Source organism: Streptosporangium sp. NPDC000396 (genome assembly GCF_042898655.1).
Taxonomy (GTDB): domain Bacteria; phylum Actinomycetota; class Actinomycetes; order Streptosporangiales; family Streptosporangiaceae; genus Streptosporangium.
In genome coordinates, this window is sequence record NZ_JBIAZA010000004.1 from 55,412 (window position 1) to 113,082 (window position 57,671).

A 57,671-nucleotide genomic window follows, 5' to 3' on the forward strand; every position below is an offset into this window, starting at 1 on the left:
CCGCCGGGTGATCTTCTGGTTCTCGATGGTGATCCTGGTGATCGCCGTCGCGATGGCGCTGTTCCCCGGCCTGTTCACCCGGCTCGGCCCCTACCAGGGCTGCAACATACGCCTGTTCACGCGTCCGACCGGCGGCGCGGTGTTCGGTTACGACACACAGGGCTGTGACTACTGGTCGCAGATCGTGCACGGCACCCGTGCCTCCGTCATGATCGGCATCGCGGTGACGGCCTTCGCGCTGCTCATCTCGATCGTGCTCGGCCTGCTCGCCGGCTACTACGGCGGCTGGGTGGACGCGTTCATCTCCCGCCTCACCGACGTGTTCTTCGGCATCCCCTTCGTGCTGGGCGCGACCGTGATCCTGATCGCCTTCCCCGAGCACGGCTTCTGGGCGATGACCCTGGTGCTGGTCGTGCTGGGCTGGACCACGATGACCCGCCTGATGCGCGCCCAGGTGATCGCGGTCCGCGACATGGACTTCGTCGCCGCCGCCCGCATGCTCGGCGCGGGCGACCTGCGGATCATGTTCAAGCACATCCTGCCCAACGCGATCGCCCCGGTCTTCGTGGTGGCCATGCTCAACGTGGGCAACGTCATCGCCGGTGAGGCCACCCTCGACTACCTGGGCGTCGGCCTGCAGTACCCGGAGGTCTCCTGGGGCCTGCAGCTCAACGCCGCCCAGACATACTTCTCCGAGCACCCCTACCTGCTCGTCTTCCCATCGCTGTTCCTCACCGCGACGGTGCTCAGCTTCCTGCTCCTAGGCGACGTCGTCCGCGACGCCCTGGACCCCAAACTCCGCTGAGCCCGCCGGATCCGCCGGTCACGGCTCCGGCCCCCGGAGCCGTCCGGCGGTGATGAGGTCAGGCGGTGAGGAGACGGTCCAGGACGCGGACGCCGAACTCCAGGCCCTCGACCGGGACCCGCTCGTCCACGCCGTGGAACATGCCGTAGTAGTCCAGCTCCGGGGTGAGCATCAGGGGCGCGAAACCGTAGCCCTTGATGCCGAGCTCGGCGAAGGACTTCGCGTCCGTGCCGCCCGACATCACGTACGGCACGGGCCGCGCGACCGGGTCCTCGGCGACGAGCGCGGCGCACAGCCGCTCGAAGAACGGCGAGTCCATCGGAGCGGAGGGGGCGTCCTCAAGGTTGACGAACTCGCGGGTGACCTTCGGGCCGAGCAGGAGGTCGATCGTCTCAAGGAACTCCTCCCGGTAGCCGGGCAGGAACCGGCCGTCCACGTGCGCGGTGGCGGTGCCGGGGACCACGTTGACCTTGTAGCCCGCCTGGAGCATCGTCGGGTTCGCCGAGTTGCGGATCTGCGCCTTGAACAGGGTGCCGGCCTGGCCGAGCCGCTCGGCCTCCTCCTCCAGGCGGTCGTAGTCGATGCTCTCGCCGAGGATGTCCGCCAGACTGGTGATCAGCGCCGCCACGCTGGGCGTCAGCCGTACCGGCCACTGATAGGAGGCGATCCTGGACAGGGCGTGGCAGAGCTCGGCCACCGCGTTGTCCTTCGGCGGCCGGGAGCCGTGGCCCGCGACGCCGTGGGCGGTGAGCTTCATCCAGGCGGTGCCGCGCTCGCCCACCGCGACGGGGTAGATCCGCGCGTCCGGGACCTCGACGCTGTAGCCGCCCGACTCGCTGATCGCCTCGGTGCAGCCGTCGAACAACTCCCTGTGCTGCCGCGCCGCGTACCGCGAGCCGTACTCGCCGGTGGCCTCCTCGTCGGCGAGGAAGGCCAGCACGATGTCCCGCGTGGGCCGCACGCCGCGCCGAGCCCAGTCGCGGACCAGGGCGAGCGTCATCGACAGCGTGCCCTTCATGTCCACCGCCCCCCGGCCCCAGACGCAGCCGTCGGCGACCTCCCCGGAGAAGGGGTGGATCCGCCAGTCGGCGGGCTCGGCCGGGACCACGTCCAGATGGCCGTGTATCAGCAGGGCTTCGGGCGAGTCGCCCGGAATCCTGGCCACCACGCTGGTGCGATGCTTCGCCGACTCGAACACCACCGGTTCGATGCCGACGTCGGATAACAGCCCGGCGACGTATTCCGCAGCCGGACGTTCGCCGGCACCCGGGTTGGTGGTGTCGAACCTGATCAGGTCCGAGCAGATCTGTGCGACCTCATTCATGGAAACGGCCCCCCCGAAAACGGTTGATCATGAGTGCATACCCCGCAGGGTCAGTGGTGGCACCTCGGGCGTCGGGAAACCGAAGATCAGGCCGTAGAAGGCGAGTTCGGCCTCCAGGACGGCGACGATGGTCTCCTCCCGGCGCCAGCCGTGCTGCTCGCCGGGGAAGGTCAGATACGCCCACGGCGTGCCCTCGCGCTCCAGTGCCGCGGCGAACCGCTCCGCCTGAACGGGATCGACGATCGCGTCCTCCAGGCCGTGCATGAGCAGCGCCGGGCCGGACGCGCGGTCCGCGTGCAGGGTGGGAGACCGGTCCAGGTAGCGCTGCCGGGTCTCGGGGAGCGGGCCGATCAGGCCGTCGAGGTAACGCGACTCGAAGTCGTGGGTCTCGGCCGCCCAACCCTCCGGATCGCTGATCGCGTAGTGGCCCACCGCGCCGCGGAACACCTCGCTGTGCACCAGCGCGGCCAGCGACGTCCAGCCGCCCGCGCTGCCGCCCCGGATCGCGACCATCGAGGGATCCGCCAGCCCGTCGGCGATCAGCCCGCGGGCCACCGTCTCGCAGTCGCGCACGTCCACCACGCCCCACTGGTGGCGCAACCGCTCCCGGTAGGCACGGCCGTAGCCGGTGGAACCGCCGTAGTTGACGTCGGCCACCCCGATGCCCCGGCTGGTGAAGTAGGCGATCTCCAGGTCGAGGACCATCGTGCTGGCGCTGGTCGGCCCGCCGTGTACGAAGATCACATAGGGGGCGGGGCCGGTGGCGCCCCGCGGCGGGTAGAGGTGCGCGTGCACGCCGTCGAAGGTCACCGCCTCGGGGGCGGGGAGCACCTCGCGGCCGGGCAGCTCCTTCCTCGGGGACAGCACGGCGTGCGCGCCGGTGCGCAGGTTCACCGCGACGACCTCGAACGGCGTGTACGGCGAGGCGCCCACCCCCGCCACCAGGTCCCCGCCGGTGGAGACCGTGGGATTCCAGTAGGTGGGCGGGGCGTCGAGATCGTTGATCTTGCCGGTGGCCGGGTCCAGCACACCGAGGTGGCGGCGGCCGGGGGTGCCGTGCACGATGACGACCTTGTCACCCGCGAGCGCGAACCAGGTGTTGCCGAGCCGCCAGACGGCGTCGCCGCAGTCCTCCTGGATCGGGGCCAGGTTGCGGGCCCCGGAGCCGTCGAGGGGGACCAGGTGCAGGTTCCACCAGCCGTCCGGGTCGGTGAGCGCGTAGAGCGCGCCGTCGTCACGCCACTCGGCCTGGATCACCGACTCTTCGGGCCCTCCGGCGACCACCCGGTACGGCCCGGCGTGACCGCCGGCCTCCAGGGGGGCCACGCACAGTTCGGTGCCGTCCCAGGGCATGGCCGGGTGGTCCCAGCCGATCCAGGCGACGTGCGTCCCGTCCGGTGAGAGGCGGGGGTTCATCAGGAAGTGCTGGGCGGTGACGATGACCCGCACCGGTCCGCCGTCCAGCGGCACCGCCACCAGATCCCGGCGGGGGAACGGCCGGGAGGCGGGACCCGGGACCTCGGAGCGGGACGCGCCGATCCCCGGATCACCGGCTTCCGAAGCGCCGGTTCCGGCCTTGCCGCTCTCCGGGGCGGTGGGGTGGATCTCGCGGACGGCCCAGACCTCCCGGCGGCCCGGCGGCAGGTAAAGGTCGCCGTAGCGGGCGCCGTCGTCGGGGGTGAGGGGCACCGGCTGCCCGCCGTCGCCGGGAGGGGCCGTCTGGCTGGTGATCTCGCCGGGGGTGGAGGGCCCGCCGTACAGGTAGATCCGCTGGTCGGCCCAGTTGGTGAAGACGACCCGGCCGTCCGGCAGGGGACGCCAGGAGCGCCCGCCGTACTCGATGAGGCGATTACGGGAGTTCCAGCCCTGCGGGATCGCGTCGCGCGGCACGCCGTCGGGTCCGCGCCGGACCACGCACCGGCGCCCGCCCTCATGCGGACGAGGCTCGTCCCACCACACCTCCTCCCCGAGGATCTCCACCCAGAGGGGACGGTCGTCCACCCTGGCCACGTCGATGGGGCGGATGGGGGAGTCGTTCAGCATTGATCACCAATTGCCGTCGGAGGCGGGCAGGGGAGTGTCGGGCGGGTGGACGACGTGCACGATCCCGCCACTGCCGGAACCGCGGAGCCAGACGTTCTCGAACGCGGCCCGCGGGTAGACCCGCCGCACCGCGCGGTCGTCCGGCGCGGCGGGGTCGTTGGCGATGACGTCACCGTTGGCGGTGAAACCGACGACGACCATGATGTGACCGCCGGTGGAGTATCCGGCCCCGGGCAGCTCGTGCTCCCGGAACGACTGGGAGGTGATCACCGGGATTCCGGCGCGGATGAACCGTTCCAGCTCGGTGAGCGAGCGCAGGCGGGTGACGAACCCGGTCAGGCCGTACCGGCCGGCGTAGGCGAGGCCGAACGGCCAGTTTCCGGTGCCCTGGTAGCTGTGGTCGTACATGTCCCGGGCGGCGTGGTCCACGGCGGGGCACGGGTCGTCCGGCGAGATCCAGGACAGGTCCTCCCGTTCCGGGCCGCGCCGCCAGTAGGCGAGCACCATGCTCATCGAGGCCGGGCTGCACCAGTTCTCCCCGCCGCCGTCCCACTGGGGGAAGTGCCCCGAGTGGAGCTTCTGCGACCGGCGGGGCACGTCCAGCTCGATCTCCCCGCCTTCTCCGGGCGGGCTCACCGGCACCGCCGTCCTGGCGGGCACCGCCGAGGCCATCACCCCGGCCCGGTGGACCTTCGCGCCCGAGCCGTACAGTGTGAACCTGAGCCGGTAGGCGACGACCGGGCTGGTGGCCACGTAGGTGTCCACGGCGACGTCACCGTCGTCGTCGCCCTGGCCGGGCAGTGAGGTGCGATGGATGTCGCTGTCGCTTTCGGCCCAGCGGCCCATCACGTACCACTTCGTCAGGGCGCCCGAGACGGTGCGGGCCTGGAGCTCGACCTCCAGCCAGGACCCCGGCGGGGTGCTCGCCGTCCATGACGGCACCAGCTCGGTCGCGGGGAACCCGACGGGCTTCTCCTCGCTTGTCCAGCGTGTGTACTGCCAGGGCCTGGCGGCGCCGCCGAACGGATCGCGATAGTCGGCCAGTCCGCTCTCGCGCGGGTCCACGCTCGCCCACCGGTGGAGGACGACGCGGCTCAGATCGGCAGGCAACAGGGTGACCACCTGCCTGATTGTGGTTTCACACCTGGTGCGGCGCATCGGAAGGTTTACGTATCCGCAGCCCGGAAGGGTCGCGGGGGCGCTCGCCGCGCGGCCGGATCTGACATTTATCACCTCGGCCGGATACCGGCTGTCACCCCGGATCGATGCCCGATGGCACTACACGGCCGCGAGTGAAATGATCACGCTGGAGGGCATGAGAAGAATCCTGACGACGGCGCTCGTGTGCACCACTCTTGTGGCCCTCGGCGGAGGCGGCGCGACCGCCGCGACCGCCGCGACGGCCGCCTCGGGCGATGTCGCCTGGTCCTCCTGCACCGGCCTGACCGGGCCCGACGGCCGGGCGGCCGCCCCCGACCCCAAGCTGGAGTGCGGCAAGCTGGCGGTGCCGCTCGACTACGACGAGCCGGACGGCGAGACCGTCGACATCGCGCTGATCCGGATCAAGGCCACCGGTGCCCGGATCGGCTCGCTGGTCTTCAACTTCGGCGGCCCCGGCGCCTCTGGTGTGGACAGCCTGGCCCAGGTCGCCAAGGCCCTGAGCACCGTGGGCGCCCGCTACGACCTGGTCAGCTTCGACCCGCGCGGGGTCGAGCGCAGTTCCCCCGTCGTCTGCGGCACCGCCGCGGACATGGAGCGCTACTTCTCCTTGAACACCATGTCCGAGGGGGCCGCCGGACGGGCGAAGATGGAGAAGGCCGTCCGAGCCTTCGCCGCGGCCTGCGCGAAGACCTCCGGCAAGATCCTCCCGCACGTCGGCACGGTCGACTCCGCCCACGACCTGGACCGGATCCGCGAGGCGCTGGGCGACCCGCGGCTCAACTACGTCGGCATGTCGTACGGCACGCACCTCGGCGCGGTCTATGCCACGGAATACCCCGAGAAGGTGGGCCGGTTCGTCCTGGACGCTCCGCTGGACCCCACCGTCACCTTCGAGCAGCGCACGCTGGCCCAGGCGGCCGGGTTCCAGCAGGCCTACGAGTCGTTCCTGGCCGACTGTGTCAAACAGGGCTGCGACCTCGGATCCAACGTCACCGCCGCGAACCGGAGCGTCGAGGGCCTGCTGAAGCGCCTGCGGGCCAAGCCGCTCACCGTGGGCGGGCGCAAGCTCACTCAGGGCCTGGCCACCATCGGCGTCAGCGCGGCGCTCTACTCGCCCCTGGCCTGGCCGATGCTGGAGCAGACCGTGGCGGCGGGACTCAAGGGCGACGGGAACGGCCTGCTGGCGCTGGCCGACCTCTACACCGGCCGCAAGCCCGACGGCGGCTACTCGACGCTCATGAGCAGCTTCCCGGCGATCAGCTGCGTGGACAACGCCGAGCGCCCGGGGGCCGCGGCGGTGGCCAGGACGGAGAAGGCGGCCAGGAAGGTCTCCAAGCTGTTCGGCGGCCCCGGCCTGGGCTCGATCTGCCGGATGTGGCCGGTCGCCGGGAGCGACAAGGCCAAGAAGGTCGACGCGACCGGTTCCGCGCCGATCGTGGTGATCGGCACCAAGGGCGACCCGGCCACGCCGTACAAGTGGGCCCCCAAGCTGACCGCGCAGCTGAAGACCGGCGTGCTGGTCACCTACGAGGGCGAGGGCCACGGCGCCTACTTCAGCGGCAACCGCTGCGTCGCCGACCTGGTGAACGGCTACCTGCTCAACGGAAAGACCCCGAAAAAGGGCAGCACCTGCGCGGCTCGGTGACCTGGCAAGGCCTGCAGCGGTCACGGTGAGGGCCGCGGGACCGGTCCGGGGCATGCGCCCTGACGAGCCGCCGGAGACGAAGGGCCCGGATCTTGCAGAACAAGAATCCGGGGCCTTCGTTTCCGGTTGCCGCCGGGCGGATTCAGAGGCCTTTCGGGGGGTCTTGCCGCAAGTCTCATGGTGAACCGGTTGTGAGCGGAGTCCCCTCACACCGGTGTGAGGGGCGATGACCCATAGTGATCTTGCATAGGGAAGATCGTCAGGTCATTCTGATCTGACGGCGCGGTGCCGGGGGAGCAGACGGGTGGATCTGATCTCCCGCCCATCGGCGTTCGGAGGTATCGGATCGACATCAGGGGGAGCCGATGCAGCACATGATGAGGAAGACGATCCCGGCAGTTCTTGTGACCGCCGCCATGGGCCGGGAGGCGTCGCCGCGCCCGCGTCCGCTCGCGTCACCGGCACGGGACGGGGCGCGAGCCCGTACGGCGAAGCCACCCGCGGCTTAGCCGGTGGACTTGGCCCGCGTTTCGACAGCGGGTACCGGCTCGGTAAGGGCGCCGTTCGCGGCGCCGCGTCCGGAAATTTGATCTTCGTTGTCTGATCCCTTCCGCGTCACCGGTTCGTGGTGTACGGGATCCGGGACAGCTTCGGGGTGCGACCCCTGCGAAACCGATGGGCCCTGATCCGTCGCGGCAACCAGATGGCATGACAACGGGCCGTGGCACCTGCCCGCCCGCGTGACGTCGAACCACCATGTGGACCAGACCGCCGAATCGACCCCGGCCGGACGCCTCAGCCGATCATGGAGATCACGAAAGGCCGAGGCCGGGAGACCTGAGGTGTCGGTCTTTCGCAGACACAGGAGATCTCATCCATGTTGGTCAAACTGCTCGGGCCGGTGGAGATAGCCGAAACGGACGGTTGGCGACGCAGTGGCCCGCCCAAACAGGCGTGCGTCCTGGCCAGTCTCGCCCTGGCGCCGAGAACGACGCTCAGCATCGACACGCTGGCGCATCGGATCTGGGGAGGCGATGCTCCCGTCGAGAAGCGAAACGTCATCTACGGGCACATCACCCGGCTGCGGCGCCTGCTGGGCGCACACGAGGCGGTCGAGTTGCGGCGTGTCAGCATGGGCGGATACAGGCTGGAGATCGCAGCCGATCAGGTCGACGTGTTCCACGTGCGGGCCCTGGCCGGACAGGCGCGCGAGGCACGTGAGACGGGAGACATGGCCTTGGCGGCCCGGCGCTGGCGCGAGGCGGCCGAGCTGTGGCACGGCCCCGCGCTGGCCGGTATCGAAGGATCCTGGGCGGCCCGGACCAGACGCAAGCTGCATGACGAGCACATCGCCGTACTGGCGGACCTCAGCGACTGCGAACTGGTGCTGGGACGGCACGCGGAGGTCGCCGTCGGCCTTGAGTGCATCGTGGAGCAATATCCCCTGGCGGAGAATCTGATCGCGCCCCTCATGCTCGCCTTGTATCGGTGCGGCAGGGTGACCGAGGCGTTGGCCCGCTACGCGGACACGCGCAACCGCTTGCGCGAAGAGCTCGGTAACGAGCCCGGTGAACGGCTTCGCGAACTGCATCAGCGGATCCTTCGCCAGGACCCTGAACTGGCGAACACGGAAGACGCGATCGAGCGGGCCCGGCCGCCTGCGGGAGGGGCGATTCAGTTTGCCCCGTTTGTTCCGGTGCCACCGTCCGTGAACGCGAACGATGACACCGGTCGCAGGAAGATACACAAAGTGTCCGGCCGGGTGCTTGACGGCGTCGGCGGTGTGACCAGGCGGCTGGCGACCCACGTGCTCGACGGCGTCGTCAGCGGCGCGGCCGAGCGGTCGGCGCCCCGTGCGATCGATGGCGTCGCCGGCGATGCGGCCGGGCAGCTGACGACGCAGAACCGGGCACTCGGCCTCGCCATGACGAGGCTGTCGTACGAGGCGGCCGCCCGGCTCGGGCTGCAGCCGGTCGATCAGCAGTGCGTCGACCTCCTGCACCAGACCGGGCCGATCCACATCGCCCGGCTCGCCCGCCTCACCGGGCTGACCGCCGCCCTGGTCGCCGAGATGGTCGACCGGCTGGAACGGGCGGGCCTCGCGCGCCGCCAGCCCGCCGTCCGGGGCGGATGTAAGGTCGTGGTCGTCCCGCTGCCGTCGGCCGAGGCGAAACAGGTCTTCCAGTCACTCAGGGAGCGGCTCGACAAGCTGAACGGCCAATACTCGGATGCCGAACTGGCCCTGCTGACCGACTATCTCGAACAGATGGCGGGGCTCATGCAGGAGTATGCCGACGCGCTGTGCTCCGAGGTGCCGCTCCGGAAAACGTCGTAGACCTGGCGAATCGGCTCCGCCGGCATGACCGATCGATCTAGCCGGTGGACGGGGTGGGGGTGCCGGGTCGCTGGAAACGGTGTACCACGACCCCCAGGACCTGGTCGCGGGGACACGGGCCGTGCTGCTTGGAATCGGTACTCAGCGGACCGTCCCCGATGACCAGGATGTGGCCGTCGGGGACCACGCCCGTGCGGCCCGCCCCCGGCGGATAGGGATCGCCCGCCAGGGCCACCGCGCGTTTGATGTACCAGCGCGTCCCCTTCGGGGCGCGGGCGGCGGGCGGGCTGTCTCGCCAGCCCGCCGCCCTGGCCGGGCGGGTGACCACCACGATGCTGCCCCTGCGGAGGGTGCGGGTGCCGCGCCGGATCAGCACCCGATCGCCCGGGTTCAGCGTGGGGGTCATGCTCCGCCCGCTGACGGTGATCACCACGAAGGTGCGCCGGATCCACCGCGCCGCGGCGACGGTCAGGACGGTCAGCGCGCCCGACGTGATCAACCGGGACATGTTTCCCTCTCCGCGGGCGACGGGAGCGGGCCCTGCGGCTGAGCCGGGTCGTCCACGTAGTTCGACGCCTGGATGGTGAACAGCCGGGCGTACTCCCCTCCGGCGGCCATCAGCTCGTCATGGCTGCCTTCTTCGGTGATCTGGCCGTCCTGGAGCACCACGATCCGGTCGGCCCGGCGCACCACGCCCAGGCGATGCGAGATGAGGAGGCTGGTCGCGCCGCCCTGATGCTCACGCAGCCGGTCGTGCACGGCCTGCTCGGCGGCGGCGTCCAGCCCGGCGCTCGGCTCGTCCAGGATGAGCAGCTCCCGGTCGGTGCGCATCAGCGCGCGGGCCAGGGCGATCCGCTGCCACTGCCCGCCGGACAGGGTGGTGCCCCGCTCCGGATCGTCGTCGTCGGAGACGAAGATGCGCGACAGCATGGTGGCGTACCCGCGAGGCAGCCGGGTGACGAGGTCGTGGGCGCCGGCCCGATGCGCGGCCGTGTGGATCAGCTCGGAGTCGTTCAGGTGCTCGGGGTCGCCGATGCCGATGTTCTCGGCGGCGGTCAGGTCATAGGACATGTAGTCCTGGAAGACCGCGCTGATGCGGCGGCGCAACTGGGTGATCTCGACCTCGCGGATGTCCACGCCGTCCCAGCGGATGCTGCCCTTGGTCGGGTCGTACATCCGGCACAGCAGCTTGACCAGGGTGCTCTTGCCCGCGCCGTTGAGACCGACGAGCGCCAGCGACCTCCCGAACGGGATGGTCACGGTGACGCCGCGCAGCACCCAGGGGCCGTCGTCGGTGTAGCGGAACCAGACGTCCTCCAGCCGGATCGCGCCGCTCAGCGCGGGCAGGCTGCGAGGGTTCACGGGAACGGGAAGGTCAGGTTGTTCGCGGGTGATGTCGCGGTAGTGGCCGAACATCAGCAGCGCGTGGTAGCCCTCGGTCACATTGGACACGACGCCGCCCAGCGCGGCCTGGATGCCCGCGACCGCGGCGATGAACGCCGAGACGTCGCCGATGCTGAACCCGCCGCGCGCCGTGACGTCGATCATCCAGATCAGACCGCCGGCCGCCACGGCCGCGCCCAGCACCGCCAGCGGCCCCTGCCCGGCAAGGACCTTGCGGTCCAGCCGCTCCTCGGCCCGGTTGATCTTCTGGGTTTCCTCGCGCATGCGGCCCAGCAGGAATCCGCCGGAGCCGAACAGCCGGGTCTCCTTGATCGCGGTCAGGTCCAGCATCAGCGCCTGATAGAACATCCGCCGTCTGGTCCGGGGACTCATCCGCCACATCATGTCGGCCTGCTGGCGGCTGATCGCCAGCTGGACGAACAGCGCGGGGAGCGCGGCCACGATGGTGATCAGGGTGACGGCAGGGCTGATGACCAGCAGCACGCCCAGCAGGCTGCCCACCATCAAGGTGCTTTGGATCATTCCGAACAGGGAGCCGTTCACCTGCTCGGGCGCCGAGGTCGCGGCCTGCTGGGCGAGCCGGAGCCGGTCCAGGAAGGCGGGGTTTTCGAAGCGGGCAAGTCCGGCCAGCCGGTTGACGGCGGAGTAGAGCCTGTCCTGCACCAGCAGGGCCACCCTGCGCTGGAGCCGCGATTTGACGTACTCCGCCCCGTACGGCAGCAGGGCACCGACCACGCCGAGCGCACCGATACCGAGCGCCAGGTACGTCGGTGAGATCGCCGAGTCAGCCCCGGCCGCCCGCCCGCCGAACTGGATGTCATCGATGAGCCACTTGGTCAGCAACGCCACCCCGGCCGGCAGCATGCCCTGGGCCACGATCATCACCAGGTACAGGGTGGCCTCCACCGGGCCGGCCCGCCAAGCCAATCCCAGGGCGTGCGCGGCCCGGCCCGCCAGCTCACGCGGGCCCGGGCGCACGGCGGTGGGGTCCTGCGGGTCGGTCATGCCGGGAGTCCGGCCGCGAGCGTTGTCCCGCCGTGCCCGGAGCGCACGATCACTCCGTCGGCGTCGGCGATCACAAAGGCGGGGAAGCTGTCGAGCGAGAACGCGCGGGCCATGTTCCCCATGGTCTCCTCGACGATCACCGTGGCGGTGTCACCCAGTGCGTCGATGTATTCGGCCGCGTTGCCATCGTTGTCGCCCACCACCGCGATGACCTGGCCGGCCGGCAGCGCGTGCTTTTTGGCGAAGTTGACCAGTTTCGGCACGGCCGGTTTGCATGACGAGCAGCCCGTGTCGAAGAAGGCGAACACCGCCGCCGATCCGGCCGTGGTCTGGGCGGAGACGGTCTGGCCGGAGACCGTCTGGCCCTGGAAGGCCGGCACCGGGCTTCCCGCGGGAAGCTCCGGCAGGTCCGGCGGCGCGGCCCGGCCCGCCCCCGTGGCGGCCGGGTCGCGCAGCCTGCGGATCACCGCCAGTGTCAGCAGCAGGTTCACTATGGAGATCCCGCCGATCAGCACGACGGCGGCGACGAGAAGCGACATGAGGGTGATTACTCCGTTTCCAAGGGGGACCGGTGCCGGGGCGGTTCCAGGGGGCCGGTGTCAGGGCCGTTCGGTGCCGGGTCGGTTCATGCGCCGCCGACCAGGTCGACGATGTCGTCGTAGAAGGCGGTCAGCGAGGTGATCACGACTGCCGCGCCCGCGGCGACGGCGATGCCACCGGCCTCCAGCGGGACATCCACCTGAACCGCCACCCCGGCCACCGCGATACCCAGGAGAACAAGATTTCGCCACACGTGACGCCGGCCCAGCGGGGCGGCCGCACGGCCGAAACAGGCACAGGCCACATTCAGCTTGGCGCGCGCCGCGACCATGGCCAGGGCGCTGAAAATCGATAACAGCACCATGGCCGCCACCAGCGCCGGTGTGCTCAGCGCGCCACCGGCGAGAAGCGCGACGCCGGTGACGGCCTCGACGCCGATCAACGTCCACGACGCCGCTCGGGCCAGGCCCCCGCCGGTCAACCGCACGCTTTTCAACAAGGCCGTCCACATCGCGACGGTGTCGCCGATGGATCGTGCCTTCATGAGAGCGGACACGAGAAAAACACCCGCGAGCGTGAGCCGTAGTGCCAGCGCCACGTAGGGCATCGCCGTATCCTCCATTAACCGCACCTGCCGGCAGCCCGGAATGGTGCCCGCGAATGTCGACACGGCCGCATACCAACCGCGCGCCTGGGGTGTGCGGTTGAATCGGAAAGGGGCGAATTTCCGATTTCTGATATGCGGCCGTGTCTTTAAGGAATTTCTACACCGCTGCTAGGGACTAGCAGCAGCCGATCTTCTCCCAGTCGCCGTAGCTCGGCCCGGAGTTACCGGCGCACACCACGCGCTCGTACTTGTTGCGGTACGCCGTCCGCATGCAGCTCAGCAAACTGAAGGAGCACTTCTGCTCGTAGGTGCAGTCGTCCGCGGCCGCCGTGTCCTGCGGAAGGAGCTGGCCCAGCATCCGGTCGCCGACCGAGTCGAAAATCTTTCCAAGCCTCATTCAACGCCTCCTATTCGGGAAAGCAGTGAGGTCGCCAGTCCTATGACGTGGCGCTTACGAAGAGGAACCTAGTCGGCGTTTCTTATGTCGATCTTTCGGGAAGTCTTACGTGGATCTTGCGGGAGATCGCCGCTCCGGTGGGAGCGGGGGCCGCGAGCGCCGCGAGGGCGGTGATGGCGACGGCCATGGGGACGGCCATGGGGACGGCGAGGAACCGGCAGTCCGGCTCCGGTGGGGACCGGGAAGGCGAGCGCGAGCGAACCGTCGAAGACGCGTCGAAGCAAGTAAGTGACGAAGCCCCGGTAGCCGCAGCGTGACCCGATCCCGGAGAAACCCTGACCGGCGATCACCGGCCAGGGTTCGCTGCCGTCTGCATGGCTGAGGATGATTCACGTGTCAGCGACCAAGGATCCCTAACCCAGCCGCCGTCGGTAGGCACTCATGGCGAGGGGGAAGAACACCGCGACGATGCCCACCATCCACACGACGGCGCCGAGCAGCGGGCCGGCGACCTCGCCGCCGGTCAGCAACCCGCGCATCACGTCCGCCATCAGACTGACCGGGCTGATCTCCGACCAGGTACGCAGCCAGCCGGGCATGGTGTCCGACATGACGTACACGTTGCTGCCAAAGGTCAGTGGCATGGTGAGGGCCATCATCAGGCCTTGAACGGCACCGGTGTTCGTCACCAGCATGCCGACGAACACGGCGATCCAGCAGAAGCACAGGCCGCACACGACGGTCAGCACGATCGCGGCAATCATCGAGATCGGATCGGTGTGCAGCCGGAAGCCCATGATCATCCCGGCGGCGACGAGCACGACCAAGCCGACGATGTAGCGGATCACGTCCGAGAGAACCGCGCCCACCAGGGGCGCCGACCGGGCGATCGGCATGCTGCGGAATCGGTCGAACACGCCCTTGTTCACGTCGGTGTTCATCGAAACCCCGGCCGTCATGCTGGCCATCATGACGTTCTGCACCACGAGGCCGGGCACGACCATCTGCAGGTACGCGTCGACACTGCCGGAGATCGCGCCACCGAAGAGGTAGACGAACATGACCAGGAACATGATCGGCATAACCGTGACGTCGACCAACTGTTCCGGGTTCTTGCGGAGTTTGAGGATTCCCCGCCAGGACAGGGAAAGCCCGTGCCGCATCGCCTTGACAGGGCTGATACGACGCGGGGGAGTGTCTCCGTCGAGGGTGATCATGGTCATGCCAGGATGCCTTTCCGCGCTGTGTCTTCCGCGTCGTTCTCGGAGCGCTTTCCGGTCAGCGCGATGAAAACCTCGTCCAGGCTCGGCAGGCGCAGCGCCAGCTCATCCGCGGTGATGTCCGCGTCGTTCAGTCTTCTGACCAATGTGGAAAGCAGTACCGAATCGGTGACCGGTGTGGTGAGCAGCCCGGTGTCGTCGTCGCGTGCCGGTGTCGTCCCGGTGAGTTCGGTGAGAATCCCGCTCACCGCGTCCAGGTCGGCGAACGAGGTCGGCCGTACCTGGAGGGTCTGTCCGGCGACGCGCCGCTTCAGCTCGTCCGGCCTGCCGTCCGCGACCACCCGGCCGTGGTCGATCACGGTGATCCGGTCCGCGAGTTGGTCGGCCTCCTCCAAGTACTGCGTGGTCAGCAGCACCGTGGCCCCCTCGGCCACCAGCCGCCGGATCACCTGCCACATCTCCTTGCGGGCATGCGGATCGAGCCCGGTCGTCGGCTCGTCCAGGTAGAGCACCCGTGGCCGGCCGACCAGGCTCGCGGCGAGGTCCAGGCGCCGCCGCATACCGCCGGAGTAGGTCTTGATGGACCTGGTCGCGGCCTCGACCAGCCCGAACTGCTCCAGCAACTCGGCGGCGCGTGCCTTCGCCTCCGCCCTCGACAGGTCCAGGAGCCTGCCGATGAGCACCAGGTTCTCGGCACCGGAGAGATCGTCGTCCACCGAAGCGTACTGTCCGGTGAGTCCGATCAGGCTGCGGACCCGGACCGGGTCTCGGACCACGTCGTAGCCGCCGACCGTGGCGCGGCCGGAATCGGGGCGCAGCAGGGTGGCGAGAATGCGAACGGTCGTGGTCTTGCCTGCCCCGTTGGGGCCGAGCACGCCGACCACCTTGCCCGCCGGTACCTCGAGATCGATCCCGTCCAGTGCGACGGTTCCGCCATACCGTTTCATCAAACTCTCGGCCCGGATCGCGTGCGACATCGGGTTCTCCTCATTTTCTGGAAACGCGATCGGCGAACACACAGACGTGCGCGGCTGTGGTCGCGGCGGCAGAGAAACGCCTGTTCGCGAATTTTTTGGTACGGCTCCGCGCTGCGGCACGTTACCCGAGGAATGCGGGATCGCAAGACCCTGGACGTCGGACAGGGGATCCCCTGGGCCTCGCTGTCAGAGTCTGGGGTGGCGATCACATGAGTGACCATCGGTGGTGGCCCGGGGTCTCAACGTGAGAAATCCTCTGGCTGGTTGACCTGGTGACGACCCCTGCGCCTGAAATGTCCTGTAGTCGGGGTGTCTAGGGGGTGGGAAGGCGTAGGGGGGAGGGCAGGGGGTGCGCCCGGTGGCCGGGGTGTGGGCTGGGCGCCGGTGTTTGCCCCGTCGGCGTGCATCACCTAGCTTTTGGCTCCGGCGCGGGGATATTACGCACCAGATGGGTGCGTGATATTGCGTGTCAAATTTCCTGCAGCGAATAGATCCCGGCGGAGTTGAAAATGTCCTCACTGCTCGATGAGCGCATGGAAGAAATGAAGGAACTCATTTCTGAGATCCTTGAATTGGATGAGGATGAGATCACCGAGACCAGCCTCTTCAACGAAGATCACGGTGCCGACTCGATGCGCGCGATCGAGATCCTGGCCGCGCTGGAGAAGAAGTTCAACGTGGTGATCGCCCAGGACAACCTGATGCGGATGACTCACCTCAAGGGTGTCTACGAGGTCGTGGCCGAAGCCGCTGGTTGGTGACGGGCTTCGAGCTATCGCGACTCAACGGGGGAGCCAATGTCTTCAGCTGTGCCCACCGGCCGCCCAAGCAGGCCACACCGGGTGGTGCTCACCGGATTCGGTGTGGTCTCCAGCATCGGGATCGGCGCCACAGAGTTCACCGAGGGCCTGCGGTCCGGCCGCAGCGGGGCCAGTCCGATCACCGTCTTCGATACCGACGGCTTCGAGTACGCCAACGGCTGCGAGGCGGTCGACTTCAAGCCCGAGTTGTGGATCCACAACCTGGCGATGGAGGAACTGGGGCGGGCCGGCAAGTTCTCGGTCGCCGCGGCGCGAATGGCGGTCGAGAACGCCGGGTTGGACGAGGAGTCGTTACGCGCCAAGCGCGGCATGATCTCGATCGGTACCACCGACGGCGAGTCGCACGACCTGGACCGCCTGGTGGAGACCGAGATCAACGCGGGTCCGGAGAAGATGGACCCGGTGATCGCGCGGCGCGCGTCGGCAGGACGACTCTCCTCCGCGATCGTGGAAGAACTCGGACTGTCCGATGTGGAAGCGAGCACGATCGCGACCGCGTGTTCCGCTGGGAACTACGCCATCGGCTACGGCTTCGACGCGGTGAGTTCGGGCGAGGTGGACTTCGCCCTGTGCGGAGGCGCGGACGCCATGTGCCGCAAGACCTTCACCGGCTTCTACCGCCTCGGCACGATCGCCCCGGACGTCTGCCGCCCGTTCGACAAGGATCGCAAGGGAATCCTCACCGGTGAGGGCGCCGGGGTATTGGTGCTGGAAACCCTCGACTCGGCCCTGGCCCGGGGTGCGCACATCTACGCCGAAGTGCTGGGCTACGGCCTGAACTGCGATGCGTACCACCAGGTCGCGCCCAACCAGTCGAGCGTCGCCCGCTGCATGCAGCTGGCTCTGGACAACGCCGGCGTCAGCCCCGACCAGGTCGACCTGATCTCCGCGCACGGTACGGGCACCAAGGCCAACGACGTGACCGAGACCCGGGCCATTCGCGAGGTGTACGGCGACGAGCCGCCGAGGACGATCTCGCTCAAGTCCATGCTCGGCCACACCATGGGGGCAGCCAGTGCACTGGGTGCGATCGCCTGCGCGCTGGCGATCGAGCACGGATTCATCCCACCCACCATCAACCACCGGGAGACCGACCCGGACTGCCAGATCGACTGTGTGCCGAACCAATCGGTAGCGGCCGACCTGCGGATCGTGCAGAACAACGGGCTGGCGTTCGGTGGTAACAACGCGATCGTGGTGCTCGGCAAGTACGACGAGCAGGTTCGACCTGTTCTGACGGGAGTGAGTTCGGCGTGAGCAGCACTGTCGTCCCCATGACAGCTCCGGTGATCTCGGCGTGGTCGGCGGTGTCGCCCTTCGGTATCGGCCGTGAGGTCTTCCGCGCCGGGCTGCTCGAGGGCCGGAACACGGCCGCTGCCGTCGACCACCGGCAATGGCAGGTGCCCGACCAGCAGGCGTGCCTGGTGCCCGGCTTCGACCTCAGGCAGGTGCTGGGCAAGAAGGGAACCCGCTCGATGGACCGGCTGACCGGTCTCGCGGTCAGCGCGGTGGGGCAGTTGCTTCACGACGTCGGCGGACCCGAGGCTGCCGGGACCGGGGAGGACATCGGGCTCGTGCTCGGCACCATGGGCAGCGTACAGAGCATGATGTCCTTCACCCGGACCTCGATGCTCGGGGAGAAGCCGTTCTTCGTCGACCCGTCGCTGATGCCCAATGCGGTGATGAACTGCGCCGCGGGCCAGTCCGCGATCTGGCATCAGCTCAAGGGGCCCAACGCGACCATCGCGGGTTGCCGTCCTGCCGGGCTGTCCGCGCTCAGCTATACGCGACGGTTGCTGTTCTCGGGACGCGCCCAACGGGTGTTGTGCGGCGGGGTCGATGAGTACTCCAACGCGCGGGCGTGGCTGGAACACCACAGCCGGGCCGAGGAGGGTATCGCCTTCCCGCTCGGCGAGGGATGCGCGGTGCTGCTGGTCGAACCGTCCAGCCACGCCGCACTGGGACGGCCACTCGCTGAAATTCTCGCGGTGCAGACTCGTGTCGCTCTGGGAGGCGACGCGGTGTCGGCTCTGGCCGCGTGCGTGCGTGACGCGCTACGGCGTGCCCAGGTGCGTCCGGAGGAGATGTGGGCGGCCTGCACGAGCGAGGTGGACACGGGGCCCGAACATGAGGTCCTGGCGGACCTCAACCCGGAACTGACCTGGATTCCCTGCGCCGGTCTGCTCGGTGACACCGGTGCGGCGTCGGCCACATTCCAGATCGCCTCGGTGCTGAGCACCGCGGAACGGGATCCCGCCGCGGCGAACCAGATCGCCGTGATCACTTCGGTCGACCGGAGCGGTCCGGTCGGTTGCGCGGTGCTGCGCCTGCTGGACATTTCGGGCTGAGGGCGAGGAATGGGGATGGCTGGAATGGCCGCCACGACCAGTGGCCCGGTGTTCGCCGATGTGCGGGTGATCAGCCCGGTCACGGCCGATGCCGATCGGAAGGCCTGGCGCGCGACGACTTCGGTGGGCATCTCGGCCGGCGAACCGGTGTTCGCCGGTCACTACCCGGGGTTTCCGATCTTTCCTGGCATGTGCGTCGTCGAGTGTGTGCACCGCAGTGCTCTGGCGACCGTACCGGCCGGTGCCGAGGGCCTGCTGCTGTCGGCCATGGAGTCCACCAGATTCGTCGGCTCGGTCCATCCCGGTGACGAGCTGACCATCGCACTGAAGTGGAGCGGCGACGGCGACATGTGGCGGTGTGCGGCCGAGGCGCGGACCGAACGCGGGGAAGCGGCCAGGGTCCGGTTGCGCTACCGGGCGGGGGCGGACACATGATCACCTCGAAGGAGATCCAGCGGCTGCTACCGCACCGTCCCCCGATGTTGCTGGTCGACCGCGTGGCCGACGCCGTTCCCGGTGAGCGGATCACCGCGTTCAGCACGATCGCCCGCAGTGAGGTCTGGGATCCGGTCACGGATGCGGACTCGGCGGTCTACCCGCAGACCCTGCTGGTCGAGTCTTGGGCGCAGGCGGCGGCCGTCCTGGTCGGCCTGGACACCTCCGACGCCGAGGTGCCGGGGAACCGGTTGATGCTGCTCGGCGCCGCCTCCGAGATCGAGTTCCACCGCCCGGCCCGGCTCGGTGACGTGGTGGAGCACCGGGTTCGGATCCTCCGTGCGTTGAGCGACACCGTCATGGTCGAGGGCGAGAGCGTGGTCGGGGAGGACACGGTCGTCACCGTGCGACAGATGGTGATGCTGCTCCGCCCCGCCGAGCAACTCCGGGTGCAGGAAGGAAACAGGCAATGACCGAGCATGCGTCTCGGGTGGCGCTGATCAGCGGCGGCTCGCGCGGGATCGGGCGAGCTGTCGTGCTGCGCCTGGCGCGCGACGGGTACGACGTCAGCTTCTGCTACCGGTCCGACGAGACCGCGGCGCGCGCCGTGGAGCAGGAGGCCGCCGAATCCGGTGTCCGGGTGCTCGCGATGCGCGCCGACGTGGCCGACGCGAGCGCGGTGCGGGCGTGGGTGTCGCGAACCGAACAGGAACTGGGCGGTATCGACGTCATGGTGACCGCGGCGGGGATCGTCCGGGACAACCCGCTGGTGCTGATGTCCGATGAGGACTGGCACCAGGTGCTGGACACCAACCTCGACGGGGTGTACCACGTGTGCCGGGCGGCCACGTTCGGCATGATGAAGCGCAAGTCCGGCTGCGTCATCAACCTCTCCTCGGTCTCCGGGATCTACGGCAACCCCACGCAGACCGCCTACTCGGCGTCGAAGGCGGGGATCATCGCCTTCTCCCGCGCGCTGGCCAAGGAAACCGGCCGGTACGGCATTCGGGTCAACGTGGTCGCGCCGGGCTTCATCGAGACCGACATGATCTCCACGCTGAGCGACCAGACCAGGGAGCGTGCCCTGCGGGCGATCCCGCTCAACCGGTTGGGACGCGCCGAGGAGGTGGCCGACCTCGTCGCCTTCCTGGCTTCGGACCGGGCCTCCTACATCACCGGCGCGGTGCTCCAGGTGGACGGCGGGATCACCGTCTGATGGGAACCACCATGGGTAACGGGCACAACGGCGAGTGGGACGCGATCGTCGTCGGTGCAGGCTTCGGCGGTCTTGTGTGCGCCGCCTATCTGGCGGTGGGCGGCCTGCGCGTGCTGGTGCTGGAACAGGGAGACATCGCCGGCGGCAACAGTCATGTCTTCCGGCGCCGCCGATCCTACGAGTTCGACGTGGGCGTGCACTACGTGGGCGACGCGGGCTCCGGCGGCGTGCTGTCCGCGATCCTGTCCGGACTTGGGATCGGTGACCGCGCGGGCTTCGAACAGATGGACCGGAACGGATTCGACCGCATCATCCTGCCCAGTCTGACCGTCGAGGTGCCGGCCGACTGGAGCGCGTACCGGGAACGGCTGAAGCAGGCACTGCCGGAGGAACAGGCCGGGATCGACGCGTTCATCGACGTTCTCGTGGCGGTCAGCTCGGAGCAGCGGTCGATTCTGCTGGCCACGGAGGATCTCTCCCCGGCCACGCTCGCCGCGGGAGCGCAGACGTTGCTGCGCTGGGGAAGCAAGAGTCTCACCGACCTGTTCGATCACTGCGGACTGTCGCCCCGGGCGAGAACGGTGCTCGCCGCGCAGACCCCCAACTACGGGCTGGCGCCGGAGAACGCCTCCGTCACCATCCACTCGTCCATGATCGATCAGTTCATGCGCGGCGCCTACTACCCGCGCGGCGGCAGCCAGGTGCCGGTCGCCTCGATGGTGGAGGTGATCGAGGCGCACGGCGGTGAGTTGCGTACGCGCGCCAGGGTGCGGCGCATCCTCATCGAGGACCGCAGGGTCACCGGCGTCGCGCTCGCCGACGACAGCGTGATCACCGCGCCGCTGGTGGTGTCCAACGCGGACTACCGGCGAACCATCCTGGAGCTGGCCGGCGCGGAGCACTTCAACAAGAGCCTGGTGGCCAAGACCAGGGACGCGGAGATGGCCCGTCCGTTTCCCGCCGTGTACATCGGGCTGGACCGGGAGCTGCCCGAGTGGTCCAACGCCAACGTGTGGTGGTATCGGGACGAGGACATCGAGGAGTCCTACCGGCGGGTGGCCACCGGTGACGTCGACGACGTCCCGTTCCTGTTCGTCTCGGTGGCTTCGACGAAGGATCCCGGCTCGCGCTGGAGCTGTCCTCCCGGGCACACCAACATTCAGTTGCTGACCACCTGCCCGCCCGGTTACGACAGGTGGGGTGTCGACAGCGGCCCCGCGGACGGGGGCGCCTACCGGCGGAATCCTTCGTACCAGGCGGGAAAGGCCCGGCTGACCGAGGCCGTGCTGAGCGTGGCCGAGCGGATCCTGGGCCCGTTGCGTGAGCACATCGTCCACCTGGAAACCGCGACTCCGCTGAGCCAGGAGCGGTACACGCTCTCCAGCGGCGGCACGCCGTACGGCCTGGCCAGGTGGGGTGCGAAGGGATCGCGACCGGACGTCAGGACCAGCGTGGAGGGCCTGTACGTCGTGGGCCAGAACACCCGGTACGGCAGTGGGATCACCGGTGTGTCCCTCGGCGGGATCACCTGTGCCGGGCAGATCCTCGGCCGCCGCCTGCTCGGTGAGGCGCACGCGGGGGCGGTGCTCGGTGACCCGGCCCTGCTGCCGGACCGCCCGGGCGACTGGGACCCGCTGGCCGTGTCGCGCGGTGCGGCCCGAGCGGGAAGGCGTGGACCGGACCGCATCCACGCGTAGCACGAAAACACCCGATCACTAAGGAGAAGCTGTGACCAATCCGTTCGAAGACCCGGACGCGTCCTACTACGTGCTGCGTAACGATGAAGGCCAGCACTCTCTCTGGCCCGTCTTCGCCGAGATCCCGGCAGGCTGGGAAGTGGTGCATGGCGAGGACACCAGGCAGGCCTGTCTCGACTATGTCGAACAGAACTGGACCGACATGCGGCCGAAGAGCCTCATCGAGGCCATGAACGCCGGCTGATTCCCCTATAGCACGACGATTTCCCACTCGGACCTTACGGGGCTGGCGGTCAGCTGCCAGTCCCCGTTCCGTGCCGTGTCAACTCTCCTCCGAGGTGGATGTTCTATGTCTGATCTGCAGGGCACACGCCTGCCGTTGACCGACGGCCAGGCCGGGATCTGGTTCGGCCAGCGGCTCGATCCGGCCAACCCCATCTACAAGGTGGGCGGCTACCTGGAGATCCTCGGCGCGATCGACCCGGCCTTGTTCGACCAGGCGCTGCACCAGGCCGTGTCCGAGGCCGAGAACATGCGCGTGCGCTTCGTGGGCGACCGGGACGAGCCGCGGCAGATCGTGGAGCCCTCGGTGTCCTGGGCGCTGTCCGTGCTGGACATGAGCGCCGAACCGGACCCTATGACCGAGGCCGAGAAATGGATGCGGGATCGCCTCGCCCGGCCCCTGGATCCCATGCGGGACCCGCTGTTCGTGTTCGCCCTGTTCAAGGTGGCGCCCGATCGGTTTCTCTGGTTCCACATCTACCATCACGTGCTGATCGACGCGTTCTCGGTGACGATGCTCATGCGCCGGGTCGCGGAGTTGTACACCGCGCTGGCTGAGGGCGCTCCCTGTCCGGACACCTCGTTCGGGCCGTTGAGCGTGCTCATCGACCGGGACGCCGAGTACCGCGAGTCCGAGCAGTTTGCGGCGGCGCAGCAGTACTGGGCCGAACAGCTCACCGGTTCGCCTGAGCCCGTGAGCCTGTCCGGCAGGCGACCGGCCATGCCCACCGGCCTGATGTGCCGGACCACGTCGCTGTCCCGTTCGGTCGTGGAGAGCCTGCGGGCCAGGGCGTGGGAGATCAGGGCGGCCTGGCCGGTCGTGCTCATCGGGGCGAAAGCCCTGTATGTGCACCGGTTGACCGGCGAGCGGGACGTGGTCATCGGCCTGCCGGTGACCACCCGCCTGGGCCGGGCTGCGCAGAACGCCCCGGGAATGGTGTCGAACCTGCTGCCGCTGCGGCTGACACTCCGCCCGGGGATGACCGTGATGGAGTTGCTGGAGCACACCTCCGCGCGGATGAAGGAGGTCATGCGGCATCAGCGGTACCGGCTGGAGCACCTGTATCGGGACCTCAACCTGGTCGGTGGCGGTCAACGCCTGGTCGGACCGCACGTCAACCTGCTGACCTCCGACCACACCCTGCACTTCGCGGGTCACCCGGCGACCGCGCACTACATGGCCGTCGGGCCGATCGACGATCTGTCGATCACGGTGTACGACCGCAACGACGACGACGAACTGCAGATCGACCTCTACGCCAACCCCGACCTGTACGAGGTCGAGGAGGCCGATGCGCACCTGCGCCGGTTCGTCGGCCTGCTGAACACCATCGCCACCGTCGATCAGACCACCCCGATCGGCCGGCTCGACATGCCATCCCCGTACGAACTGCCGAGGCTGGTGGCGGACTGGCCGGGTTCGTCCGGCGCGGTTGCGGGAGTGAGGGCCTGGCACGAGCGGCACTCCGAGGACGCCTCCGCGCTGGAACACGCTTCGGACGCGCGTGCCTACGTGCTGGACGGGAGTCTGCGGCCGGCACCGGTCGGATTCCCCGGCGAGTTGTACGTGACCGGTGCCGGCATGGAGCGAGCCCGGGCGACAGCCGAGCGGCTCGTGGCCGATCCGTTCGGCAAGCCCGGCTCCCTGATGTACCGCACGGGTGACGTGGTGCGATGGACCGGCTCGGGCACGTTGGAGTTCCTGGGGCGCGCCGCGAACCTGGTGACCGTTCGGGGTGTACGGGTCGATCCGAGCGTGGCCGAGGCGGCGTCGCCCGCGCCGGACGGTCCCGTTGAGGCCGGTGCTCGCGGTCCTCGATCCACGCGTGAGGAGATCCTCTGCGAGTTGTTCGCGGAGGTTCTGGGTGTGTCCGAGGTCGGGATCGACGAGGAGTTCTTCGATCTGGGCGGGCATTCACTGCTGGCGACGCGGCTGATCGGTCGTGTCCGTGCCGTGCTCGGGGCGGAGTTGAGCATCCGCAGCCTGTTCGAGAACCCTACCGTCGCCCAGCTGGCCGGGGTCCTCGACCACGTCGATCCGGCGCGTCCGCCGCTGGTTCCCGTAGAGCGGCCGGACCGGATTCCGCTGTCGTTCGCGCAGCAGCGACTGTGGTTCCTCTACCGGCTGGAAGGCCCCAGCCCGACCTACAACATGCCGTTGGCGGTTCGGCTCTCCGGTGAGCTGGACCGGGAGGCGTTGCGGCAGGCCCTGCACGATGTGATCGACAGGCACGAGACACTCCGCACGATCTTCCCCGACGTGGACGGCGTGCCCTACCAGCAGGTGCTGGAACCCGGACAGGTGAGGCCGCCGCTGTCCACCGTGGACGTCAGCGCGGGCGGCCGGGACAGCGCCGTGGTGGAGGCCGCCACCCACCGCTTTGACCTGGCCCACGAGCCACCGCTGCACGTGCGGCTGCTGGAACTCGGGCAGGACGAGGCGCTGCTCATGCTCGTGCTCCATCACATCGCCGGTGACGGCGCGTCGGTCGAGCCGCTGGGCGCCGACCTCACCGAGGCGTACGCCGCTCGCGTCGCCGGTCGGGCGCCGCAGTGGTCCCCGCTCCCGGTGCAGTACGTGGACTACACGCTGTGGCAGCGGCAGTTGCTCGGGAACGAGGACGATCCGGAAAGCCGCTCCAGCAAGCAGCTTCGCTACTGGCTGGAGACCCTGGCAGATCTGCCGGACCGGCTCGAGCTGCCGGGCAGCAGTGCGCGGCGTGTGAACGCCGACCGGCGTGGTGACGTGCTCGGCTTCCACCTGGAGCCCGAGCTGCAGGAGGCACTTCTCCGGTTGGCCAGGGACAACCAGGCCAGTCTGTTCATGGTCCTGCAGGCCGGGCTGTCCGCCCTGCTGACCCGATCGGGATCCGGGACCGACATTCCGATCGGCATCCCGTCGGCAGGACGGCTGGACGACACGCTCGACGGGCTTGTCGGGTTCTTCGTCAACACCCTGGTGCTGCGCACCGACACCTCGGGCAATCCCACATTCGGTGAGCTGCTCGACCGGGTGCGTGCCGCCAGCCTGGCGGCGTACGCACATCAGGATCTGCCGTTCGAGCGGCTGGTCGAGGTCCTCAACCCGGACCGTTCGACGGCCAGGCAGCCGTTGTTCCAGGTCATGCTCGTGTTGCAGAACGCTCCCGCGAACGACGGGAGTGTGCCCGGCCTGCGGGTGGGCGTGGAACCGGTCGGTGTCGGCCATGCCAAGTTCGAGCTCTCCCTCAGCCTCACCGAACGCTACGACGCGAGCGGCGTGTCTTCGGGAATCGACGGCGTCGCCGAGTACAGCACCGACCTGTTCGATCGCGCGGCCATCGAGCGCCTGCTGGCACAGCTGTCGGAGCTGCTGCGTGCCGTCGTGAGCGAGCCGGACCGGCCGATCAGCGAGATCGACCTGCTCACGGCGGAGGAACGCCACAGGGTGCTGGCCGAGTGGAACGACACCGGCCACGAGGTTCCGCCGGCCACCCTGCCCGAACTGTTCGAGGCGCAGGTCACGCGGACGCCGGAGCACACCGCCGTCTCGTTCGCCGACGCCGCTGTGTCCTATGCCGACCTGAACGCGCGGGCGAACCGGCTGGCGCACCACTTGATCCGGTTCGGCGCCGGGCCGGAACGGCTCGTGGGCCTCGCGTTGCCCCGCTCGGAGGACATGGTCGTCGCCGTGCTCGCCATCGCCAAGACCGGTGCGGCGTTCGTGCCGCTGGACCCGGGCTACCCGGCCGAGCGGCTCGCCTACATGCTGGAGGACGCCGCGCCGGTACTGGTGGTGACCAGCACCGAGGTGGCGCGGAACCTGCCCGAGCAGGCCAGTGGCACGCGAGTGATCATCGACGACGCCGAGACGCTGGCCGAGGTGACCCGATGCCCGGAGGCCGACCCCCGGCCCGAGGACCGCCTGGGCCCGTTGACTCCGGACAGCGCCGCATACGTCATCTACACCTCGGGCTCCACCGGACGCCCCAAGGCCGTGGTCGTCCCGCACACCGGTCTGGGCAACCTCGCCGCCACGCATCCCTCCGCTCCCGGTGACCGGGTGCTCCAGCTGGCCGCGATCAGTTTCGACGTCGCGGTGGCGGAGCTGTGCATGGCGCTGCTGAACGGTGCGACCCTGGTCGTGCCTGCGCCCGGCCCCCTCGCCGGGGACGCCCTGGTCGAGACGTTGCGGCGCGGCGAAATCAGCCACCTGATGGTCACAGCAGCTGTCCTCGGCACCATGCCCTTGGCGCGGCTGCCCCAGCTCCGGACGCTGATCGTCGGTGGTGACGTCTTCAGCCCCAAGCTGGTCGAGCACTGGTCGGACGGCCGGCAGATGATCAACGCCTATGGCCCGACCGAGGCGACCGTGTGCGCCACCATGGGCACGGACCTGCCCACGGACGCGACGGCGCCCATCGGCCGTCCGGTGTGGAACACCAGGGTCTACGTGCTTGACGAGGCGATGCGGCCGGTGCCGGTCGGCGCGGCCGGAGAGCTGTACGTCGCCGGTATCGGCGTGGCCCGTGGGTACCTGAACCGGCCGGGAATGACCGCGGAGCGGTTCGTCGCCGATCCGTTCGGACCGGTGGGTTCCCGCATGTACCGCACCGGTGACCGGGTCCGCTGGAATCTTGGCGGCCAATTGGAGTTCGTCGGCCGGGTCGACGGTCAGGCCAAGATCCGGGGCTTCCGGATCGAGCTCGGCGAGATCGACGCGGTACTCGCCCAGTACCCCGGCGTGACGCAGGCCGCCGCGGTCATCCGTGAGGACCGCACCGGGGACAAGCAGATCGCCGCCTACGTCGTGACCGGCGGGGAAACACGGCAGTCCGACGCGCTGGTCCCCTCGCTCCGTACCTTCCTGCGGGACCGGTTGCCGGAGCACATGGTTCCGGCCGGGTTCGTCGTACTGGACGCGTTGCCGCTGACCGCGAACGGCAAGCTGGACCGCCGGTCCCTGCCCGCACCCGAGTTCGACGTCCGAGGCGGCGGCCGTGCCCCTCGGACCCCGCGTGAGGAGATTCTCTGCGGGCTGTTCGCCGAGGTTCTTGATGTTTCCGGGATCGGGATCGACGACGGGTTCTTCGATCTGGGCGGGCACTCGTTGCTGGCGACCCGGCTGATCAGCAGGGCGCGTTCGGTCCTCGGCGTGGAATTGGCGATCCAGGATCTGTTCGAGACACCGACCGTGGCGGGCCTGGCTGAACGGTTGGACGGGGCGGGCGACGCCCGGCCCGCGCTGCGCCCGGCCTCGCGACCGGAACGGGTTCCGTTGTCGTTCGCCCAGCAGCGGCTGTGGTTCCTCAACCAGTTGGAGGAGACCAGCGCCACCTATAATCTCCCGCTGGCCGTGAGGCTGTCCGGCGAGTTGGACCGGGACGCGCTCCTGCTGGCGCTGGGCGACGTCCTCGAACGCCACGAGTCGCTACGGACCGTGTTCCCGATCTTCGAGGGAACCCCGTACCAGCGGGTGCTGCCCATCGAGCAGGCTCGGCTCGACCTGTCCGTCGTGGACACTTCCGGTGCGGAACTTCCCGGACTGCTGACGGACGCCTCCTACCGCGGTTTCGATCTGGCGGCGGAGCTGCCGGTCCGCGCCCACCTGTTCGCGCTCGGGGCCACCGAGCACGTGCTGCTGTTGGTGGTGCATCACATCGCCGGTGACGGCTGGTCCATGGCCCCGCTCGCCAGGGACGTGACCGTGGCCTACTCGGCGCGGTGCCGGGGCGGTGCCGCAGTCTGGTCGCCGCTGCCGGTCCAGTACGCGGACTACACCCTGTGGCAACGAGAGCTGCTGGGCACCGAGAAGGACGCGGGCAGTTCGATCTCCCGGCAGCTCGACTACTGGGGCGGGCAGCTGGCCGGACTGCCTCAGGAGTCGTCGATCCCGGCCGATCGCCCACGGCCCACGGTGCTCGGCAGCCGCGGCGGCGAGGTCGAACTGCGGATCGACGCGGGCCTGCACCGGCAGTTGACCGAATTCGCCAGGGAATGCCGGTCGAGCGTGTTCATGGTCGTGCACGCGGGTCTCGCCGCGCTGATGGCCCGGTCGGGCGCGGGTGCCGACCTGGTGATCGGCAGCGTGATCGCGGGACGAACCGACCACGCGCTCGATGAGCTGGTCGGGTTCTTCGTCAACACCCTGGTGCTGCGCACCGACACCACCGGTGACCCCAGCTTCCGCGAACTGCTGCGGCGGGTCAGAGAAACCGACCTGATGGCCTTCGCCAACCAGGACGTGCCCTTCGAGCGACTCGTCGAGGTGGTGAACCCGGCTCGCTCGCTGTCGCGGCATCCGCTGTTCCAGGTGATGCTGGCGTTCCAGAACAACCGTGACGCGGTGCTGGAGCTCCCCGGGATCCTGGCCTCTCCCGAACCGGTCGAGCTGGGCGTCGCCAAGTTCGACCTGTCTTTCAACATCGGTGAGCGATTCGATTCCCATGGCAGTCCGGATGGGATCAGCGGGGCCATCGAGTATTCCCTGGACCTGTTCGACCGGGGCAGTGTCGAGGCGATCGCCGAGTGGTTGGTGCGGTTGCTCGGGGAGGTCATGGCCGAGCCGGATCGGCCGGTGGTGCGAACGTATGTGCTGGATGAGGGTTTGCGGCCGGTTCCGGACGGGGTCACCGGTGAGTTGTACGTTTCCGGTGCGGGGCTGAGGGCCGAGCGGTTCGTGGCCGATCCGTTCGGTGAGCCGGGTTCCCTGATGTACGCCACCGGCGATGTGGTGCGGCGTACCGCGTCGGGTGTCCTGGAGTTCGTGGAACGTGTCCAGGACCGTACGAGGCCGGCGGAGCCGGACGGTGCCGTGGGTGTTCGCGGTCCGCGAAGCCCGCGTGAGGAGATCCTCTGCGAGTTGTTCGCGGAGGTTCTGGGTGTGTCCGAGGTCGGGATCGACGAGGAGTTCTTCGATCTGGGCGGGCACTCCCTGCTGGCCACCCGGCTGGTCAGCCGGATCCGGGCCGTGCTCGGGGTGGAGCTGAGCGTCCGCAGCCTGTTCGAGTATCCGACTGTCGCGCAGCTGGCCGAGGCGCTCGCCCCGACGGACAGTGCTCGTCCGCCGCTGGTTCCCGTAGAGCGGCCGGATCGGATCCCGTTGTCGTTCGCGCAGCAGCGGTTGTGGTTCCTGCACCGCCTGGAGGGGCCGAGCCCGACCTACAACATGCCGTTGGCATTGCGGCTGTCCGGCGAATTGGATCGGGAGGCGTTGCGGCAGGCCCTGCACGATGTGATCGACAGGCACGAGACACTCCGCACGGTCTTCCCCGACGTGGCGGACGAGCCTCAGCAGGTCGTACTGGACCCCGAGCTGGTCAGGCCGGAGCTGACGGCGATCGACATCGCCGGGGCGGATCTCGAAGAGGTACTGGAATCCGCAGCTCGACGCTCCTTCGACCTGGCGGAGGAACCGCCCTTCCGCGCCGAGCTTTTCAGGCTGGGGCCGACCGAGCACGTGGTGATGCTCGTGCTGCACCACATCGCCGGTGACGGCTGGTCCATGGCGCCGTTGTCCTCGGATCTCACCGAGGCGTACGCCGCTCGCGTCGCCGGTCGGGCGCCGCAGTGGTCCCCGCTGCCGGTGCAGTACGTGGACTACACCCTGTGGCAGCGGCGGTTGCTCGGCCGCGAGGACGACGCCGAGAGCCTGTTCGCCCAGCAGGTGCGGTACTGGTCGGACACCCTGGCGGAGCTGCCGGAACAACTGGTGCTGCCCACGGACCGCCCGCGCCCCGCCGTCGCCTCCCACCGCGGTGACGTCGTGGCGTTCACGATGGACGCGGAGCTGCACGCCCGGTTGGTGGAGCTGGCCCGTACGGAGAACGCGACCCTGTTCATGGTGCTGCAGGCCGGACTGTCGGCGCTGCTGACCCGATTGGGAGCGGGAACCGACATCCCGATCGGCAGTCCCATCGCCGGACGGCTGGACGACGCACTCGACGAGCTGGTCGGGTTCTTCGTCAACACCCTGGTGTTGCGCACCGACACCTCGGGCGATCCCACTTTCCGGCAACTCGTGGAACGGGCGCGGGGCACCGCACTCGCCGCCTACGCACACCAGGACGTGCCGTTCGAGTACCTGGTCGAGGTGCTCAACCCGACGCGGTCCCTGGCCCATCACCCCCTGTTCCAGGTGATGCTCGCGCTGCAGAACGCGCCACGCGGGCAGTTCGGCCTGCCGGGGATGACCGCGACCGTCGAGCCCACGCGAACCGGCAGCTCCCGGGTCGACCTGTTCTTCAACCTGACCGAGCACCACGCGGAGGACGGCAGCGCGCAGGGCGTGGAGTGCTACGCCGAGTTCAGCACCGATCTGTTCGACCGGGACTCCGTGCAGCGGGTGATCGACCGCTGGCTGCGGCTGCTGACCGCCATGGTGGTCGAGCCCGTACAGCCGCTCAGCGCCGTCGACCTGCTGACCGAGGACGAGCGGAAGCTGACGCTGGCCGAGTGGAACGCCACCACCCTGGACCGGCCGGACACCTCGATCCCCGAGCTGTTCGAGGCGCAGGCGGCCGAGACGCCGGACGCTCCGGCACTGTCATTCGAGAACGAAAGGCTCAGCTACGCCGAGCTGAACCTGCGGGCCAACCGGCTCGCCTGGCACCTGATCGGCCAGGGGGTGGGACCCGACACGATCGTCGCCATCTCCCTGCCCCGGTCGGTGGACTTCGTGGTGTCCCTGCTCGCGGTGTACAAGGCAGGAGCGGCCTACTCGCCGATCAGCCCCGAGTACCCGGCGGAACGGGTCGCCCTCCTGCTGGAGGACGTCAAACCGGCCTGCGTGGTGACCACCGCCGCGTTGCGGTCCGAACTGCCCGGCCACAGCGACACCGTCTGTGTGGTGCTGGACGACCCGGACACTGTCGCCGAGCTCGGCACACAGTCCTTCGCCAATCCGGTGGACACCGACCGCACCGCCCCACTTCACCCGCTGCACCCCGCCTACGTGATCCACACCTCCGGCTCCACCGGGGAACCCAAGGGCGTGGTGATGCTCGCCGGAGCGATGATCAACCTGCTGCTCTGGCACGGCACCGTGCTCCCCGGGGGCGCCGGGGTGCGCACGGCGCAGTTCACCGCGCTGAGCTTCGACGTGGCCGCGCAGGAGATCCTGGCGGCCCTCACGCTCGGCAAGGAGCTGGTGATCCCCGGCGAGGAGACCCGCCGCAGCGCCGAGTTGTTCGCGCGATGGCTGGACCAGCATGAGGTGACCGAGCTGTTCGCGCCCAACATCATGATCGAGGCGCTCGCCGAGGCCGCGATCGAGCACGGATGCGAGGTGCGTGGCCTCACCGAGATCGCACAGGCCGGTGAGGCTCTGACCCTGAGCACCAGGGTGCGGGAATTCCACCGGGTACGGCCGGGCCGACGCCTGCACAACCACTACGGCCCGACCGAGACGCAGGTCGTGACCTCGTACCTGCTGCCGGCCGACGTGGCCGAGTGGGAGACACCCGCGCCGATCGGCAGGCCGCTGCCCAACGTCCGGCTCTACGTGCTGGACGACCGGCTGAGGCCCGTACCACCCGGTGTAGCCGGAGAGCTGTACGTCGCGGGCGTCGCACTGGCCCGCGGCTACCTGAACCGGCCCGGGATGACCTCCGAGCGGTTCCTCGCCGACCCGTTCGGCCCCGCCGGTTCGCGTATGTACCGGGTCGGAGACATAGTGCGGTGGCGGCGGGACGGCAACCTTGTCTTCGTCGGTCGTGTCGACGACCAGGTGAAGATCCGGGGCTTCCGGATCGAGCTCGGTGAGATCGAGGCGGCACTCCGCCGGCATGCCGGAATCGGTCAGGTCGCGGTGCTCGCGCACGAGCACCGTCCCGGTGACCGGCGCCTGGTGGGCTACGTCGTCCCCGCGGCCGGTACCCCGCTCGATCCGGCCGGCCTGCGAGCCCATGCCGCCTCGCTGCTGCCGGACTACATGGTGCCGAGCGTGTTCGTGGTGCTGGACGCGCTTCCGTTGACACCGAACGGAAAGCTGAACCGCCGCGCCCTGCCCACGCCCGACTTCGGTGCCGCGGCGTCCAGCCGGGAGCCGCGCAACGCGCGGGAGGAGGCCCTGTGCGGCCTGTACGCCGAGGTCCTCGGTCTGCCCCGGGTCGGAATCGACAGCAGCTTCTTCGACCTGGGCGGGCATTCCCTGCTGGCCACCCGGTTGGTGAGCCGTATCCGCTCGGCCCTCGGTGTCGAGCTGACGATTCGAGTGCTGTTCGAGTCGCCGACCGTGGCGGGCCTTGCCGAGCAGCTCGATGGCGCCCGCAAGGCGCGGCCGGCACTACGGCCGATGCGCCGAGAGCCTGAGGAGGTCTCGTGATTCCGTTGTCGTTCGCTCAGCGCCGGTTGTGGTTCGTCAACCAGATGGAGGGGCCGCGCTCCACCTACAACATCCCGTTCGCCATGCGGCTGGCCGGAAGGCTGGATCGGGCCGCGTTGGAGGCGGCGCTGGGTGATGTGGTCGAGCGGCATGAGTCGCTGCGCACGGTCTTCCCGGACGTGGACGGCACGCCGAGGCAACGGATTCTTCCCGCGGACAAGGCACGGCCCACGCTGTCCTTGACGGAGGTCGGCGAACACGAGCTGGACAGCGCGGTGGCTGAGGCGGCGCGGTACGCGTTCGATCTGGCCGCCGAGCCCCCGTTGCATGTGCGGCTGTTCGCGCTGGGCGCCGAGCTGCACATTCTCGTCGTGGTCGTGCACCACATCGCCGGCGACGGATGGTCGTTGACCCCGCTGGCGCGGGATGTGGCCACGGCGTACGCGGCCCGGCGTGCCGGGCGTGAACCGAAGTGGTCGCCGTTGCCGGTGCAGTACGCGGACTACACGCTGTGGCAACGGGAGTTGCTCGGCGACGAGAACGACCCGGACAGCCTGTACACCGAGCAGGTCGAGTACTGGCGGCGGAACCTCGCCGGGCTTCCGGACGAACTGAGCCTGCCCGTCGACCGGCTCCGTCCCGCGGTGGCCAGTCACCGAGGCGCGCTGGTCGAGTTCACCCTCGATGCCGAGCTGCACCGCGGCCTCACCCGGCTGGCAAAGGACTGCGGCGCCACCATGTTCATGGTCGTGCAGGCGGGTCTTGCCGCGTTGCTGACCCGGATGGGTGCCGGTACCGACATCCCGCTGGGCACGCCCATCGCCGGGCGTACCGACGACGCGTTGCACGACCTGGTGGGATTCTTCGTCAACACTCTGGTGCTGCGCACCGACACCTCGGGCAACCCGGACTTCCGCGAGCTGGTACGCCGTGTCCGCCTGGTGAACCTGGCTGCGCACGAACACCAGGACCTGCCGTTCGAGCGCCTGGTGGAGGTCCTGCGGCCGGCACGATCCCTGTCGCGGCACCCGTTGTTCCAGGTGATGCTGTCCTTCCACAACAACGCCGGGTTCTCCGCGGAGCTTTCCGGGCTGACGGTCACCCCCGAGCCGCTGGACTCCGAGGCCGCGAAGTTCGATCTGTCGTTCAACTTCGTCGAGCAGTTCGCCCAGGACGGCGCACCGGCCGGACTGCGCGGCGCCATCGAGTACGCCACCGACCTGTTCGACCGCGACACGGTACAAGCGCTGGTGGAGCGGATGGTGCGGCTTTTCGGCGTCGTGACCGCCGATCCGGACCGGCCTGTCGGCGTGATCGACATCCTGCCGCCGGATGAGCGTCGGCGGCTGCTGGTGGAGTGGAACGACACCGCCGCCGAGATCCCCGGAACGTGCCTGCCCGAGCTGTTCCAGGCGCGGGTGCGGAGCACCCCGGAGGCCGTCGCCGTGGTGTGCGAGGACGACTCACTGTCTTATGCGGACCTGAACGCGCGGGCGAACCGGTTGGCGCATCACCTGATCCGCCGGGGCGTCGGACCCGAGCGGGTGGTGGCGTTGGTGCTGCCCAGGTCGGTGGACCTGGTGGTCGCGGTGCTGGCGGTGCTCAAGGCGGGCGGGGTCTACGTACCGATCGATCCGGACTACCCGGCCGAGCGCATCGGGTTCATGCTGGAGGACGCACGCCCGGTCTGCGTGGTGACCAACGCCGGGGTCGCGGCCGGACTGCCGGTCACGACGGGATCGACGGTGGTGACGGACGCACCCGAGACCGTTGCGGCGCTGGTCGACTGCCCGGGCACCGACCCGTCCGACGAGGACCGCATCGCGCCGTTGACGCCGGCCAATCCGGCATACGTGATCTACACGTCGGGGTCGACCGGGCGCCCCAAGGGCGTGGTCGTCGAGCACCGTTCGCTGACCCAGTACGTGTCGTGGGCTGGTCGTGCCTACCCGGGTGCGGGCGGTGTCGCCCTGCTGCATTCACCGGTGTCGTTCGACCTCACCGTGACCACCCTGTTCGTACCGCTGACCGTGGGCGGCGGGGTGGTCGTCACGGAGCTGGACGACAAGGCCGTACCCGAGCTGACCGGGTGCACGTTCCTCAAGGCCACACCGAGCCACGCCGTGCTGCTCGAGGCGTTGCCGGACCGGTTCTCCCCGTCCGGGGATCTCGTCCTGGGCGGTGAGCAGCTCCTGGGGGAGACACTGCGAGGGTGGCGCCGGCGGCACCCGGGCACCACCGTGATCAACGAGTACGGTCCCACCGAGGCCACCGTTGGTTGCGTGGAGTATCGCATCCGGCCCGGTGAGGACCTGCCGTCGGATGTGGTGCCGATCGGCCGCCCGATCGACAACGCCCGGGTCTACGTGCTGGACGACCGGCTGTGGCCGGTACCACCTGGTGTGGCGGGCGAGCTGTATGTGGCCGGTGCCGGGCTGGCCCGCGGCTACCTTGACCGGCTTGGCCTGACCGCGGAGCGGTTCGTGGCGTGCCCGTTCGGCGGGCCGGGTGAGCGCATGTATCGCACCGGTGACGTGGTGCGGTGGAAGACCTCCGGTGAGCTGGAGTATCTGGGGCGTGCCGATGACCAGGTGAAGATCCGGGGTTTCCGGATCGAGCTCGGCGAGGTCGAGGCCGTGCTGGCCGCGCACGAGGCCGTCTCGCACGTCGCGGTGGTGGTGCGCGAGGACGGGCCGGGGGACAAGCGGCTGGTGGCCTATGCGGTGCCCTGCGGTGACGTCCAGCCGGGCGCGCTGCGCGACTACCTGCGCGACCGCCTGCCCGGCCATCTGGTGCCCAGCGCGTTCGTTCTTCTTGACGCGTTGCCGTTGACGCCGAACGGCAAGGTGGACCGGGGTGCGCTGCCCGCGCCTGATGCGGCGGTGCCGGGTCAGGGGCGTGAGCCGAGGAGCCCGCAGGAGGAGGTTTTGTGCGGGCTGTTCGCCGAGGTGCTGGGTGTGCCCTCGGTGGGGGTGGAGGACGACTTCTTCGAGCGGGGCGGGCATTCGCTGCTGGCGACCCGGCTGGTGAGCCGGATTCGGACGGTGTTCGACGCCGAGCTGCCCATCCGGGCCCTGTTCGAGTCGCCGAGCGTGGCCGAACTCGCGCAACGGCTCGGGCAGGCCGGAGGCGCCCGGTCGGCGCTGCGTCCGGTGGCGCGGCCGGACGTGGTGCCGTTGTCGTTCGCGCAGCGGCGGTTGTGGTTTCTCAACCGCTTCGAGGGGCCCAGCGCCACCTACAACGTGCCGATGGCGTTGCGGTTGCGTGGTCCGCTGGATCGGGACGCGCTCCAGGTGGCGTTGGGTGATGTGGTGGAGCGGCACGAGTCGCTGCGCACGGTGTTCCCGGATGTCGACGGCACGCCGTACCAGCGGGTGCTCCCGGCCGAGGAGGCGCGGCCGCGACTGTCCGTGGTGGACGTCGCGGAGCCTGAGCTGCGCGAGCGGATCGCCGAGGTGTCCGGTCACGGGTTCGACCTGGGCAGTGAGCTTCCGGTGCGGGTGTGGCTGTTCGCGCTGGGAGCCGAGGAGCACGTGCTGGTCGTGGTGGTGCATCACATCGCCAGTGACGGGTGGTCCTTGTCTCCGCTGGCGCGTGATCTGTCGATCGCCTACGCCGCCCGGTGTGCCGGTGCCGCTCCGCAATGGTCGCCGTTGCCGGTGCAGTACGCCGACTATGTGCTGTGGCAGCGGGAGGTTCTCGGTGACGAGGACGACGCGGACAGTCTGATCTCCCAGCAGGTGGACCACTGGCGACGCGCCCTGGCCGGGCTGCCGGAGGAGCTGACGCTTCCGGTCGACCGGCAGCGTCAGGCGGAGGCCTCCTACCGGGGTGACACGGTTCCCTTCGGGATGGACGCCGAGTTGCACGCCGGGCTGGTGGAGCTGGCCCGTGCGTCGGGTTCGACCGTGTTCATGGTCGTGCAGGCGGGTCTTGCCGCGTTGCTGACGCGGTTGGGTGCGGGTACGGACATCCCGATCGGCACGCCGATCGCCGGGCGCACCGACGACGCGTTGGACGAGCTGGTCGGGTTCTTCGTCAACAGCCTGGTGTTGCGTACCGACACCTCGGGCGATCCGAGTTTCCGGGAGCTGCTCGGGCGGGTACGGGAGACCGGCCTGGCCGCGTACGCCAACCAGGACGTGCCGTTCGAACGCCTGGTGGAGATCCTGAACCCCGAGCGCTCGCTGGCGCGGCATCCGCTGTTCCAGGTGATGCTGTCCTTGCAGAACGTTCCGCAGGCCAGTCCTGGATTGTCCGGTATCGAGGTCACACCCGAATCGGCCGATGCCACGACCGCCAAATTCGACCTGCTGGTCAACCTGATCGAACGGCACACCGAAGACGGATCTCCCTCCGGGATCGACGGACTCATCGAATACAGCACCGACCTGTTCGAACGAGCCACCATCGAGCAGCTGGGCGCGCGGCTGGTGCGGCTGCTGCGATCGGCTGTGACCGACCCGGACCTGCCGATCCGCCGCATCGAGATCCTCGGCTCCGAGGAACGACGCGCATTGCTCGCCGGCGGCGTCACCGCTCCCGCGCGTGACGCGGCATGCCTGCCGGAACTGTTCGAGCGGCAGGTCGCGGTCGCGCCGGATGCGACGGCCGTGGTGTGCGAGGGCGACTCACTGTCCTATGCGGACCTGAACGCGCGGGCGAACCGGCTGGCGCACCACCTGATCTCCCAGGGGGTCGGCCCGGAGCGGATCGTCGCCCTGGTCGTGCCCAGATCGGTGGAGCTGGTGGTCGCGGTGCTGGCCGTGCTCAAGGCGGGCGCGGCCTATCTGCCGATCGATCCGAGCTTCCCGGCCGAGCGTGTCGAGTTCATGCTCGACGACACCCGGCCGGCGTTGCTGCTGACCACTTCCGAGTTCGCGGGTGCGGTGGTTTCCCCGGCCGTGCCACGGCTTGTGCTGGACACACCGGACACCCTCGCGATGCTGGCCGCCCAGCCCGCTGGTGATCCTGGTGACGCCGACCGGCTCGGCCGGTTGGCGCCGGCGCATCCGGCGTACGTGATCTACACCTCGGGCTCGACGGGAACGCCCAAGGGCGTGGTGGTCACCCATCGGAACGTGGTGCGATTGTTCGACGCGACCACCCGCGAGTTCGGCTTCGGCGCAGACGACGTGTGGGCTCTGTTCCACTCGTACACCTTCGACTTCTCCGTCTGGGAGCTGTGGGGCCCGCTGCTGTACGGCGGCAGGCTTGCGGTGGTGCCGCACGCGGTCAGCCGCTCTCCGGAGGAGTTCAGGGAGCTGCTGGTCCGGGAGGGTGTCACGGTCCTCAACCAGACCCCGTCGGCGTTCTATCAGTTGATGCAGGCCGATCGGGACAGCGGCGCCACGGGACGGGATCTCGCCCTGCGGTACGTGGTGTTCGGCGGCGAGGCGCTGGACCTGACCCGGTTGGGCGCCTGGTACGACCGGCACGCGGACGACGCTCCGGTGCTGGTGAACATGTACGGGATCACCGAGACCACCGTGCACGTCACCTACTACCCGGTGGACAGGCGGGTCGCCGAGGCCGGGGCGGGGAGCGTCATCGGTCGTGCCATCGCGGACCTGGGCACCTATGTGCTGGACGAGTATCTCCAGCCGGTTCCCCCCGGCGTGGCCGGTGAACTGTACGTGGCCGGTGCCGGGTTGGCGCGTGGCTACCTCGGCCGCACCGCGCTGACCTCCGGCCGGTTCGTCGCCGATCCGTTCGGCGGGCCGGGTGAGCGCATGTACCGCACCGGTGACGTGGTGCGGTGGAAGGCCTCCGGTGAGCTGGAGTACCTGGGCCGTGCCGATGACCAGGTGAAGATCCGGGGTTTCCGGATCGAGCTCGGCGAGGTCGAGGCGGCCCTGGCCCGCTGTGACGCCGTGGCCCAGGTGGCCGTGATCGTGCGGGAGGACCAGCCCGGGATCAAACGATTGGTCGCCTATGTCGTTCCCAGCGACGGTGCCGCGGATTCCGGGGTTCTCCGGGCGCACCTGGCCGGGTTGTTGCCGGATTACATGGTGCCCGCCGCGTTCGTGTCTCTTGACGCGCTTCCGCTGACGGTCAACGGAAAGCTGGACCGAAGGGCACTGCCCGCGCCCACTGTCGTCTCCGGTTCACCGGTGCGCGCTCCGCGTGGTCGGCGCGAGGAGATCCTGTTCGGGTTGTTCGCCGAGCTCCTGGGCGCGTCCGAGGTCGGCGCGGACGACAGTTTCTTCGAGCTGGGCGGGGACAGCATCGTGTCCATCCAGCTGGTCAGCCGGGCACGTAAGGCCGGCCTGGTGTTCACACCCAAGGACGTCTTCCGTTGCAGGACGGTGGCGGCGCTGGCGGCCGTCGCCACCTGGGCCGAGGACACGTCGGTGCGGATCGCCGACGACGGGGTCGGCGAGCTGCCGCTGACGCCGATCATCCACTGGCTGCGGGAACGCGGCGGACCGATCGACCAGTTCAACCAGGCGATGCCGGTGCCGGTTCCCCCGGGTCTGGGGGAGAAGGAGCTGATCGCCGCGGTGCAGGCGGTGCTGGACCACCACGACGCGTTGCGGATGCGGCTGGTGCGGGACGACGCCTGGTCCCTGCGGGTGGAGCCACGCGGATCCGTGCGCGCCGAGGACCTGTTCCACGTGGTGGACGTGTCCGGAATGGACGGTGTGGCCCAGGCCGCGGTGTTCGATGAGCAACTCCTCGCCGCGCAACGACAGCTGGCCCCCGAGACCGGGGTGATGGTGCGGTGCGTGTGGTTCGACACCGGCCAGGACCGGGTCGGCCAGCTGCTGTTCCTGGCGCACCACCTGGTGGTCGACGGTGTGTCATGGCGGATCCTGCTCCCGGACCTGCAGGCCGCGTTCGACGCCGTCGGCCGGGGCCGGGATCCCGTGCTGGATCCGGTGGGCACCTCGTTCCGGAGTTGGGCACGGCAGCTCACAGCGATCGCCGACGAGCCGCAGCGGACCGCCGAGCTTGAGCTGTGGTCGGAGATGCTGCGGGAGCCGGATCCGTTGCTCGCCGACCGTCCCCTGGATCCGGTCAGGGACGTGCAGGGTTCCGCTCGTCACCTGAGCCTGAGCCTGCCCACGGCCATCACCGAGCACCTACTGAGTACGGCTCCAGCCGTGTACCACGCTGCCGTCAACGACGTGCTGCTGACCGGGCTGGCCCTCGCGGTGGCCGACTGGCGCCGGGGCAGGGGGACCGGCGGCGGCAGCGGCGTGCTGATCAGCCTGGAGGGACACGGCCGTGAGGAGATCGTCGGCGGGGTCGATCTCTCCCGCACGGTCGGCTGGTTCACCAGCCTGTTCCCGGTGCGGCTCGACCCGGGGGAGGTGGACCGGAGTGAGGTCTGGGCGGGTGGCCCGGCGGCGGGCACCGCGCTGAAGCGGGTGAAGGAACAGCTGCGCGCGGTGCCGGACAACGGCATCGGCTTCGGCATGCTGCGGTACCTGAACCCACGCACCGCCGGGGTGCTGGCCGCGTTGCCGAGACCGCAGATCGGTTTCAACTACCTCGGCCGGTTCGCCGTGTCCTCGGCGGAGGCCGAGGGGGGCGGTGGCCTCGGTGGCGGGGCGGACGCGGACATGCCCGTGGCGCACAGCCTTGAGGTCAACGCGCTGACCGAGGATCACGCCGACGGCCCAAGGCTGGCGGCGACCTGGTCATGGCCTGCGGACCTGTTCACGGAAACGGATGTTCGTGAGCTGGCCGAGAAGTGGTTCCGGGCGCTGGAGGCGTTGGTCACCCACGCCAACCAGCCCGGTGCAGGCGGTCACACGCCTTCGGATCTGTCGTTGGTCTCCCTGAGCCAGGAGGAGATCGACGAGTTCGAGGACGAGATCGACGGGGATGAGCTCGACACGGAATGGGGTATCGCACGGTGAGCCGATCGCGGATTGAGGACATTCTCCCTCTGTCACCGCTGCAGGAGGGCCTGCTGTTCCACGCCCTCTATGACAAGCAGACCACGGACGTGTACACGGCACAGCTCGTGTTCGACATCGAGGGCGCCGTGGACGTAGAGGCGCTGCGGGCCGCCGCCAGGACGCTGCTGCGCAGGCACGCGAATCTGCGGGCCGGGTTCTCCCAGCGAAAGTCGGGCGAGTCGGTGCAGATCATTCATCGCGAGGTTCCGCTGCCGTGGCAGGAGTTCGACCTTTCCGGGCTCGACGAGGCCATCAGGAACGGCGAGCTGACGCGACTGCTGGCCGAGGATCGGTTCCGCCGGTTCGATGTGGCCAGGCCGCCGCTGGTGCGGTTCACATTGATCCGGTGTGCCGCCGACCGGTGGCGTTTCGCGCTGACCAACCATCACATCCTGTGGGACGGCTGGTCCACGCCAGTGCTCGTGAGCGAGCTGTTCCAGCTCTACGCCCAGGGCGGCGACGACACCGGTATGCCCAGGGTGACCCCGTACCGCGACTACCTGGCCTGGTTGTCCAGGCAGGACCGGTCGGCGGCCGAGCGGGCCTGGCGTGAGGCCCTCGCGGGCGTCACCGAGCCGACCTTCCTCGCCTCCCCCGGGGCGCGTCGTGAGCCGGTCGTGCCCGAAGACGTCACCGTCGTGGTGCCGGAGGAACTGACCCACCGGCTCGGTGAGGTGGCCCGTCGGCACGAGCTGACCCTGAACACCGTCGTCCAGGGCATGTGGGCGATCCTGCTCGGCAGGTTGACCGGGCGGGACGATGTGGTGTTCGGCGCCACGGTGTCCGGCAGGCCGCCGGAGCTGCCGGGCGTCGAGACCATGGTGGGGCTGCTCATCAACACCTTGCCGGTACGGGTGCGGTTGCGTCCCGGCCTGTCACTGGCGGAACTGCTGACGGGATTGCAGGAGCAGCAGTCCGGGCTGACCGATCACCAGCATGTGGGGCTGGGGGACATCCAGCGGTGGATCGGTGTCGGTGAGCTGTTCGACACGCTGACGGTCTTCGAGAACTATCCGATCGACCCCGCTTTCCTCGGCGCTTCGGACGGCTCGGCCGCCTCCGGTGACGTTCGCGTTCTCGGCATGTCCGGGCAGGACGCCATCCACTACCCGCTCGGCCTCGCCGCCGCCCTCGGCTCCAGCCTGGAGCTCCGGTTGAGCTACCGGCCAGACCTGTTCGACGAGGAGACGGCGCGGGCCATCGCGGCGCGGTTGGTGCGGTTGCTGGAGGCGCTGGTCGCCAACCCGGACCAGCTGGTCGGGGAGACGACCGTGCTGTCCGCCGGTGAGCGGGATCGGCTGCTGACGGAGTGGAACGACACCGCGTGTTCTCTGCCGGAGGCCGATCTGGTCTCGCTGCTGGAGGCAGTGGCGGCCCGTACTCCGGAGCGTGTCGCGGTGGCCTGCGAGGACGTCGAGCTGTCGTATGCGAAGCTGAATGAGCGGGCCAACCGGTTGGCGCGTCTGCTGGTTGAGCGGGGTGCGGGCCCGGAGCGGTTTGTCGGGGTTGTCGTGCCGCGTTCGGTTGAGATGGTCGTGGCATTGCTCGCGGTGCTCAAGACCGGTGCGGCGTATGTGCCCATTGATCCGAGTTACCCGGCCGATCGGATCGGTTACATGCTGGCCGATGCGGATCCGGCATGTGTGATCGTCACCACCGTCACCGCGGCGGGTCTTCCGGAGACAAGGACTCCCCGGATTCTGCTCGATCAGCCGGGGGTGCTTGACCGTTACCCGGATGGTAACCCGGTCGACGCCGGCCGGCTGGGGCCGGTGCGGCCGGAGCATCCCGCGTACATGATCTACACCTCGGGGTCCACCGGGCGCCCCAAGGGGGTGGTGGTCTCCAGGCGGAACCTGCTCAACCTGGTGACCGTCATGCGGGAGGTGCTGCCGCTCACGCGGGATGACCGGTTGCTCGCGGTGACCACGGTCGCGTTCGACATCGCGGCGGTGGACGTCTATCTGCCGTTGCTCGCCGGTGCCGGTGTGGTGATCGCGGTGGAGGACACGGTGCGTGATCCGGCGGCGCTGGCTGGGTTGCTGGTCGACAGCGGGGCGACGGTGTTGCAGGCCACCCCGTCGTTGTGGCAGGAGCTGGTGCCCCAGTTGGAGGGCGCGCGGGGGTTGCGTGCGTTGCTGGGTGGTGAGGCGTTGTCGGCCGCTTTGGCGGGCCGGCTGCGTGAGCTGGGTTGTGAGGTGGTCAACGGGTACGGGCCGACCGAGGCGACGGTGTATTCGGTGACGGCGGCGGTGGGTGAGCTGGGCGGCGGTGGTGCGCCGATCGGGCGTCCGGTGGGCAATACCCGGCTGTATGTGCTTGATCCGGCGTTGCGGCTGGTGCCGGTGGGCACGGTGGGTGAGTTGTACATCGCCGGTGCCGGTGTGGCTCGGGGGTATCACGGCAGGCCCGGCCTGAGCGCGGAGCGGTTCGTGGCCGATCCGTTCGGTGGGCCGGGTGAGCGGATGTATCGCACGGGTGATCTGGTGCGGTGGAAGGCCTCCGGTGAGCTGGAGTATCTGGGCCGGGTCGATGACCAGGTCAAGGTGCGGGGTTTCCGGATCGAGCTGGGGGAGATCGAGGCGGTGCTCGCCGGGCATGCCGGGGTCGCGCAGGTCGCCGTGGTGGTGCGCGAGGATCGGCCGGGCGATCGGCGGCTGGTGGCCTATGTGGTGCCGGGCGGGCCGGTGGTGGATGCGGCGGTGTTGCGGGCGCATGTGGCGGCGAGTCTGCCCGATTACATGGTGCCTGCGGTGTTCGTGGCGATGGATGGGTTGCCGTTGACGCCGAACAGGAAGCTGGATCGTCAGGCGTTGCCCGCTCCGGCTTTCACCGTGTCCGAGGCGGGCCGGGCGCCGCGGAGCCCGCAGGAGGAGCTGTTGTGCGGGGTGTTCGCCGAGGTGCTGGGTGTGGCCTCGGTGGGGGTGGAGGACGACTTCTTCGTGCTGGGTGGGCATTCGTTGCTGGCGACTCGGTTGGTCAGCCGGGTCCGGTCGGTGCTTGGTGTGGAGTTGGCGGTGCGTGCGGTGTTCGAGGCGCCGTCGGTGGCGGGTCTTGCCGGGCGGCTGGGTACGGCGGCGGGGGCTCGGCTCGCGGTGCGGCCGATGGCGCGGCCCGAGCGGGTGCCGTTGTCGTTCGCGCAGCGCAGGTTGTGGTTTTTGAACAAGTTGGAGGGCCCGAGCGCGACCTACAACATTCCGATGGCTGTTCGGCTGTCCGGCCCGCTCGACCGCGACGCGCTGCGGGCGGCGTTGGGTGATGTCGTGGAGCGGCACGAGTCGCTGCGCACCGTGTTCCCGGAGGTCGACGGTACGCCGCGGCAGGTGATCCTCGACGCCGCGCTCGCCCGCCCTGAACTGCCCATCGTGGACGTCGCCGAGTCCGGGCTGCGCGAGCGGATCGCCGAGGTGTCCGGTCACGGGTTCGACCTGGAGAGCGAGCTTCCGGCGCGGGCGTGGCTGTTCGCGCTGGGTGTCGACGAGCACGTGCTGGTCGTGGTGATCCACCACATCGCCACCGACGGGGCGTCTCAGACACCGCTGGCGCGTGATCTGTCGATCGCCTACGCCGCCCGGTGCGCCGGTGCCGCTCCGCAATGGTCGCCGTTGCCGGTGCAGTACGCCGACTACACGCTGTGGCAGCACGAGGTGCTGGGCAGCGAGAGCGACGCCGACAGCGTGATCTCCGCTCAGGTGGACCACTGGCGGCGGAACCTGGCCGGGCTGCCGGAGGAGCTGACCCTTCCGACCGACCACCCGCGTCCAGCGCGCCCCTCCTACCGGGGGGACACGGTGCCGTTCGCGGTGGACGCCGAGTTGCACGCCGGGCTGGTGGAGCTGGCCCGTGCGTCGGGTTCGACCGTGTTCATGGTGGTGCAGGCCGCACTCGCGGCGTTGCTGACGCGGTTGGGTGCGGGTACGGACATCCCGATCGGCACGCCGATCGCCGGGCGCACCGACGACGCGCTGGACGAGCTGGTCGGGTTCTTCGTCAACACCCTGGTACTGCGCACCGACACCTCGGGCGACCCGAGTTTCCGGGAGCTGCTCGGACGGGTACGGGAGACCGACCTGGCCGCCTACGCCAACCAGGACCTGCCCTTCGAGCGGCTCGTCGAGGTGCTGAACCCGGCTCGCTCGCTGTCGCGGCACCCGCTGTTCCAGGTGATGCTGTCCTTCCAGAACGTCGCACCGGACGACCCCGGACTGGCGGGAGTGTCGGTCACCCCCGAGACGGCCGGCACCGCGGCGGCCAAGTTCGACCTGTCTTTCAACATCGGTGAGCGATTCGATTCCCATGGCAGTCCGGATGGGATCAGCGGGGCCATCGAGTACTCTCTGGACCTGTTCGACCGGGGCAGTGTCGAGGCGATCGCCGAGTGGTTGGTGCGGTTGCTCGGGGAGGTCATGGCCGAGCCGGATCGGCCGGTGGTGCGAACGTATGTGCTGGATGAGGGTTTGCGGCCGGTTCCGGACGGGGTCACCGGTGCGTTGTACGTTTCCGGTGCGGGGCTGAGGGCCGAGCGGTTCGTGGCCGATCCGTTCGGTGAGCCGGGTTCCCTGATGTACGCCACCGGCGATGTGGTGCGGCGTACCGCGTCGGGTGTCCTGGAGTTCGTGGAACGTGTCCAGGACCGTACGAGGTCGGCGGAGCCGGACGGTGCCGTGGGTGTTCGCGGTCCGCGAAGCCCGCGTGAGGAGATCCTCTGCGAGTTGTTCGCGGAGGTTCTGGGTGTGTCCGAGGTCGGGATCGACGAGGAGTTCTTCGATCTGGGCGGGCACTCCCTGCTGGCCACCCGGCTGGTCAGCCGGATCCGGGCCGTGCTCGGGGTGGAGCTGGCCGTTCGCGATCTGTTCGAAGCGCCGACCGTGGCCGGTCTCGCCGGGTTGCTGGGCACGGCGGCGGGGGCGCGTCCGCCGGTGCGACGGGCGGCGCGACCCGAGCGGATCCCGCTGTCGTTCGCGCAGCGCAGGTTGTGGTTCATCCACCAGATGGAGGGTCCCAGCGCGACCTACAACACCCCGATGGCGTTGCGGTTGCGTGGCCCGCTGGATCGGGACGCGCTCCAGGCGGCGTTGGGTGATGTGGTGGAGCGGCACGAGTCGCTGCGCACGGTGTTCCCGGATGTCGACGGCACGCCGTACCAGCGGGTGCTCCCGGTCGAGGAGGCGCGGCCGCGACTGTCCGTGGTGAACGTCGCGGAGTCTGAGCTGCGCGAGCGGATCGCCGAGGTGTCCGGTCACGGGTTCGACCTGGGCAGTGAGCTTCCGGTGCGGGCGTGGCTGTTCGCGCTGGGAGCCGAGGAGCACGTGCTGGCCGTGGTGGTGCATCACATCGCCACCGACGGGGCGTCTCAGACACCGCTGGCGCGTGATCTGTCGATCGCCTACGCCGCCCGGTGTGCCGGTGCCGCCCCGCAATGGTCGCCGTTGCCGGTGCAGTACGCCGACTACACGCTGTGGCAGCGGGAGGTCCTCGGTGACGAGGACGACGCGGACAGTCTGATCTCCCAGCAGGTGGACCACTGGCGACGCGCCCTGGCCGGTCTGCCGGAGGAGCTGGTGCTGCCGACGGACAGGCCACGTCCGGCGGAGATCTCGTATCGCGGCGGCACGCTGACGTTCCAGCTCGATCGGGAGCTGCACGCCGGGCTGGTGGAGCTGGCCCGTGCGTCGGGTTCGACCGTGTTCATGGTCGTGCAGGCGGGTCTTGCCGCGTTGCTGACGCGGTTGGGTGCGGGTACGGACATCCCGATCGGCACGCCGATCGCCGGGCGCACCGACGACGCGTTGGACGAGCTGGTCGGGTTCTTCGTCAACAGCCTGGTGCTGCGCACCGACACCTCGGGCGACCCGAGTTTCCGGGAGCTGCTCGGGCGGGTACGGGAGACCGGCCTGGCCGCGTACGCCAACCAGGACGTGCCGTTCGAACGCCTGGTGGAGATCCTGAACCCCGAGCGTTCGCTGGCACGGCATCCGCTGTTCCAGGTGATGCTCACCTTCCAGAACCACACCGAGGTGACGCTCGAACTCCCGGGCCTCGACGCCGGTTCGGAGCAGATGGGGCTCGGCATCGCCAAGTTCGACCTGTCGTTCAACCTCGGTGAACGTCGCACCGCCGACGGTGAGCTCGACGGTATCGAGGGCGGCATCGAATACAGCGCCGACCTGTTCGACCCAGCCAGTGTGCGGGCGATCGCGGACCGGTTCATACGGCTGCTCACCGCCGTGGTCGCGGCACCCGACCAACCGATCAGCCACATCGATGTGCTGTCCGCCGACGAGCGCCGACGGGTGCTGGTGGAGTGGAACGACACTGCGCGTGAGGTGGACGCGGTGTGCCTGCCGGAGCTGTTCGAGCGGCAGGTTGCCGCCGCCCCGGACAACGCCGCCGTGATGTTCGAAGGCGGGACTCTGTCTTATGCGGAGCTGAATGCTCGGGCGAACCGGTTGGCGCACCACCTGATCGCACGGGGCATCGGTCCCGAGCGGATCGTGGCGCTGGCCATGCCGAGGTCGGTCGACCTGATAGTCGCGGCGCTGGCGGTCGGCAAGGCCGGGGGCGCTTATCTGCCGATCGATCCGAACTACCCGGATGAGCGTGTCGCGTTCATGCTCGCCGACGCCGATCCGGCGCTGGTGCTCACCACCATCGAGGCATCGGACGGCCTGCCTGGTCAGCGGGGCGGCACCGATTCCTGGGTGGTGATCGACGACGCCGGCACGGTGAGCGAGCTGGAGGGCCGGTCGACTCGCAACCCCACTGACCTGGACCGTCTGGCGCCGCTGCGCCCGGCGCATCCGGCCTATGTCATCTACACGTCCGGCTCGACCGGCAGGCCCAAGGGCGTGGTGGTGTCGCATCAGGGCATCGCGAGCTTCGCGGCCGCATTGGTCGACCGGTTCGCCGTACGGCCGGACAGCCGGGTTCTCCAGTTCTCCTCACCCAGCTTCGACGCCGCCGTGCTGGAGCTGTGCGCGGCCTTCGGGGCGGGAGCATGCCTGGTCGTTCCGGAGGAGGGACCGCTGGCGGGGGAGGCCCTCGCCGAGGTGCTGGCGGACAGGGCGATCACCCACGCGCTCATCCCGCCGGCCGCGCTGGCCAGTGTGCCCTCGATCGATCTGCCGGAGTTCCGCACCTTGGTCGTCGGTGGGGACGCGTGCACGGCGGAGCTGGTCGCGAAGTGGGCGCCGGGCCGTAGGATGATCAATGCTTACGGGCCCACCGAATCGACGGTGGCCGCCACGCTCAGTGAACCGCTGACCGCCGGGGTCCCGCCGATCGGCCGGCCGCTGTGGAACAGCCGGGTCTATGTGCTCGATGAGCACCTTCGTCTCGTGCCGCCGGGCCAGTCCGGTGAGCTGTATATCGCCGGTGCGGGCTTGGCGCGTGGTTACCTCGGTCGTTCCGGGCTGACGGCCGAGCGGTTCGTGGCCGATCCGTTCGGTGGGCCGGGTGAGCGGATGTATCGCACGGGTGACGTGGTGCGGTGGAACGCCTCCGGTGAGCTGGAGTTCGTGGGGCGTGCCGACGATCAGGTGAAGGTCCGGGGTTTCCGGATCGAGCTCGGCGAGGTCGAGGCCGTGCTCGCCGGGCACGCCGCGGTCGCGCAGGTCGCCGTGGTGGTGCGTGAGGACCGGCCGGGCGGCAGGCGGCTGGTGGCCTATGTGGTGCCGGACAGCGGGGCCGTCGATGCCGCAGAACTCCGGACACACCTGAGCCGGGCGCTGCCTGACTACATGGTGCCTGCGGCGTTCGTGGCCCTGGACGCGTTGCCGTTGACCCCGAACGGGAAGCTCGACCGCAAGGCACTGCCCGCTCCCGGTTTTGCCACGAGCACATCCGGACGGGCGCCCCGCACTCCGCGGGAGGAGCTGCTGTGCGGGTTGTTCGCGGAGGTGCTGGGCCTGCCCGCCGTGGGCGCCGGGGACAGCTTCTTCGAGCTGGGCGGGGACAGCATCATGTCCATTCAGCTGGTGAGCAGGGCCCGTAAGGCCGGGCTGGTGTTCACGCCCAAGGACGTCTTCCGTTGCAAGACAGTGGAGGCGCTCGCGGCCGTCGCCCGGTCGACGGGCGAACCGTCGCCGGAGATCGTGGCCGACGGGGTCGGCGAGCTGCCGCTGACGCCGATCATCCACTGGCTGCGGGAACGCGGCGGACCGATCGACCGCTTCAACCAGTCCACGCTGCTGCAGGTTCCCGCCGGGCTGACCATCGAGCGGCTGACCGAGGTCGTGCGCGCGGTGCTGGACCACCATGACGCGCTGAGGATGCGGCTGACCAGAGTCCCCGACACCGGGGAATGGCGGCTGGACATCCAGGAGAAGGGTGCGGTCGACGCGGGGCGGTGCGTGCGGCGGGTGGACGTCGCCGGACTGACCGAGGAAGCGCTGCGCGCCACGGTGAGCGAGCAGGTGGACGCCGCCCAGGAATCGCTGTCCCCAGAATCAGGCGACGTGGTGCGGATCGTGTGGTTCGACGCGGGCCCCGACCGGTCGGGATGGCTGATGCTGGTGCTGCACCACCTGGTGGTGGACGGGGTTTCCTGGCGTGTTCTGCTGCCGGATCTGATGGTGGCCTACCAGGCCGTGGCCGCGGGCCGCTCGCCCGAGCTGGAGCCGGTAAGCATGTCGTTCCGCGGCTGGTCGCTGTTGCTGGCCGAGCAGGCGACCAAACCGGAACGAGTGGCCGAGCTCTCGCTGTGGACCGAGATGCTGGATGTTTCCGAGCCGCTTCTCGGCGCCAGGCCGGTGGACCCGGCGCGGGATGTCATGGGCACCGCGGGGCATGTGAGGCTGAGCCTGTCCGCAGAGCGGACCACGCCCCTGCTCACCGTCGTTCCCTCGGCGTTCCACGCCGGGGTCAACGACGTGTTGCTGACCGCGCTCTCTCTCGCCGTCGGCCAGTGGCGCTCCCGGCGTGGCAGCGCCGAGAGCGCCGTGCTGGTCAGCCTGGAGGCGCATGGTCGTGAGGAGATCGTCGACGGGATCGACCTGTCCCGTACGGTCGGCTGGTTCACCAGCCTGTTCCCGGTGCGGCTCGACCCGGATGAACTGGACTGGGCCGAGGTCGCCGCGGGCGGCGCGGCCACGGGTACCGCGCTGAAGCGGGTGAAGGAGCAGCTGCGCGCGGTGCCGGACAACGGCATCGGATACGGGCTGCTGCGCTACCAGAACCCGGAAACCAGCCAGGCGCTGGCGAAGCTGCCGAGTCCGCAGATCATGTTCAACTACCTGGGCCGGATGGCGGCGACCGACGAGTCCACCGCCGAGGACTGGGCGCCGGCACCCGAGGTGGGCGGACTCGGCGGCGCGACCGACGCGGACATGCCGCTCGCGCACGCGTTGGAGATCAACGCGGTCACCGAGGACCACGCCGACGGCCCGAGGCTCGCGGTGAACCTCACCTTCCCCCCGGGCGTGCTGTCCGAGCACGATGTCCGGGAACTGGCCGAGCTGTGGTTCACCGCTCTCGGCGCGCTCGCCACGCACACCCTGGAGCAGGGCTCCGGCGGCCTTACTCCGTCGGACCTGCCGTTGGTTCGGCTCGGGCAGCACGACATCGACCGGCTGGAGGCGGAGCACCCACGGCTGCTCGACGTTCTTCCCCTGTCGCCTCTGCAAGAAGGGTTGCTGTTCCACGCCGGCTACGACGAGCAGGCCACCGACGTCTACACCGTGCAGTTGGTGTTCGAGCTGGAGGGAGCCGTCAAGGTCGAGGTCATGCAGGCGGCCGTGGGGGCGTTGCTGCGGCGGCACGCGAACCTGCGGGCCGGGTTCTGGGCAGAGGAGCTGGACCGGCCGGTGCAGTTCATACCCGCCGAGGTCACCCTGCCCTGGCAGGAATTCGACCTGACCGAGCTGTCCGAGGAGCAGGCCGAGGCCGAGGTCGCACGGCTGATCGCGGAGGACCGGTTCCGCCGGTTCGACATGGCCAGGCCTCCGCTGATGCGGTTCACACTGATCCGGTGCGCGGGGGAGCGCTACCGCTTCGTGGTGTCCAGTCACCACATCCTGCTGGACGGCTGGTCCACTCCGTTGATGGTCGCTGAACTGTTCCGGCTCTACGCCACCGGCTGCGACGAGACGGATCTACCCCGAGTCACGCCTTACCGGGACTACCTGGAGTGGCTGGACCGGCAGGACCGGGCCGCCGCGGAGCAGGCGTGGCGCGAAGCTCTGTCCGGCCTGACCGAACCCACCCTGCTGACCTCCGCCGGGCGGGCGCACGAGCCGGTGATCCCGGGACAGTATGTGGTCGAGTTGTCGGAGGAGTCGACCTCGACGCTGCACTCACTGGCCAGGCGGCATGAGCTGACCCTGAACACCGTCATCCAGGGTGCGTGGGCGATCCTGCTCGGCGGGCTCACCGGGCGGGACGACGTGGTGTTCGGCGCGACCGTGTCCGGCAGGCCCGCGGAGGTACCGGGCATCGAGACCATGGTGGGCCTGTTCATCAACACCCTGCCGACGCGGGCGCGGTTGCGGCCCGGCATGTCCGGGCTCGAACTGCTCACCGAGATTCAGGACCGGCAGTCCAGGCTGACCGACCACCAGCATCTCGGCCTCACCGACATCCAGCGACTGGCCGGTGTCGGGGAGCTGTTCGACACCCTGCTGGTGTTCGAGAACTACCCGGTCGACACCGACAGGCTGACCTCGTCGGACGCCCATGATGACGAGGAGGATGTGCGGATCACCGGCATGAGCGCCGACGACTCCGTGCACTATCCGCTCGGTCTCTCCGTCTTCCCCGGCTCCCGCTTCCACTTGAGGTTCATCTACCGGCCCGACCTGTTCGGCCACGATGACGTCGCGGAACTCGGCGCGCGGCTCGTGCGCCTGCTGGAGGCCATGGCGGCCGAGCCCGACCGGCCGATCGGGCGGCTCGACCTGCTGTCGTCGGCCGAACACGAGCGGCTTCTGGTGGCGTGGAACGACACGGCGCGTCCGCTGCCCTCGTCGACGCTGCCGGAGTTGCTCCAGGAACAGGCGGAACGGGACCCCGAGCGCATCGCGGTGGTGTTCGAGGAGACACAGCTGTCCTATGCGGACCTGAACGCGCGGGCGAACCGGTTGGCACACCACCTGATCGGCCAGGGCATCGGCCCTGAGCAGGTGGTGGCGGTGGCCGTGCCGCGCTCGGCCGAGATGGTCGTGGCGGCGCTGGCAGTGCTCAAGGCGGGCGCGGCCTACCTGCCGATCGACCCGGACTACCCGGCCGAGCGGATCGCTTACATGCTCGCGGACGCCGAGCCCGTGTTGGTGCTGACCACATCCGCCCTCGCGTCCGACGTGCCCGCGGGACAACACGTATTCGTCCTCGATGAGCCCGGCAGCCTCGCGGTGCTGGACGGTTACACCGGCACGGACCCGGCCGACGCGGATCGGGTCGCCGTACCGGGCCCGCAGAGTCCGGCCTACGTGCTCTACACGTCGGGCTCGACCGGACGTCCCAAGGGTGTGGTGGTCCCCATCGCGTCCCTGCTGAACCTGTTGCTGGACATGGCGGAGCGTTTGTCCGTCGAGCCGGGCGACCGGTTCCTCGCGGTGACCACGTTCGGGTTCGACATCGCGAATCTGGAGCTGTTCGTTCCGCTGCTCAGCGGAGCACGACTCGTCATCGCGAGCCGGGACGTCGTCCGTGACCCGGCCGCGCTGGCCGAGCTGATCACCGAGTCCGGCGCGACGCTCATGCAGGCGACGCCGTCGCTGTGGCACGGAATGGTCACCGAGCACGCCCACAGCCTGACGGGGCTGAGGGTGCTGGTGGGTGGTGAGGCGGTGAGTGAGTCGCTGGCCGCGGCGTTGTGTTCTGTCGCGGGCGGCGTGGTGAATGTTTATGGGCCGACGGAGACGACGATCTGGTCGACCTCGGCGGTGTTGGACGGGGCGGCCGGCGGTGTGCCGCCGATCGGCAGGCCGTTGGCGAACACCCGGGTGTATGTGCTGGATTCGGCGGTGCGGCCGGTGCCCGTCGGGACGGCCGGTGAGTTGTATGTCGCGGGTGACGGTGTCGCTCGTGGGTATCTGGGGCGGCCGGGGTTGACCGCGGAGCGTTTTGTCGCCGATCCGTTTGATGGGTCCGGTGGGCGGATGTATCGCACCGGTGACGTGGTGCGGTGGAACGCCTCCGGTGAGCTGGAGTATCTGGGCCGTGCCGACGACCAGGTGAAGATCCGGGGCCACAGGGTCGAGCTCGGCGAGATCGAGGCCGTGCTGGCCGCGCACGAGGCCGTCTCGCACGTCGCGGTGGTGGTGCGCGAGGACGGGCCGGGGGACAAGCGGCTGGTGGCCTATGCGGTGCCGGACAGCGGGGCCGTCGATGCCGCAGATCTCCGGACACACCTGAGCCGGGCGCTGCCCGACTACATGGTGCCTGCGGCGTTCGTGGCCCTGGACGCGTTGCCGTTGACCCCGAACGGGAAGCTCGACCGCAAGGCACTGCCCGCTCCCGAGCTGGACTCGGAGATCGGACGCGGTCCGCGAACCCCGCGGGAGGAGATCCTGTGTGGCCTGTTCGCCGAGGTTCTGGGGCTGCCGATGGTGGGGGCCGAGGACGACTTCTTCGACCTGGGCGGGCACTCGCTGCTGGCCACCCGGCTGGTCAGCCGGATCCGGGCGAGCCTGGACGTGGAGCTGCCGATCCGCGCGGTGTTCGAGACACCGACCGTGGCCGGGCTCGCCGAGCTGCTCGACGGCGGACGTGACGCGCGACGGGCGCTGGCGCCCATGGCGCGGCCGGGACTGATTCCGTTGTCGTTCGCGCAGCGCCGGCTGTGGTTCCTCGACCGGCTGGAGGACGACAGCGCCACCTACAACATCCCGCTGGCCCTGCGGTTGTCCGGATCGCTGGACCGTCAGGCGCTGCACGCAGCCCTGCACGACGTGGTCGCCAGGCACGAAAGCCTCCGCACGGTGTTCCCGGAGACCGGCGGCGAACCTCGGCAGGTCATCCTCGATCCGGCCGAGATCACAATGGAGCTCACGGCCACCGAGATCGACGAGTCCGAGCTCGCCGCCGCGCTGGAGTCCGTGGCGGGCAAGGGGTTCGACCTCGCCGCCGAACTGCCGGTGCGTGCCGAGCTGTTCGTGCTCGCGCCACAGGAGCACGTACTGGTGCTCGTGCTGCACCACATCGCGAGTGACGGATGGTCACAGGCCCCATTGGGTCGCGACCTGTCCACGGCCTACACGGCTCGGTGCCTGGGCCGGGCACCCGACTGGACGCCGCTTCCGGTGCAGTACGCGGACTATGCGCTCTGGCAGCAGGAGGTGCTCGGCAGCGAGCACGACGCGGACAGCGTGATCGCCAGGCAGGCACACTTCTGGACCGAGACCCTTGCCGGTGCGCCGGAACAACTACAGTTGCCGACCGATCGGATGCGGCCCGCGGTGGCCAGCTACCGAGGCGACCGGATCGAGTACCGGCTGGACGCGCAGCTGCATCATGGTCTTGCCGCGTTGGCGCGGCAGAGCCAGACCAGCCTGTTCATGGTCGTGCAGGCCGCGCTCGCCGCGCTGCTGACCAGGTTGGGCGCCGGTACCGACATCCCGGTGGGCACGCCGATCGCCGGGCGCACCGACGACGCGCTGGACGAGCTGGTCGGGTTCTTCGTCAACACCCTGGTGCTGCGCACCGACACCTCCGGTGACCCCAGTTTCCGGGAGCTGCTCGGACGGGTACGGGAGACCGACCTGGCCGCCTACGCCAACCAGGACGTGCCCTTCGAGCGGCTCGTGGAGATCCTGAACCCGGCTCGCTCCCTGGCCCATCACCCGCTGTTCCAGGTGATGCTGTCCTTCCACAACAACAACGCCGGCGGCGATGCTCCGATGCCGGGCCTGGAGGTCCGTGCCGAGCACATCGGTACGGCCGTGGCCAAGTTCGACCTTTCCTTCGAACTGGGCGAGCTGCCCGCCGAGCACGGCGCGCTCGGGGGCCTGTGGGGATCTGTCGAGTTCGCGACCGACCTGTTCGACCGAGCCACGGTCGAGACGATCGCGGAACGATTCACGCGGCTGCTCCACGCCATGGTCGATGCCCCAGAGCGCACGCTGTCCGAAGTGGACATCCTGGAGCCGGGGGAGCGCCACCGGTTGCTGGTGGAGTGGAACGACACCGTGCGGGCCCTGCCGGAGGCCGACGTGCCCGCACTGTTCGAAGCTCAGGCGGCCAGAAGCCCAAGCCATATCGCGGTGTCGTGCGAGGGTGCTGATCTGTCCTACGCGGAGCTGAACGCGCGGGCCAACCAACTGGCACACCTGCTCATCGAAGAGGGGGCGGGCCCGGAACGTTTCGTTGCTCTCGTCCTGCCGCGTTCGGTGGAACTGGTCGTTGCGCTACTGGCGGTGCTCAAGACCGGTGCGGCGTACCTGCCGATCGACCCGGGCTATCCTGCCGACCGGATCGGTTACATGCTTGCCGACGCGGACCCGGCCTGCGTGATCGCCACCGCCGAGACGGCAGCCGCCCTGCCAGGCACACAGAGCGGCACGATCCTGCTCGATCAGGCGGCGGACGTGGGCCGTTACCCGGTCACCGATCCGGTCGACGCCGACCGGCTGGGGCCGGTGCGGGAGGCGCATCCCGCGTACATGATCTACACCTCCGGCTCCACCGGGCGCCCCAAGGGGGTGGTGGTGTCCAGGAAGAACCTGGTGAACTTCCTGACCGCCATACAGAGCGTGGTTCCGCTCGATCCGCACGACCGGTTGCTCGCGGTGACCACGATCGCGTTCGACATCGCGGCGGTGGACGTCTATCTGCCGTTGCTCGCCGGTGCCGGTGTGGTGATCGCGGTGGAGGACACGGTTCGTGATCCGGCGGCGCTGGCTGGGTTGCTGGTCGACAGCGGGGCGACGGTGTTGCAGGCCACCCCGTCGTTGTGGCAGGAGCTGGTGCCCGAGCTGGAGGGCGCGCGGGGGTTGCGTGCGTTGCTGGGTGGTGAGGCGTTGCCGGCCGCTTTGGCGGGCCGGCTGCGTGAGCTGGGTTGTGAGGTGGTCAACGGGTACGGGCCGACCGAGGCGACGGTGTATTCGGTGACGGCGGCGGTGGGTGAGCTGGACGGCGGTGGTGCGCCGATCGGGCGTCCGGTGGGCAATACCCGGCTGTATGTGCTTGATCCGGCGTTGCGGCTGGTGCCTGTCGGCACGGTGGGTGAGTTGTACATCGCCGGTGCCGGTGTCGCTCGGGGGTATCACGGCAGGCCCGGCCTGAGCGCGGAGCGGTTCGTGGCCGATCCGTTCGGCGGGCCGGGTGAGCGGATGTATCGCACGGGTGACCTGGTGCGGTGGAGCGCCGAGGGGGACATGGAGTATCTGGGCCGGGTCGATGACCAGGTCAAGGTGCGGGGTTTCCGGATCGAGCTGGGGGAGATCGAGGCGGTGCTCGCCGGGCATGCCGGGGTCGCGCAGGTCGCCGTGGTGGTGCGGGAGGATCGGCCGGGCGATCGGCGGCTGGTGGCCTATGTGGTGCCGGGCGGGTCGGTGGTGGATGCGGCGGTGTTGCGGGCGCATGTGGCGGCGAGTCTGCCCGATTACATGGTGCCTGCGGTGTTCGTGGCGATGGATGGGTTGCCGTTGACGCCGAACAGGAAGCTGGACCGTCAGGCGTTGCCCGCTCCGGCTTTCACCGTGTCGGAGGGGGGCCGGGCGCCGCGGGGTCCGCAGGAGGAGCTGTTGTGCGGGGTGTTCGCCGAGGTGCTGGGTGTGGCTTCGGTGGGGGTGGATGACGACTTCTTCGTGCTGGGTGGGCATTCGTTGCTGGCGACTCGGTTGGTCAGTCGGGTCCGGTCGGTGCTTGGTGTGGAGTTGGCGGTGCGTGCGGTGTTCGAGGCGCCGTCGGTGGCGGGTCTTGCCGGGCGGTTGGGCACGGCGGCGGGGGCTCGGCTCGCGGTGCGGCCGATGGTGCGGCCTGAGCGGGTGCCGTTGTCGTTCGCGCAGCGCAGGTTGTGGTTTTTGAACAAGTTGGAGGGCCCGAGCGCGACCTACAACATTCCGATGGCTGTTCGGCTGTCCGGCCCACTCGATCGCGACGCGCTGCGAGACGCGATCGTGGACGTGCTGGCCAGGCACGAGTCGCTGCGCACCGTGTTCCCCGACGTCGGAGGCGTGCCGTACCAGCTGGTGCTCCCCGAGAGCCACGCGGCCGACCTGCTGTCCATTGTGGACAGCTCCGAGGACACGGTGGTGGACGCGGTGGCCGAGGAGTCCCGGCGCCCGTTCGCCCTTGCGGACGGCCTGCCCATGCGCGCGACGCTGTTCGTCCTCGGGCCTGAGGAGTATGTGCTGTGCGTGGTGGTGCACCACATCGCGGGTGACGGATGGTCGCTGACACCACTGTCCCGTGACCTCGCCGCAGCGTACGCCGCCCGTGTTCGCGGCGCGTCACCGCAGTGGTCTTCGCTGCCGGTGCAGTACGCGGACTACACGCTGTGGCAGTTGGATCTGCTGGGTGATGAGGCGGATCCGGACAGCGCGCTGGCCCGGCAGGTCACGCACTGGCGGCGGCAGCTGGAGGGCCTCCCTGAGGAACTGGCCCTGCCGTTCGACCGGCCTCGGCCGTCGATGTCCAGCTACGGCGGTGATTCGGTGCCGTTCACCCTGGACGCTCAGGTGCATGGACGGTTGGCCGAGCTTGCGCGGGAGTGCAATGTCAGCGTGTTCATGGTCGTGCAGGCCGCGCTCGCCGCGCTGCTGACCAGGTTGGGCGCCGGTACCGACATCCCGGTGGGCACGCCGATCGCCGGGCGCACCGACGAGGCGTTGGACGAGTTGGTCGGGTTCTTCGTCAACACCCTGGTGCTGCGCACCGACACCTCGGGCGACCCGAGTTTCCGGGAGCTGCTCGGGCGGGTACGGGAGACCGACCTGGCCGCCTACGCCAACCAGGACGTGCCCTTCGAGCGCCTGGTGGAGATGGTGAACCCGGTGCGGTCCCTGGGGAGGCACCCGCTGTTCCAGACCGTGCTGTCCTTCCAGAACGCGGCTGAGATCGACTTCGAGTTGCCGGAGTTGAGAGTGGCGCCCGTGATGACGGCGGCGGGGGCGGCCAAGTTCGACCTGTCGTTCAACCTCGGTGAACGGCACACGGCCGACGCCGGGCAGGACGGGATCGGCGGCAACGTCGAGTACAGCACCGATCTGTTCGATCGGGACACCGTCAGGGCGATCGCGGAGAGTTTCGTGCGGCTGC

The 57,671-nt window shown here is 69.4% G+C and carries 24 protein-coding genes (2 of these 24 running past the window's edge); 14 read left to right on the forward strand and 10 right to left on the reverse strand.

Annotated elements, in window-relative coordinates; translation table 11 throughout:
• Positions 1-805: the 3' portion of an ABC transporter permease gene (locus tag ACFY2X_RS07585; protein ID WP_389933849.1), read on the forward strand. Its footprint begins 83 nt before the window's first position; 805 of the gene's 888 nt are visible here — the last part of the coding sequence; its start codon lies off the left edge, out of view; its stop codon occupies positions 803-805.
• Between the two features lie 58 nt (positions 806-863).
• On the opposite strand, the gene ACFY2X_RS07590 is transcribed toward ACFY2X_RS07585, so the two are convergent.
• Genes ACFY2X_RS07590 through ACFY2X_RS07600 form a run of 3 tightly spaced genes read right to left on the reverse strand, consistent with a single transcriptional unit; the run spans position 864 to position 5,294 of the window.
• Positions 864-2,129 carry a M20/M25/M40 family metallo-hydrolase gene (locus ACFY2X_RS07590; RefSeq protein ID WP_389933852.1) on the reverse strand — a complete coding sequence of 422 codons (1,266 nt, stop codon included), beginning with the start codon at positions 2,127-2,129 and terminating at the stop codon, positions 864-866.
• Positions 2,130-2,156: 27 nt separating this feature from the next.
• The gene (locus ACFY2X_RS07595) at positions 2,157-4,172 is read right to left on the reverse strand and encodes a prolyl oligopeptidase family serine peptidase (RefSeq protein WP_389933855.1); all 2,016 of its coding nucleotides are present in this window, start codon (positions 4,170-4,172) and stop codon (positions 2,157-2,159) included.
• Positions 4,173-4,175: 3 nt separating this feature from the next.
• The gene (locus tag ACFY2X_RS07600) at positions 4,176-5,294 is read right to left on the reverse strand and encodes a C39 family peptidase (protein ID WP_389933857.1); all 1,119 of its coding nucleotides are present in this window, start codon (positions 5,292-5,294) and stop codon (positions 4,176-4,178) included.
• A gap of 193 nt (positions 5,295-5,487) precedes the next feature.
• Between ACFY2X_RS07600 and ACFY2X_RS07605 the strand changes: the two genes are divergently transcribed.
• Positions 5,488-6,978 carry an alpha/beta hydrolase gene (locus ACFY2X_RS07605; RefSeq protein WP_389933860.1) on the forward strand — a complete coding sequence of 497 codons (1,491 nt, stop codon included), beginning with the start codon at positions 5,488-5,490 and terminating at the stop codon, positions 6,976-6,978.
• Positions 6,979-7,855: 877 nt separating this feature from the next.
• Positions 7,856-9,313 carry a BTAD domain-containing putative transcriptional regulator gene (locus ACFY2X_RS07610; RefSeq protein ID WP_389933863.1) on the forward strand — a complete coding sequence of 486 codons (1,458 nt, stop codon included), beginning with the start codon at positions 7,856-7,858 and terminating at the stop codon, positions 9,311-9,313.
• Positions 9,314-9,350: 37 nt separating this feature from the next.
• Here the strand turns inward: ACFY2X_RS07610 and ACFY2X_RS07615 are convergent, their stop codons facing one another.
• The 7 genes from ACFY2X_RS07615 to ACFY2X_RS07645 form a co-directional block, all read right to left on the reverse strand.
• Entirely contained in the window at positions 9,351-9,821 is a 471-nt protein-coding gene (locus ACFY2X_RS07615) for a S26 family signal peptidase (RefSeq protein ID WP_389933866.1), read from the reverse strand.
• Entirely contained in the window at positions 9,809-11,722 is a 1,914-nt protein-coding gene (locus tag ACFY2X_RS07620) for an ABC transporter ATP-binding protein (RefSeq protein ID WP_389933869.1), read from the reverse strand. The genes ACFY2X_RS07615 and ACFY2X_RS07620 overlap by 13 nt, the downstream gene beginning before the upstream one ends.
• Complete coding sequence (locus tag ACFY2X_RS07625; protein WP_389933872.1) at positions 11,719-12,261, reverse strand: TlpA family protein disulfide reductase; 543 nt, start codon at positions 12,259-12,261, stop codon at positions 11,719-11,721. Before ACFY2X_RS07625 ends, ACFY2X_RS07620 begins: the two co-directional genes overlap by 4 nt.
• 86 nt (positions 12,262-12,347) lie before the next feature.
• Positions 12,348-12,884, reverse strand: a complete 537-nt coding sequence (locus ACFY2X_RS07630; RefSeq protein ID WP_389933875.1) for a MauE/DoxX family redox-associated membrane protein — start codon at positions 12,882-12,884, stop codon at positions 12,348-12,350.
• A gap of 160 nt (positions 12,885-13,044) precedes the next feature.
• Complete coding sequence (locus ACFY2X_RS07635; RefSeq protein WP_389933878.1) at positions 13,045-13,266, reverse strand: hypothetical protein; 222 nt, start codon at positions 13,264-13,266, stop codon at positions 13,045-13,047.
• Between the two features lie 413 nt (positions 13,267-13,679).
• Positions 13,680-14,489 carry an ABC transporter permease gene (locus tag ACFY2X_RS07640; protein ID WP_389933881.1) on the reverse strand — a complete coding sequence of 270 codons (810 nt, stop codon included), beginning with the start codon at positions 14,487-14,489 and terminating at the stop codon, positions 13,680-13,682.
• Positions 14,486-15,463, reverse strand: a complete 978-nt coding sequence (locus ACFY2X_RS07645) for an ATP-binding cassette domain-containing protein (protein WP_389933884.1) — start codon at positions 15,461-15,463, stop codon at positions 14,486-14,488. The genes ACFY2X_RS07640 and ACFY2X_RS07645 overlap by 4 nt, the downstream gene beginning before the upstream one ends.
• 509 nt (positions 15,464-15,972) lie before the next feature.
• Here ACFY2X_RS07645 and ACFY2X_RS07650 point away from each other — a divergent pair.
• The 11 genes from ACFY2X_RS07650 to ACFY2X_RS07700 all read left to right on the forward strand — a co-directional run.
• Entirely contained in the window at positions 15,973-16,224 is a 252-nt protein-coding gene (locus ACFY2X_RS07650; RefSeq protein ID WP_389933885.1) for an acyl carrier protein, read from the forward strand.
• A gap of 36 nt (positions 16,225-16,260) precedes the next feature.
• Positions 16,261-17,541, forward strand: a complete 1,281-nt coding sequence (locus tag ACFY2X_RS07655; protein WP_389933886.1) for a beta-ketoacyl-[acyl-carrier-protein] synthase family protein — start codon at positions 16,261-16,263, stop codon at positions 17,539-17,541.
• 17 nt (positions 17,542-17,558) lie between these two features.
• A complete protein-coding gene (locus tag ACFY2X_RS07660; protein WP_389933888.1) occupies positions 17,559-18,632 on the forward strand; it encodes a beta-ketoacyl synthase N-terminal-like domain-containing protein in 1,074 nt (357 codons plus the stop codon).
• Positions 18,633-18,647: 15 nt separating this feature from the next.
• Positions 18,648-19,067 (forward strand): 3-hydroxyacyl-ACP dehydratase FabZ family protein, encoded by a 420-nt coding sequence (locus tag ACFY2X_RS07665; protein WP_389933890.1) that lies wholly within the window; start codon positions 18,648-18,650, stop codon positions 19,065-19,067.
• The gene (locus ACFY2X_RS07670) at positions 19,064-19,540 is read left to right on the forward strand and encodes a 3-hydroxyacyl-ACP dehydratase FabZ family protein (RefSeq protein ID WP_389933893.1); all 477 of its coding nucleotides are present in this window, start codon (positions 19,064-19,066) and stop codon (positions 19,538-19,540) included. The genes ACFY2X_RS07665 and ACFY2X_RS07670 overlap by 4 nt, the downstream gene beginning before the upstream one ends.
• Positions 19,537-20,283 (forward strand): 3-oxoacyl-[acyl-carrier-protein] reductase, encoded by a 747-nt coding sequence (gene fabG, locus ACFY2X_RS07675; RefSeq protein ID WP_389933896.1) that lies wholly within the window; start codon positions 19,537-19,539, stop codon positions 20,281-20,283. Before ACFY2X_RS07670 ends, fabG begins: the two co-directional genes overlap by 4 nt.
• A complete protein-coding gene (locus tag ACFY2X_RS07680) occupies positions 20,283-21,980 on the forward strand; it encodes a phytoene desaturase family protein (RefSeq protein WP_389933899.1) in 1,698 nt (565 codons plus the stop codon). Before fabG ends, ACFY2X_RS07680 begins: the two co-directional genes overlap by 1 nt.
• A gap of 31 nt (positions 21,981-22,011) precedes the next feature.
• On the forward strand, positions 22,012-22,224 hold the full coding sequence (locus tag ACFY2X_RS07685; protein ID WP_389933902.1) for an MbtH family protein: 213 nt from the start codon (positions 22,012-22,014) through the stop codon (positions 22,222-22,224).
• Positions 22,225-22,329: 105 nt separating this feature from the next.
• A complete protein-coding gene (locus ACFY2X_RS07690; protein ID WP_389933903.1) occupies positions 22,330-32,565 on the forward strand; it encodes an amino acid adenylation domain-containing protein in 10,236 nt (3,411 codons plus the stop codon).
• Entirely contained in the window at positions 32,562-40,433 is a 7,872-nt protein-coding gene (locus ACFY2X_RS07695) for an amino acid adenylation domain-containing protein (protein WP_389933906.1), read from the forward strand. The genes ACFY2X_RS07690 and ACFY2X_RS07695 overlap by 4 nt, the downstream gene beginning before the upstream one ends.
• Positions 40,430-57,671, forward strand: partial view of a non-ribosomal peptide synthase/polyketide synthase gene (locus tag ACFY2X_RS07700; RefSeq protein ID WP_389933909.1) — the 5' portion only. Its footprint extends 1,460 nt past the window's final position; the window shows 17,242 of its 18,702 coding nt (coding positions 1-17,242); the start codon lies at positions 40,430-40,432; its stop codon lies beyond the right edge, outside the window. Before ACFY2X_RS07695 ends, ACFY2X_RS07700 begins: the two co-directional genes overlap by 4 nt.

Excerpts from the sequence above, each read along its gene's own strand:
- ACFY2X_RS07590 (WP_389933852.1), bottom strand. The coding sequence starts at position 2,129 with ATGAATGAGGTCGCACAGATCTGCTCGGACCTGATCAGGTTCGACACC.
- ACFY2X_RS07595 (WP_389933855.1), bottom strand. The coding sequence starts at position 4,172 with ATGCTGAACGACTCCCCCATCCGCCCCATCGACGTGGCCAGGGTGGAC.
- ACFY2X_RS07605 (WP_389933860.1), top strand. The coding sequence starts at position 5,488 with ATGAGAAGAATCCTGACGACGGCGCTCGTGTGCACCACTCTTGTGGCC.
- ACFY2X_RS07610 (WP_389933863.1), top strand. The coding sequence starts at position 7,856 with ATGTTGGTCAAACTGCTCGGGCCGGTGGAGATAGCCGAAACGGACGGT.
- ACFY2X_RS07615 (WP_389933866.1), bottom strand. The coding sequence starts at position 9,821 with ATGTCCCGGTTGATCACGTCGGGCGCGCTGACCGTCCTGACCGTCGCC.
- ACFY2X_RS07620 (WP_389933869.1), bottom strand. The coding sequence starts at position 11,722 with ATGACCGACCCGCAGGACCCCACCGCCGTGCGCCCGGGCCCGCGTGAG.
- ACFY2X_RS07625 (WP_389933872.1), bottom strand. The coding sequence starts at position 12,261 with ATGTCGCTTCTCGTCGCCGCCGTCGTGCTGATCGGCGGGATCTCCATA.
- ACFY2X_RS07630 (WP_389933875.1), bottom strand. The coding sequence starts at position 12,884 with ATGGAGGATACGGCGATGCCCTACGTGGCGCTGGCACTACGGCTCACG.
- ACFY2X_RS07635 (WP_389933878.1), bottom strand. The coding sequence starts at position 13,266 with ATGAGGCTTGGAAAGATTTTCGACTCGGTCGGCGACCGGATGCTGGGC.
- ACFY2X_RS07640 (WP_389933881.1), bottom strand. The coding sequence starts at position 14,489 with ATGACCATGATCACCCTCGACGGAGACACTCCCCCGCGTCGTATCAGC.
- ACFY2X_RS07645 (WP_389933884.1), bottom strand. The coding sequence starts at position 15,463 with ATGTCGCACGCGATCCGGGCCGAGAGTTTGATGAAACGGTATGGCGGA.
- ACFY2X_RS07650 (WP_389933885.1), top strand. The coding sequence starts at position 15,973 with ATGTCCTCACTGCTCGATGAGCGCATGGAAGAAATGAAGGAACTCATT.
- ACFY2X_RS07655 (WP_389933886.1), top strand. The coding sequence starts at position 16,261 with ATGTCTTCAGCTGTGCCCACCGGCCGCCCAAGCAGGCCACACCGGGTG.
- ACFY2X_RS07660 (WP_389933888.1), top strand. The coding sequence starts at position 17,559 with ATGACAGCTCCGGTGATCTCGGCGTGGTCGGCGGTGTCGCCCTTCGGT.
- ACFY2X_RS07665 (WP_389933890.1), top strand. The coding sequence starts at position 18,648 with ATGGCTGGAATGGCCGCCACGACCAGTGGCCCGGTGTTCGCCGATGTG.
- ACFY2X_RS07670 (WP_389933893.1), top strand. The coding sequence starts at position 19,064 with ATGATCACCTCGAAGGAGATCCAGCGGCTGCTACCGCACCGTCCCCCG.
- fabG (WP_389933896.1), top strand. The coding sequence starts at position 19,537 with ATGACCGAGCATGCGTCTCGGGTGGCGCTGATCAGCGGCGGCTCGCGC.
- ACFY2X_RS07680 (WP_389933899.1), top strand. The coding sequence starts at position 20,283 with ATGGGAACCACCATGGGTAACGGGCACAACGGCGAGTGGGACGCGATC.
- ACFY2X_RS07690 (WP_389933903.1), top strand. The coding sequence starts at position 22,330 with ATGTCTGATCTGCAGGGCACACGCCTGCCGTTGACCGACGGCCAGGCC.